This is a genomic window from Microcoleus pseudofavosus SVA1_A4 (assembly GCF_036700565.1).
Classification (GTDB): domain Bacteria; phylum Cyanobacteriota; class Cyanobacteriia; order Cyanobacteriales; family Microcoleaceae; genus Microcoleus.
In genome coordinates this window covers 1-57,671 of record NZ_JAUBPE010000035.1, presented here as the reverse complement: position 1 = coordinate 57,671, position 57,671 = coordinate 1, and the positions used below count along the sequence as shown (strand labels likewise).

General features: G+C 46.5%; 52 protein-coding genes and 1 pseudogene (1 of these 53 running past the window's edge). 31 read left to right on the top strand and 22 right to left on the bottom strand.

Annotated features, from left to right (window positions below; all coding sequences use genetic code 11):
- Positions 1-1,266 carry the 3' portion of a DEAD/DEAH box helicase gene (locus QUA02_RS16795; protein WP_333029320.1) on the top strand. 348 nt of this gene lie to the left of the window's left edge, so only the last 1,266 of its 1,614 coding nucleotides appear in the window; its start codon lies off the left edge, out of view; the stop codon is at positions 1,264-1,266.
- On the top strand, positions 1,263-3,074 hold the full coding sequence (locus QUA02_RS16790; protein WP_333029319.1) for an ATP-binding protein: 1,812 nt from the start codon (positions 1,263-1,265) through the stop codon (positions 3,072-3,074). Before QUA02_RS16795 ends, QUA02_RS16790 begins: the two co-directional genes overlap by 4 nt.
- A gap of 160 nt (positions 3,075-3,234) precedes the next feature.
- Here the strand turns inward: QUA02_RS16790 and QUA02_RS16785 are convergent, their stop codons facing one another.
- The 3 genes from QUA02_RS16785 to QUA02_RS16775 all read right to left on the bottom strand — a co-directional run bounded on the left by QUA02_RS16785 (position 3,235) and on the right by QUA02_RS16775 (position 5,500).
- The gene (locus tag QUA02_RS16785) at positions 3,235-3,591 is read right to left on the bottom strand and encodes a DUF5615 family PIN-like protein (RefSeq protein ID WP_333029318.1); all 357 of its coding nucleotides are present in this window, start codon (positions 3,589-3,591) and stop codon (positions 3,235-3,237) included.
- A complete protein-coding gene (locus QUA02_RS16780) occupies positions 3,584-3,982 on the bottom strand; it encodes a DUF433 domain-containing protein (protein WP_333029317.1) in 399 nt (132 codons plus the stop codon). The genes QUA02_RS16785 and QUA02_RS16780 overlap by 8 nt, the downstream gene beginning before the upstream one ends.
- Positions 3,983-4,297: 315 nt before the next feature.
- Positions 4,298-5,500 carry a ferrochelatase gene (locus QUA02_RS16775; protein ID WP_333029316.1) on the bottom strand — a complete coding sequence of 401 codons (1,203 nt, stop codon included), beginning with the start codon at positions 5,498-5,500 and terminating at the stop codon, positions 4,298-4,300.
- Between the two features lie 428 nt (positions 5,501-5,928).
- Between QUA02_RS16775 and QUA02_RS16770 the strand changes: the two genes are divergently transcribed.
- Together QUA02_RS16770 and QUA02_RS16765 are read left to right on the top strand one after the other, a co-directional pair.
- Positions 5,929-6,513: a hypothetical protein gene (locus QUA02_RS16770; RefSeq protein ID WP_333029315.1), complete on the top strand. Its 585-nt coding sequence runs from the start codon at positions 5,929-5,931 to the stop codon at positions 6,511-6,513.
- Positions 6,506-7,234, top strand: a complete 729-nt coding sequence (locus QUA02_RS16765; RefSeq protein WP_333029314.1) for a DUF3120 domain-containing protein — start codon at positions 6,506-6,508, stop codon at positions 7,232-7,234. The genes QUA02_RS16770 and QUA02_RS16765 overlap by 8 nt, the downstream gene beginning before the upstream one ends.
- 93 nt (positions 7,235-7,327) lie before the next feature.
- Here QUA02_RS16765 and QUA02_RS16760 read toward each other — a convergent pair whose 3' ends face one another.
- Positions 7,328-7,828 (bottom strand): retroviral-like aspartic protease family protein, encoded by a 501-nt coding sequence (locus QUA02_RS16760; protein ID WP_333029313.1) that lies wholly within the window; start codon positions 7,826-7,828, stop codon positions 7,328-7,330.
- A 120-nt stretch (positions 7,829-7,948) separates the two neighbouring features.
- On the opposite strand from QUA02_RS16760, the gene QUA02_RS16755 reads away from it, so the two are divergent.
- Both QUA02_RS16755 and QUA02_RS16750 read left to right on the top strand, forming a co-directional pair.
- On the top strand, positions 7,949-8,797 hold the full coding sequence (locus tag QUA02_RS16755) for an alpha/beta fold hydrolase (RefSeq protein WP_333029312.1): 849 nt from the start codon (positions 7,949-7,951) through the stop codon (positions 8,795-8,797).
- Between the two features lie 108 nt (positions 8,798-8,905).
- A complete protein-coding gene (locus QUA02_RS16750; protein ID WP_333029311.1) occupies positions 8,906-9,928 on the top strand; it encodes a pentapeptide repeat-containing protein in 1,023 nt (340 codons plus the stop codon).
- Between the two features lie 302 nt (positions 9,929-10,230).
- Here the strand turns inward: QUA02_RS16750 and QUA02_RS16745 are convergent, their stop codons facing one another.
- Together QUA02_RS16745 and ggt are read right to left on the bottom strand one after the other, a co-directional pair.
- Positions 10,231-11,100, bottom strand: coding sequence for a choice-of-anchor L family PEP-CTERM protein (locus QUA02_RS16745; RefSeq protein WP_333029310.1), 870 nt, complete (start codon positions 11,098-11,100; stop codon positions 10,231-10,233).
- A 627-nt stretch (positions 11,101-11,727) separates the two neighbouring features.
- On the bottom strand, positions 11,728-13,452 hold the full coding sequence (ggt, locus tag QUA02_RS16740) for a gamma-glutamyltransferase (protein WP_333029309.1): 1,725 nt from the start codon (positions 13,450-13,452) through the stop codon (positions 11,728-11,730).
- 313 nt (positions 13,453-13,765) lie between these two features.
- Between ggt and QUA02_RS16735 the strand changes: the two genes are divergently transcribed.
- From QUA02_RS16735 to QUA02_RS16725, 3 genes are all read left to right on the top strand, one after another.
- On the top strand, positions 13,766-14,914 hold the full coding sequence (locus tag QUA02_RS16735; protein WP_333029308.1) for a glycosyltransferase family 2 protein: 1,149 nt from the start codon (positions 13,766-13,768) through the stop codon (positions 14,912-14,914).
- A gap of 1,053 nt (positions 14,915-15,967) precedes the next feature.
- On the top strand, positions 15,968-16,960 hold the full coding sequence (locus tag QUA02_RS16730; RefSeq protein ID WP_333029307.1) for a glycosyltransferase family 2 protein: 993 nt from the start codon (positions 15,968-15,970) through the stop codon (positions 16,958-16,960).
- A gap of 578 nt (positions 16,961-17,538) precedes the next feature.
- Positions 17,539-18,306, top strand: coding sequence for a DUF1350 family protein (locus QUA02_RS16725; RefSeq protein ID WP_333029306.1), 768 nt, complete (start codon positions 17,539-17,541; stop codon positions 18,304-18,306).
- A gap of 56 nt (positions 18,307-18,362) precedes the next feature.
- Here the strand turns inward: QUA02_RS16725 and QUA02_RS16720 are convergent, their stop codons facing one another.
- Positions 18,363-18,833 carry an ATP-binding protein gene (locus tag QUA02_RS16720; RefSeq protein ID WP_333029305.1) on the bottom strand — a complete coding sequence of 157 codons (471 nt, stop codon included), beginning with the start codon at positions 18,831-18,833 and terminating at the stop codon, positions 18,363-18,365.
- 534 nt (positions 18,834-19,367) lie between these two features.
- Between QUA02_RS16720 and QUA02_RS16715 the strand changes: the two genes are divergently transcribed.
- The gene (locus tag QUA02_RS16715) at positions 19,368-20,504 is read left to right on the top strand and encodes a PP2C family protein-serine/threonine phosphatase (protein ID WP_333029304.1); all 1,137 of its coding nucleotides are present in this window, start codon (positions 19,368-19,370) and stop codon (positions 20,502-20,504) included.
- A gap of 56 nt (positions 20,505-20,560) precedes the next feature.
- On the opposite strand, the gene QUA02_RS16710 is transcribed toward QUA02_RS16715, so the two are convergent.
- The 4 genes and pseudogenes from QUA02_RS16710 to QUA02_RS16695 all read right to left on the bottom strand — a co-directional run.
- Positions 20,561-20,887: an STAS domain-containing protein gene (locus QUA02_RS16710; protein WP_333029330.1), complete on the bottom strand. Its 327-nt coding sequence runs from the start codon at positions 20,885-20,887 to the stop codon at positions 20,561-20,563.
- Between the two features lie 239 nt (positions 20,888-21,126).
- The gene (locus QUA02_RS16705) at positions 21,127-21,831 is read right to left on the bottom strand and encodes a helix-turn-helix domain-containing protein (RefSeq protein WP_333029329.1); all 705 of its coding nucleotides are present in this window, start codon (positions 21,829-21,831) and stop codon (positions 21,127-21,129) included.
- A gap of 173 nt (positions 21,832-22,004) precedes the next feature.
- The gene (dps, locus tag QUA02_RS16700; RefSeq protein ID WP_333029303.1) at positions 22,005-22,556 is read right to left on the bottom strand and encodes a DNA starvation/stationary phase protection protein Dps; all 552 of its coding nucleotides are present in this window, start codon (positions 22,554-22,556) and stop codon (positions 22,005-22,007) included.
- Between the two features lie 96 nt (positions 22,557-22,652).
- Positions 22,653-22,919: pseudogene (locus tag QUA02_RS16695) on the bottom strand (ParB N-terminal domain-containing protein); the annotation flags it as partial.
- A 57-nt stretch (positions 22,920-22,976) separates the two neighbouring features.
- Here QUA02_RS16695 and QUA02_RS16690 point away from each other — a divergent pair.
- From QUA02_RS16690 to QUA02_RS16680, 3 genes are all read left to right on the top strand, one after another.
- Entirely contained in the window at positions 22,977-23,117 is a 141-nt protein-coding gene (locus QUA02_RS16690; RefSeq protein WP_333029301.1) for a hypothetical protein, read from the top strand.
- Between the two features lie 124 nt (positions 23,118-23,241).
- A complete protein-coding gene (locus tag QUA02_RS16685) occupies positions 23,242-23,712 on the top strand; it encodes a hypothetical protein (protein ID WP_333029300.1) in 471 nt (156 codons plus the stop codon).
- A complete protein-coding gene (locus QUA02_RS16680) occupies positions 23,709-24,380 on the top strand; it encodes a hypothetical protein (protein WP_333029299.1) in 672 nt (223 codons plus the stop codon). The genes QUA02_RS16685 and QUA02_RS16680 overlap by 4 nt, the downstream gene beginning before the upstream one ends.
- Before the next feature lie 76 nt (positions 24,381-24,456).
- Here the strand turns inward: QUA02_RS16680 and QUA02_RS16675 are convergent, their stop codons facing one another.
- A complete protein-coding gene (locus QUA02_RS16675) occupies positions 24,457-25,143 on the bottom strand; it encodes a DUF1345 domain-containing protein (protein WP_333029298.1) in 687 nt (228 codons plus the stop codon).
- A gap of 190 nt (positions 25,144-25,333) precedes the next feature.
- Between QUA02_RS16675 and QUA02_RS16670 the strand changes: the two genes are divergently transcribed.
- From QUA02_RS16670 to QUA02_RS16650, 5 genes are all read left to right on the top strand, one after another.
- Complete coding sequence (locus tag QUA02_RS16670; protein ID WP_172192057.1) at positions 25,334-25,588, top strand: hypothetical protein; 255 nt, start codon at positions 25,334-25,336, stop codon at positions 25,586-25,588.
- 182 nt (positions 25,589-25,770) lie between these two features.
- A complete protein-coding gene (locus tag QUA02_RS16665; protein WP_333029297.1) occupies positions 25,771-26,745 on the top strand; it encodes an Hpt domain-containing protein in 975 nt (324 codons plus the stop codon).
- Positions 26,746-26,970: 225 nt separating this feature from the next.
- A complete protein-coding gene (locus QUA02_RS16660; protein WP_333029296.1) occupies positions 26,971-27,435 on the top strand; it encodes a Fur family transcriptional regulator in 465 nt (154 codons plus the stop codon).
- 717 nt (positions 27,436-28,152) lie between these two features.
- Positions 28,153-30,363 (top strand): hypothetical protein, encoded by a 2,211-nt coding sequence (locus QUA02_RS16655; RefSeq protein WP_333029295.1) that lies wholly within the window; start codon positions 28,153-28,155, stop codon positions 30,361-30,363.
- A gap of 54 nt (positions 30,364-30,417) precedes the next feature.
- Positions 30,418-32,346 (top strand): DUF3685 domain-containing protein, encoded by a 1,929-nt coding sequence (locus tag QUA02_RS16650; RefSeq protein ID WP_333029294.1) that lies wholly within the window; start codon positions 30,418-30,420, stop codon positions 32,344-32,346.
- Between the two features lie 44 nt (positions 32,347-32,390).
- Here QUA02_RS16650 and QUA02_RS16645 read toward each other — a convergent pair whose 3' ends face one another.
- Entirely contained in the window at positions 32,391-32,993 is a 603-nt protein-coding gene (locus tag QUA02_RS16645) for a hypothetical protein (RefSeq protein WP_333029293.1), read from the bottom strand.
- A 138-nt stretch (positions 32,994-33,131) separates the two neighbouring features.
- Between QUA02_RS16645 and QUA02_RS16640 the strand changes: the two genes are divergently transcribed.
- Complete coding sequence (locus tag QUA02_RS16640; RefSeq protein WP_333029292.1) at positions 33,132-33,284, top strand: DUF6932 family protein; 153 nt, start codon at positions 33,132-33,134, stop codon at positions 33,282-33,284.
- Between the two features lie 70 nt (positions 33,285-33,354).
- Here the strand turns inward: QUA02_RS16640 and QUA02_RS16635 are convergent, their stop codons facing one another.
- Entirely contained in the window at positions 33,355-33,705 is a 351-nt protein-coding gene (locus QUA02_RS16635) for a DUF6984 family protein (protein ID WP_333029291.1), read from the bottom strand.
- Between the two features lie 236 nt (positions 33,706-33,941).
- Between QUA02_RS16635 and QUA02_RS16630 the strand changes: the two genes are divergently transcribed.
- The 3 genes from QUA02_RS16630 to QUA02_RS16620 all read left to right on the top strand — a co-directional run bounded on the left by QUA02_RS16630 (position 33,942) and on the right by QUA02_RS16620 (position 37,698).
- Positions 33,942-34,451: a CRR6 family NdhI maturation factor gene (locus QUA02_RS16630; RefSeq protein ID WP_333029290.1), complete on the top strand. Its 510-nt coding sequence runs from the start codon at positions 33,942-33,944 to the stop codon at positions 34,449-34,451.
- Between the two features lie 285 nt (positions 34,452-34,736).
- Positions 34,737-36,269: a phytoene desaturase family protein gene (locus QUA02_RS16625; protein ID WP_333029289.1), complete on the top strand. Its 1,533-nt coding sequence runs from the start codon at positions 34,737-34,739 to the stop codon at positions 36,267-36,269.
- A 214-nt stretch (positions 36,270-36,483) separates the two neighbouring features.
- Positions 36,484-37,698, top strand: a complete 1,215-nt coding sequence (locus QUA02_RS16620) for an FAD-dependent oxidoreductase (protein ID WP_333029288.1) — start codon at positions 36,484-36,486, stop codon at positions 37,696-37,698.
- Positions 37,699-37,846: 148 nt separating this feature from the next.
- Here the strand turns inward: QUA02_RS16620 and QUA02_RS16615 are convergent, their stop codons facing one another.
- On the bottom strand, positions 37,847-38,719 hold the full coding sequence (locus QUA02_RS16615) for a pentapeptide repeat-containing protein (RefSeq protein WP_333029287.1): 873 nt from the start codon (positions 38,717-38,719) through the stop codon (positions 37,847-37,849).
- 759 nt (positions 38,720-39,478) lie between these two features.
- On the opposite strand from QUA02_RS16615, the gene QUA02_RS16610 reads away from it, so the two are divergent.
- The 3 genes from QUA02_RS16610 to QUA02_RS16600 all read left to right on the top strand — a co-directional run bounded on the left by QUA02_RS16610 (position 39,479) and on the right by QUA02_RS16600 (position 40,541).
- Positions 39,479-39,742 carry a helix-turn-helix domain-containing protein gene (locus tag QUA02_RS16610; RefSeq protein ID WP_333029286.1) on the top strand — a complete coding sequence of 88 codons (264 nt, stop codon included), beginning with the start codon at positions 39,479-39,481 and terminating at the stop codon, positions 39,740-39,742.
- Positions 39,739-40,068 (top strand): hypothetical protein, encoded by a 330-nt coding sequence (locus QUA02_RS16605; RefSeq protein ID WP_333029285.1) that lies wholly within the window; start codon positions 39,739-39,741, stop codon positions 40,066-40,068. The genes QUA02_RS16610 and QUA02_RS16605 overlap by 4 nt, the downstream gene beginning before the upstream one ends.
- 80 nt (positions 40,069-40,148) lie before the next feature.
- Positions 40,149-40,541, top strand: a complete 393-nt coding sequence (locus tag QUA02_RS16600; protein ID WP_333029284.1) for a hypothetical protein — start codon at positions 40,149-40,151, stop codon at positions 40,539-40,541.
- A 205-nt stretch (positions 40,542-40,746) separates the two neighbouring features.
- Here QUA02_RS16600 and QUA02_RS16595 read toward each other — a convergent pair whose 3' ends face one another.
- Entirely contained in the window at positions 40,747-41,151 is a 405-nt protein-coding gene (locus QUA02_RS16595) for a DNA methyltransferase (RefSeq protein WP_333029283.1), read from the bottom strand.
- Positions 41,144-41,398 (bottom strand): hypothetical protein, encoded by a 255-nt coding sequence (locus QUA02_RS16590; RefSeq protein ID WP_333029282.1) that lies wholly within the window; start codon positions 41,396-41,398, stop codon positions 41,144-41,146. Before QUA02_RS16590 ends, QUA02_RS16595 begins: the two co-directional genes overlap by 8 nt.
- Positions 41,399-41,651: 253 nt before the next feature.
- On the opposite strand from QUA02_RS16590, the gene QUA02_RS16585 reads away from it, so the two are divergent.
- Positions 41,652-42,221 carry a heme NO-binding domain-containing protein gene (locus QUA02_RS16585; RefSeq protein ID WP_333029281.1) on the top strand — a complete coding sequence of 190 codons (570 nt, stop codon included), beginning with the start codon at positions 41,652-41,654 and terminating at the stop codon, positions 42,219-42,221.
- Positions 42,218-43,609 carry an ATP-binding protein gene (locus QUA02_RS16580; RefSeq protein WP_333029280.1) on the top strand — a complete coding sequence of 464 codons (1,392 nt, stop codon included), beginning with the start codon at positions 42,218-42,220 and terminating at the stop codon, positions 43,607-43,609. Before QUA02_RS16585 ends, QUA02_RS16580 begins: the two co-directional genes overlap by 4 nt.
- Before the next feature lie 152 nt (positions 43,610-43,761).
- Here QUA02_RS16580 and surE read toward each other — a convergent pair whose 3' ends face one another.
- Positions 43,762-44,439: a 5'/3'-nucleotidase SurE gene (surE, locus tag QUA02_RS16575; protein WP_333029279.1), complete on the bottom strand. Its 678-nt coding sequence runs from the start codon at positions 44,437-44,439 to the stop codon at positions 43,762-43,764.
- A gap of 270 nt (positions 44,440-44,709) precedes the next feature.
- On the opposite strand from surE, the gene QUA02_RS16570 reads away from it, so the two are divergent.
- Entirely contained in the window at positions 44,710-46,137 is a 1,428-nt protein-coding gene (locus QUA02_RS16570) for a DUF3370 domain-containing protein (RefSeq protein WP_333029278.1), read from the top strand.
- 112 nt (positions 46,138-46,249) lie between these two features.
- Positions 46,250-46,810: a Uma2 family endonuclease gene (locus QUA02_RS16565; RefSeq protein WP_333029277.1), complete on the top strand. Its 561-nt coding sequence runs from the start codon at positions 46,250-46,252 to the stop codon at positions 46,808-46,810.
- 231 nt (positions 46,811-47,041) lie between these two features.
- On the opposite strand, the gene QUA02_RS16560 is transcribed toward QUA02_RS16565, so the two are convergent.
- The 3 genes from QUA02_RS16560 to QUA02_RS16550 form a co-directional block, all read right to left on the bottom strand.
- Positions 47,042-48,340, bottom strand: coding sequence for a dihydrolipoamide acetyltransferase family protein (locus tag QUA02_RS16560; RefSeq protein WP_333029328.1), 1,299 nt, complete (start codon positions 48,338-48,340; stop codon positions 47,042-47,044).
- A gap of 180 nt (positions 48,341-48,520) precedes the next feature.
- Positions 48,521-48,961 carry a YlqD family protein gene (locus tag QUA02_RS16555; RefSeq protein ID WP_172186046.1) on the bottom strand — a complete coding sequence of 147 codons (441 nt, stop codon included), beginning with the start codon at positions 48,959-48,961 and terminating at the stop codon, positions 48,521-48,523.
- Between the two features lie 145 nt (positions 48,962-49,106).
- Positions 49,107-51,056, bottom strand: coding sequence for a long-chain fatty acid--CoA ligase (locus tag QUA02_RS16550; RefSeq protein ID WP_333029276.1), 1,950 nt, complete (start codon positions 51,054-51,056; stop codon positions 49,107-49,109).
- A gap of 135 nt (positions 51,057-51,191) precedes the next feature.
- Between QUA02_RS16550 and QUA02_RS16545 the strand changes: the two genes are divergently transcribed.
- Positions 51,192-52,712 (top strand): leucine-rich repeat domain-containing protein, encoded by a 1,521-nt coding sequence (locus QUA02_RS16545; protein ID WP_333029275.1) that lies wholly within the window; start codon positions 51,192-51,194, stop codon positions 52,710-52,712.
- A gap of 559 nt (positions 52,713-53,271) precedes the next feature.
- Here the strand turns inward: QUA02_RS16545 and QUA02_RS16540 are convergent.
- Entirely contained in the window at positions 53,272-53,499 is a 228-nt protein-coding gene (locus QUA02_RS16540) for a hypothetical protein (protein WP_333029274.1), read from the bottom strand.
- Positions 53,500-54,300: 801 nt separating this feature from the next.
- On the opposite strand from QUA02_RS16540, the gene QUA02_RS16535 reads away from it, so the two are divergent.
- Complete coding sequence (locus QUA02_RS16535; protein WP_333029273.1) at positions 54,301-57,450, top strand: ABC transporter transmembrane domain-containing protein; 3,150 nt, start codon at positions 54,301-54,303, stop codon at positions 57,448-57,450.
- Positions 57,451-57,671: the final 221 nt, after the last annotated feature.

Genomic DNA, 57,671 nt, shown 5'->3' with positions numbered 1-57,671 from the left:
ACTGAGGAATCTGAAGAAACACCCTCATCGGATCTGGCTGCACCTCAATACGCTTTGTTTGCTCATCAGCGTAGTGCAGCAGGCAAAGTCAAACAGTTCCTCCAAAAAGAACCCCGGCGTGTTCTGCTTCATATGCCCACTGGATCGGGAAAGACACGCACGGCAATGCACATTATCGCCGATCGCCTGCGATCGCAAGAGCCTACTTTAGTCGTCTGGTTGGCATACAGTGAAGAACTTTGCGAACAAGCCGCCGCCGAGTTTCAACGCGCCTGGAAATACTTGGGCGATCGAGATTTATCCATCTATCGTTTCTGGGGAAACCACGAACTCGATCTTGATCAGGTCCGGGATGGCATAGTAGTTGCAGGTCTTTCCAAGCTTTACAGTCGTGCTAAACGTAGCATCCAATTTATTAACAAATTAGGTTATCGTTCCTCTCTTGTCATTATTGATGAAGCCCATCAAGCAATTGCAGAAACTTACAAGCTAGTCCTCGATTCTCTCGTTTTACCATACGAACACACAGCACTGCTTGGGTTAACAGCTACACCAGGCCGCACTTGGGCAGACATTAGTGCGGACAAAGAATTAGCGGAATTCTTTGCACAGTGCAAGGTTACTTTGGAGGTTCCTGGATACGATAATCCAGTAGATTACCTAGTGTCAGAGCAATACTTGGCACGAGTACAATACCGACCTTTGCTACACCAGAGTGGATTGAATTTATCTAATAACGACTTGAAGCGTATTGAAGAAGAGTTAGAGTTACCCAAAAATATCCTGACTCGCCTAGCTGAAAACGAACAGCGCAATCTCCGCATTATTTGGGAAATTGAAAACTTAGCTAAAAATCACAAGCGTATTTTGGTGTTTGCCATATCTGTAGAACACTCAAAACTTCTAGCCGCTGTGCTGAAAGCTAGAAATTGGCAAGCATCCGCTGTAACTGCCAAAACTCCTGCTTCAGAAAGAGAGCGAATCATTGCAAGGTTTAAAGATGACCATCCAGAAACTAAGATTATCTGTAATTATGGCGTTCTTACAACAGGATTTGATGCCCCGCGAACCAGTGCCGCCGTGATTGCTCGTCCCACCAAGTCGCTTGTTTTATACAGCCAGATGGTGGGACGTGCTATTCGCGGACTTAAAGCAGGTGGCAATGAACAAGCTGAGATTGTTACTGTAGTGGACACAGATTTACCAGGCTTTGGCAGTGTTGCCGATGCTTTTAACAATTGGGAAGACATTTGGAGATTAAAATGACGAAACAACATGATATCGTTCCGGTACATTTAGTTGTTCAGGCAATGCGTGATAACGGTTATAAAAACGCAGCCTATGCACTAGCCGAACTCATAGATAATTCCATTCAAGCGAAAGCTACTGAGGTAGAAGTTCTCTGTGCTGAGAAAGAAATTCAGCTACAGCGACGTAGCTCGCGCATTCATCAAATCGCTGTTTTAGATAATGGAAGCGGCATGGATTCCACTGTTTTGCGAATGGCTTTACAGTTCGGCAACGGAACCTATCTAGCAGAAGACAAACATACAGGAATGGGGCGCTTTGGTATGGGGTTGCCATGCTCTTCAATTTCCCAGTGTAAACGGGTGGATGTTTGGACTTGGCAGAGTGGTGTAGAAAATGCAATTTACACATACCTCGATTTGAATGAAATCAAAAACAAGCAGCTTACTGAAGTTCCCGAACCTGAGAAGCGCAAGATACCTGTGATTTGGGAAAAAGTCACAACAGGTTTTGGGAGGACAGGAACATTAGTAGTCTGGTCAGATATCGATCGCTGTATGTGGAAGACTGGTAAAACAATCATCGAAAATTCAGAGTTCGTGATTGGACGAATGTATCGAAAATTCTTAGATACTCAAGAAGTAGTCATTCGTATGGCAACTTTTGATATTAATGAACCTACCAAAATCATGGTAGAAAAGTTTGCACAGCCGAACGATCCTGGTTATCTCATGGCAGAGACTTCTTGCCCTGAGCCATTCGACAACACGCCAATGTTTCGACATTGGGGGGATGGAGAAGATAGCTATGAAGCCACCTTTACCATTGAGTTTCGTGGCCACAAACAGGAGGTAAAAATTCGCTTTTCTTATGCGAAAGAAGAAGCCCGCCCAGGAAAGAATCCTGGTAATCTTCCGCATGGAAAGCACGCTGCGAAAAATGTTGGCGTTTCAGTGGTTCGTGCAATGCGTGAATTGGAACTAGACCAGTCTTGGTCACTGAAGAGATCTACAGAGCGATGGTGGGGGGTTGAGATCGAATTTCCCCCGGCACTTGACGACTTGTTCGGGGTCACAAACAATAAGCAATCTGCCCGTAACTTCTCAGATATGGCCAGCCTAGATATCGAATCTTTGCTAAAAGATGGAAAAACAATTACTAAGCTCAAAGAAGAACTAATCGAAGATGAAGACCCTAGAGGGCCATTAATAGACATTGCTCTGAAGATAGATAAAACAATAAAATCTATCCGAAATTTGATGGAGGCACAAATGCCAGAGTCACGCAGCGGACAAAAGCGGCATCAAGGATCTTTGGCGGAGAAAGTTGCAACTGAGGTGACAGAGGAACGGAAGAAAGAGGGACACCAAGGGCAAAGCGATAAGGATGAGTCACTGCCTTTGGAGGAGCGAAAGGAAATTATTGAAACCAAATTAATAGATAGAGGTATTCTGCCATCTGAAGCAGAAGAATTGGCGGCAAAAACCGTTTCTGATGGCTTGAAGTACACTTTTAAAAAAGCAGATATAGAAACGGCTGCTTTTTTTTCTGTTGAGAGGGGAGGAGGTGCAATTATGATATTTTTGAACGCTAACCATCCTGCCTATAAAAATCTTGTTGAAGTGTTAGAAGAAGAGGTAGAAGGTGTAGATCCTGAAACACTTCGCTCTCGTCTAACAAATTCTCTCGAAGGTTTGAAATTGTTATTGATGGCTTGGGCGCGGTATGAGGATGAGCAACCAGATGGACCCCGACGCAATAAGGCACAGGATGCTCGTGTTGATTGGGGACGGGTGGCTAGACAATTCCTTGAGGGTGAGGAATAACTGAAGGCTTTATCGTTGTTTAACTAGGGGGTAAGGGGTCAACATTAGTGACGGATATTGTGCCACTCTGTTGACCCACTTTCCAAAGTCAACCAGTTAATGTTATTTTCCAGGAACCGGAAGAAGTGCGATCGACTTTTTGCCTCAAATCAAGCTCAAGTTAGCTTCGCCACTGATTAAGCCAGCGGACTTGCCCTTTCCAGTCAGCAGCTTGTGTTTCTGAAAGCAGGCGATCGAGCGAAGCAATTAGACTAGATAATGTCCAACTGTTTTGAGCAGCCAAAATGATGCCACCATGTTCGGGATAACGCTGAGCTAAAACCTGAAAATCCCGGATATTAAACGTAAAAATACACCGCCCTCGCGCTGTTGCTTCTAGCAATTGAGCCTCATCGCTAGCATCTAAAGCCATCCACTCAGTCGGTGTCCGAGTGACATCGTGACTGCGAGATAAAAGGGCGGCTTGCAAAGCTTTAATAGAGGTATCGGCATCTAGATGCAATAGCGGTTTAGACATTAGCAGCTTCGATAATTTGCTCAGCGGCAATAGATGCGTCTATTTCCTGACGGTGAGCCTCATAAAAAGCGAGCACTTCATTCACTTGAGCTTCATTGATGTCATATTCATCGGCAATTTGGTTTGAGGAAAAACCCCATTTATGGGCTGCGATGACTACTGTTTGCACCCGCAAGCGAGTACCGCGCAAAACAGGCGTGAGTTCGCCACTAGCGCCGCGCACGTAGGTGATTTGAGGGAAAGCAGGGTCATCATGCCGCTGGTTGAGGGTAGCGACTTTTTCGGCTACAGCCCAGAGAATAAACCGATCGAGGGAAATGCCTTGGAGTGCCGCCAATTTTTCAGCTTCTTGCTGTAGCTGAATGGGTAAGTTTAAGGTGTGGGATGTCATTAATACAACTTCCGTTGGCTAAGAGAATTGCAGATGGGGCGGTAGTTGAGTTTAAGATTTTCTCAATTTTTCAAATTTTGGAAAAACTTTAGTTTTTATTTTAGCGCAATATCTCTGCGGGATGTTGCGTGATTCCTAAGCATTCACACGGGCCGATCGAAAAGCCGATCGCCCTTTCAGCAAAAAACACCAAAGGACGATCGCCCTTTTAACTCATCTCAACTTACCCACTCCCACAAAAGAAACCGGGTTTTTACTTAATCTGTCGTCTTCAACGCAGTATTCTCGCAAAAAACCCGGTTTCTCAGATCCTAATTAATGATTGTGCCCGTGCCCACCATGATTATGCCCGTGATCCCCATGAGAATGCCCATGATCACCGTGAGAATGCCCATGATCGCTATGAGAATGTACGTGATCCCGGACAACCAAATTTGGATTCACCGCCACAGCAGTCTCACTCAACAACGCTTCAATCTGCGGATTTGCCCACTCAGCGGCCATTTTCAGAAACTCAGGATGGTCATTTACGCAAGGCAATTTGCGGTAAGTAACCCCTTGACGCTGCTTCTGCAAAGACTCAATAATGTGGTCTACATCTAACAATGTTTCGTGATTTTCTGTCGCAAATCCGATCGGCATAAAGACGATCGCAGTTGCACCCAAATCGATCAAATTCTTCGCAGCCAACGTTGCATCCGGCTGTGTCCACTCGATCAGCGGCGTGTCGTGATTCAGCCAGCCCACCGAAATCAAAGGATAGCGATACATCAAACGTTCCCGCACGCGATCGTACAAAGCTTGACTTTCCACAATTCCCGAAGTAAAGCCCTTCGCTTTGTGCGGACAACCGTGATTCATCAGCACAATCCCAATCTGAGAAGGCAAATGCGCTACTGCTAAATCGTTCTTAATTTCCTCTTCTACCAAATCCGCCATTAACTGGATGTAAGCCGGTTCATCGTAAAAAGAAGGAATGTAGCGCTGTCCTGTTACCCAATGTTCTTTGCCATCAAAGGTTTGTGCTAAAGCTTTATTCACCTGTTCCACAGCAATGCCGCTGGTGAAAACAGAATCAACTACCAACAGCGGATAAATCAGAATTTTGTCAAATCCTTCTGCTTGAATTTGAGGGATTACTTGTTCCGGCAAAAACGGCGCGCAAAAGTTAAAAGCTTTGAACACTTTTACTTTATCGCCCCATTTCTCCTGTAAATTCTTTTCAATCCCGGCGCGCTGCTGTTCAAAAATTGCATTGTGCGGTGAAATGAATTGACCGTGTTGGTGACTCCACTCGTGCAAGTCAAAGATTGCTAAAATCTTCGCCAGCGGCGGATAAATCCAAAGCGGTACTGGCGCGAATTTTGCAGTCAGCAAATTTAAAGCTTGTTCGTTGTAGTTGGCAAAATCGTCGTAGCTTTCGACTTCGCCGTAACCCATCAGCAATACAGCAACCCGATCGCTGTTTGCCGATGCATCAGATGTTTTGAACTCAATTTTTTCGGGAGAAGCAACCACTTTGTATTCCTCAATTTGAATGATTTGGAGAGTCGCAGGAAGGATGAATCAGAATTGCGAAGAGAAACCCGGTTTCTAGACTCCCCGGAGATCCCCCTAAATCCCCCTTAAGAAGGGGGACTTTGAGACTCTTTCTCCCCCCTTAAGAAGGGGGGCTGGGGGGATCGGAATCTGATAGGAAAGGCAAGAGAATACGCCGCAGGGTCTGGGACAAAGGGCATTAAGTTTTATGTTTTCTTAAGACTTCCTCACCTTGCCTCCGGTTTCGGTGTCTCGGAGCGTTCCCAGCGTTTATTTTGGGGGGATATCCTTCAAAGACGACTCTGTTATTAGTTTAACATCCTATCCCCCTGCATAGCATATAATTAATTATGGTGTACAATAAAGTAAAGTTATGTTAAGCTCATAATTAATTTTCTTGAAGCACGATGAGACTGGTAATTTGCCCCGGAATCCACGACCCAAAACTGACCGATCGCTTCCTGGCGGGACTTTCGGAGGTTTGGGGAGAGGCAGAACCCCGGCAAAATACCCAAACATTCTACCCTGTCAAGATTTTTCCGGCTCATAAACATCCGCCTTTCTCAGCTCTTGACATATTGCACTTTTTGTGCAGCGAAGAGTTAGCAGGAGAAAGTCTAGTATTTGTCAGCTTTTCGGCTGGAGTAGCCGGGGCGATCGGGGCGGCTCTTCTGTGGCAGCAAATCGGCGGCAAAGTCGCGGCATTTTTTGCTTTAGACGGTTGGGGAGTACCGCTGGGGGGCACTTTTCCTATCCACCGACTCAGCCACGATCGCTTTACACACTGGAGTTCGGCAATTCTCGGTGGCGGTGGAGATGGTTTTTATGCAGATCCGCCGATCGCACATTTGGATTTGTGGCGCCAACCCCAAACCGCCCAAGGTTGGCAAATCAGTCAAACAGCCGACGGTACAGAGACGGCTAAACCCGCCACCGCAGCAACTTTTTTAGTTCACTTATTGAAACATTACGGAGTCCAATCAGTTGTTTAATTTTAATTTAGTATCCTCGGCGATCGCACCTATTGCCCCCCTCACCAGCCTACAAAATACTGTATCTTCTTCAGACAGAAGAAATAGCATTCAGCAGTGGTTGGTATTTGGCGCCTCAGCATTTTTAGTATCAATTCCAGTTTTCGTGCAAGCACCCTTAGTACGTTTATATCCAACCATCAGTTTGCTATCAACTATCCCCTGGTTCGTACTTAGTTTTATCTTCATTTTTCGCCCAAAAACCCAAATTTGGGGAGACTTATTATTAGGATTTGCCGGATGTTGGCTGGCAGGTTCGATCTATTGGGGCTGGTTTAGATGGGAACCAATTTTGCACTTACCTATAGAAGCAATCGGCTTGCCATTTGCTATTTGGTGCTTGGGCAAATCTTGGGGAAAAGTTGGCAGCTATTTTTATTTAGGTTCGCTATTTGGAACCGCCATTACCGACTTATATTTTTACTTAACAGGCTTGATGCCCTACTGGCGACAAGTCATGCACGCGGAACCAGAATTAGCCATGCCGATTTTTCAAAGTGCGATCGGTCAAATCGAAACACCTTGGGGAATAGGCTGTGCTTTAGTTTTAATCGCTGTACTGCTAACAGTCGGTTTGCTGAGCTTGCGCGGCACGCAACTGCACTGGCGCGCCTTCAGCGGAGCCGTTTTGAGCACTCTTTTAGTAGACGGCTTATTTTGGCTAGCCGCCTCCGCAGCTTAAGATTTCTGGTTAGTTTATAGTGATTTTTTACCGCAGATGCAGGCAGATTGATGCAGGTTAACGCCGATTTTTTTGAGATTCCCGACTTTTTACTTAAAGAAGTCGGGAATCTGGGTATTTTTTTAGAATTCGCCTGTTAACTTGATATAAGTCACTCTCATAATTAGGATTAGTGGGATTCCCGATTAACCGCTGATTCCTAAAGTCCACAAGCAAATCTAACTTCTCCAAAACCACCTGACCAATCAACACCTCATCACCTGTCACCAGAGCATCCTCGGTAGTCCTGCGCCCCTCAATTTCAATTAATATAGCCTCCGTTACTCCTACGGTTTCCTGACGACCATCAGCATACTTAACAAGCTGCTGTCCTATAATTCGTAAACCTAGCTGCTGTACCATCTCTGCTGAAATTACTAGATAAACAGATCCTGTATCTACTAGAGCTTCTGTTTCACACTCACGCAACAGCCGAGGCGCGAGCAACCCCCCACTAATTAGAGCTTCATCTATGGCATTGGTCAGCTTTACCTGAGTCTTAACTGCCCCCATATTCTTAATTTCATCAAATTCTAATTTATTTATTTTTTTCATATTAAATTTCCTTTTAATCTTTTGCTGCTTACATCATACGAGTTCTGCTAACTGAGACGCGATCGCCCCTCATTCCTATATGATTTAAAATTATCACTCAAAACTCAAAACTACTTAACCATGTCTTTCATTTCAATTCGCGGTGTAGAACATTATTACGAGTGGATAACAGCAGACGCAAGCGCCCAACCCAGCGGCAAACCAGTGATGGTATTTCTGCACGGCTGGGCAGGCTCAGCCCGCTACTGGGAAAGCACGGCACGGGCTATTGCTGACGATTTTGATTGTTTGCTCTACGATATGAGAGGTTTTGGTCGATCGCCCTTACCAAAAGAGCCGATCGAATCCAGCTACGAACTCGAAACCTACGCCCGCGACTTAGCCCAATTATTAGAATCTCTGAATTTAAGCCGCGTCTGCATCAACGCTCACTCCACAGGTGCATCAATTGCTACTTTATTTCTCAACCTTTACCCCGAAAAAGTAGAAAAAGCAATTCTCACTTGCAGCGGGATTTTTGAATACGACGAAAAATCCTTCACTACCTTTCACAAATTCGGTGGCTATGTGGTAAAATTCAGGCCATCTTGGCTGGCATCTATTCCTTTTGCCGATCGGGTATTTATGGCCAGGTTTCTGCACCGTTCGCTGCCCGCAGAGGTCAGTCTGGCGTTTCTCAAGGATTTTTTAATGGCAGACGAGGAAGCTGCTATAGGTACAATGGTGACGGCCGTCAGCAAAAGAGCAGCCGAGGAAATGCCCCAAGAATTTGCGCGGCTGAGCGTTCCCACACTGCTTGTGGCCGGAGAATTCGATCGAATTATCCCCGCCATCATGGGAGAACAAGCAGCCTCCCTCAGCAAAAAAGTAGAATTTGTTATAATTCCCAATACAGCTCATTTTCCGATGCTGGAGGATGCCGCAACATACTTGCAGCGAATCCGAGACTTTTTGCCAGCAGCGACATAGGTGAGTTATTCTTCATTCAATGTACGATCGGAGAAGCAAGCTTTGAGAGCGGCCCTTGCTCCGATCTTAATTTTTAATTCCTAATTTCTTAAAGCGAAAGGTGGTACCATGAACGACCTCGACCAATACTATAAAGTGCTGGGACTGTTGCCGGGAGCATCCCGAGAAGAAATTAGTCAGGCCTACAAGGATTTAGCGTTCATTTGGCACCCCGATCGCATCCCGAAAGATAATCCCAGACTACTACAGAAAGCTGAAGAAAAGATTAAGGAAATTAATCAAGCTCGCGAACGATTGCGATCGATTCAGCCAAGAGGTCAGAATCAGAACGTTCAGCACAAAAATACTCAGCAAAAAAACACCCAGCAACAAAACACCCAGCAAAAACACACCCAGCAACAAAACACCCAGCAACAAAACACCCAGCACCAAAATACCCAGCACCAAAATACCCAGCACCAAAATACCCAGCACCAAAATACTCAGTACAGAAACACTCAGTACCAAAACAATCAGCAACAAAACACTCAGTACAGAAATACTCAGTATCAAAACACTCAGCACCAAAACACTCCGCAGCCTCCGCCAAACCCAAAAGAACCGCGCTACTCTTCTGAAACCTCTTCAGAAAAATATGCTGGCAATTATGCGGGAAATTATGCGGGAAATTATGCCGGAAATCCTTCAGGGCCCTATTCAGAGGCCTCCCGCTACCAATCTCAGCAGCAGGCGCCATCTCAGTCTTACCGCCAAGCTGCGCCGCAAGCTCCCGATTTGAGCGGTTCCAACTTTAAAGGAGCTTCCTTAAAAGAAAAGGATTTTTCAGGGAGAAACTTGAGCAATGCAAATTTGAGTCAAGCCGACTTAAGCGATGCTTTTCTGCACAACGTCAACCTCACAGGCGCGAATTTGCACCAAGCTAACTTGTTCAGGGCCAATTTGTTAGGAGCTTGTTTGATCAATGCCAACTTGAGAGAAACCAACTTAATCGGAGCCGATTTGAGCGGTGCAGACTTGAGCGGTGCGGACTTAACAGGAGCGAAAATAGGTTACGGCGATCGAGTTATGGTAAAACTCACCGGAGCTAGATTAACAGGTGCGATTTTGCCCGACGGTACGGTTCACAGTTAAAGGATTTAGTTTTTCGTAAGTTGCTTTCTGCCCGGGTTTTACCAGAAATAGTTGCTGCAACCACAAATAAACAAAAATCCGCCCTCGCGAATTTTCGATCGAAACTTATATTATTTCCGTTAGAACAACCGCAATAAAATTGGTTTGTAGTGAAGACTAGAGTCCTTGCTGCGAACCCATAGCGGTTGCGTTACATCGCAGAAACCGAGTTTTTTTTACTGGGTTCAAGGACTGCAACGAAGTATTTTGGTTCATCAAGCCCGGTTTCTGCATCCTTGACTGTTAATCTACTTTTATATTAATTACTTCCGGCGATCGCGCAACTTTCGCGCAGCAGTCAGCATAACGCCTCCCGCCATCAAACCCCCCACAGTCATCGGTTCGGGAACCGCCTCAGCTTTTACCGTTCCCACAGAACCGCCTTTAATAAATACAGCAGAATCTAAATTGCCATCGCCCACATCTTTAATGCGGATGCTGAGAACATTCGTCTGATTTTGCTTGAGCAAACCCTCAAAACCTAAAACTTTAGTAAAACCGTCCAGCTTAACGATGTTAGCAGCAATACCTGTCAAACTTGGGTTGTCAATATAGTCTGGGTGATCTGTAGAGCGATTATTTGGATCTGGAACAAGATTATTAATCGTAACTGTTTTTCCGTCGCTCAATTTTGCCAAATTAGTGCCGTTCAGCAGCAGTTCAAAATCGTCATTAAATCCAGAACCGCCGAACTCAGGAAACTCCTCCGAAGCAAATACATATTCAAAGAACAACTTTTCAACCGTGCTATTAGCAAAAAAGCTGAGGTTTAGCTGAGTCAAATCCCCCTGTTCACCCTTATTCCCAAAGTCCGTGTTTAAATCGCTGCCGTTGGTCATTACGTTATCTTTCCGATTCTGACCCGGTAGATCGGCGACTTTACCAGTGCTGAGAACAACACCTGATTTCAAACTGAAGGGGTCATTAGTGAAAGTACCAAAAGCAGCCGAATTACCCGTAATTGAAACAGAGAAATCACTCAATCCGGCTGTATTAGTTCCCAACAAATTATTTTTTAAAATCTCAGTGTTATTAGTTGCCCCTACCGAAAATGCCATTGCTGGCGCTGCCAACAAGCCTAGAACACCCGTCAATGTAGCAGTTAAGGCACTCATTTGGTGATAATTTATCATAACTTATTGCTTAAAAATACAAAGCTGATTCAATGCACAACTTAATTATCACATTATATAACTATCAATGTCTAGTGCCTTTACAATAACTTTATATCTACGTGTATTTACGGTTTTGCGGTTAATTGTTTTGGGTGGTTTTTGGCAGTTAGTTAGTCAACAAACCTCAGCGCAAAGATACAAATGCCAAAATACACGCAGACAGACTAATAATTTCAGGACTTACGCACTGGATAAGCTTTGCTCGCCAGCGAGATTGTCTGTTATGTTCGAGGGGGATTGGGGGAGAGGGGGATTCGGTCTGATGGGGAGAGGATGTGAGGAGTGGGGAATAGTTTATTGAAATATACAATCTAAATCCACAACTGTTTACCAAAGAAAACTGGTTTTTATACGGTTTGCGATCGCGCACTCGCGCGGGATTTTGGTGAAAAACCTGGTTTCTGGGTAAGTCGGCAATTTATATCAAGTCGGGTCGATCGAGCATTCGGGTCGGGGGCGGGGCGGGGAAACTAAATTTTTTTTGTGGGGAAGTCAATATCTGGCGTGAATCAGCCCCTACAAAAATTACGGTCGATCGACCCGACTTGATATCACAACTAATTATTGATGACTGATGACTGATGACTAAAACCCCCTTGCTTGTCCTTCCCCGCGCGGATCGGCAGCCCCTTCCAACCAACCGTCCGCAGTCAGGACGATCGCATTAGCATTGCCCCAGCCCTCACCTTCCTCAACTTTGTGTCCCCGTCGCCGCAACTCATCCAGCGTCGCAGCATCGAAACCTCCCTTTTCCACGAGCAATCGATCGGGCTGCCATTGGTGGTGAATTCTCGGTGCAGACACAGCCTCGCCGACATTCATGTCGTAAACCAACACGTTCAGCACAATTTGCAACACCGTCGTAATAATGGTGCTGCCTCCAGGAGATCCAGCAGCCAGACGGAATTTGCCATTTTCTGTCACGATAACCGGCGTCATGCTCGATAAAGGAGTCTTCCCCGGGGCGATCGCATTTGCCTCACCGCCCACCAAACCAAACAAATTCGGCACTCCCGCAGCCGCCGCAAAATCGTCCATCTCGTTGTTGAGCAAAATTCCCGTACCAGCCGCCACAGCCCCCGCCCCAAAACCGCCATTCACCGTAAACGTCAAACTTACAACATTGCGCTCTTTGTCAACTACCGTCAGGTGGGTAGTTTCGGGAGACTCCCACACAAAGCGACTTAAAGTTTCAGCGTCAACAGCTTTCACCTCTGACGAAGGTCTGGCTTTTGACATTTGGATTTGCGATCGTCTCAATTTGCCATAATTGCTGCTAGTCAGAGCTTTGACCGGTACACTCACAAAATCCGGGTCGCCCAAATACTCAGCCCGGTCAGCATAAGCAATCTTCATGCTCTCCGCCAGTAAATGTAGCGTATCTGGACTTTGCCTCCCCAACCTCTTGAGATCCGTATCTCCCAGAATATTTAAGATTTGCAACAAATGAACGCCGCCGGAAGAAGGAGGCGACATGGCGCAAATTTCGTAAGTGCGAAAGTTGCCGCAAACCGGATTTCGCCAGATCGGCGTATAGTTTTTCAAATCTTCGAGAGTAATAATGCCACCGTTTTTAGCCATATCGGTGGCGATCGCCCGAGCAATGTCCCCGGTATAAAAACTTTGCGGATTTTTTGCAATCTGCCGCAATGTCCGCGCCAAATCCCGCTGCACCAAAAGCTCCCCCGGCTGGTATAGAATGCCGCCGCGAGTAAAAACCTCCCGCGCCGCCCGGTTTTTTTTGATAACATCCGATCGCCGAGCGACAGCCTTTGTGAAGCGCGAACTCACCGGAAAGCCATTTTCAGCCAGGGCGATCGCCGGCGCAACCACCGCCGCCCAAGGCAACTTACCGTACTCGCGGTGCACGGTATAAAGTCCAGCCACAGTGCCCGGAATGCCCGCCGCCAAATGCCCGTCCAGACTTGCCCTTTGGCGTACCTTGCCTTGCTTGTCGAGGTACATATCCCGCGCCGCCCGTTTCGGAGCTCGTTCCCGGAAATCCAGCGCTTGCACAGTCCCCGTTTCGGCCCGCCGCAGCAGCAAAAAACCCCCGCCGCCGATACCCGCCGAAAAAGGCTCCACCACCGAAATCGCCAAAGCCGTAGCAGCCGCCGCATCCACCGCATTGCCTCCCTGTTGCAGCACGCTGTGCCCCGCAGCGCTCGCCAGAGGGTGAGCCGAGACAGTCATGCCCTGTTTGCTGCGCTGCTGCTGCAAGTTTGGCTGTAGCTGCTGCTGGCAGCCAAACAGCACCACTGTTAGGAAACAACTATAAATTCGCACTTTACCGCTTAACTTTGAAAACATTTCCCCCCGATTTGCGATTGCTAATCACAGTATAAGTTGAACGCCATCCTTCTAAAGGAATAGATTTAATTTTACTTCCGATAATAATCCTTAACTGTCGCAAATTTACTATTCAAATCAGTCCGACAGCTTTGTTAAATACACTACACTCTAAGTCCAATTATCGGAATCTTAAGTACGAGAAAATTTATCACTAAAAGTGTTGCAGGCGATCGGGACGCTTGCTACAATGGCTACTTAAGTCAGTAGATATTTTTTGATAAGCATCTATTTTTCCAAAGAACAACCTCAAACAAAAATTTAAGGGAACGTTATGAACTCAGAAAATATCGACCCATTCATCCCCGAACTCAACTCTCAAAACATCGGTAGCAGAGCGATTGCAGGTGCGATCGAGAAAAAGTTAAACACCGAAAAAGTCAGCACTGCTTCGCCCGCAGTCCCCGAAGCCAGAACCGCCCTAGAAGCATCAACAGCACCTGAAATTAGCACAACTTTTCACCCAGAAAAAGTTAGCATCATTATGCCGGCATTCAACGCCCAAGACACAATTGGCGAAGCGATCGCCTCCGCACTCGGCGGAACTCACCGGAATCTAGAAATCCTAGTAATTGACGACGGTTCCACCGACGACACCGAAAAAATTGTCACCGACATGGCTGGGAAAGACCAGCGAATTAAGTATTACAAAAACCCCAAAAACTTAGGAGCTTACAAATCTAGAAATCTAATGATCGAAGCAGCAACCGGAAAATTTATCGCATTTTTAGACAGCGACGACACCTGGGAACCAAACAAACTAGAAGAATGTTTGAAAATGTTAAAACAGCACCCAGAAGTTAAATCAGTCGGTCACGCCCTCCGCTATCTAGACAAGCGCGGCAACAAAGTCAGCTACATCCCCACATATCCTACAAATCAAGAAGAATTGCAGAATGTTCAAGAAAACGGTGCGCTTCCCTGGGTTTTTCCCACAGCTTTAGTAGTAGAACGAGAAGCTATCTTAGAAATCGGAGGATTTTTAGACTGGAAAGTAGCAGCAGATACCGAGTTCATGGCCAGACTAGCTCAAAAGCACGGGATGCTAGCTACAAAAAGGCCATTAGGAAACTACCGAGTTTTGGGCAACTCTTTAACCGATAAATATTGGTTGGACAAGCGTTTAGCCATAGACTGCGTTAAAGAAAACCAGCAGCGCAGGATTCGCGGTGAATCAGAATTAACATTGACCGAATACCGAGAAATCTTTTTCCAAAACCTGTCGCCGTTGAAAAAACTCAATAAGTTAAGAGAGATTGCGGCAACTCGCTTTATGAGAAAAGCCGGAGAAAGCTGGTTAAATCGGGAGATTTTGCCTACTCTGATTTACGGAATTGCCACAACAGTGCTCAACCCTCAAGCCACTGTGCACAAAATTAAGTGGATGAAATATCAGAAGCGATTAAATCAAGAATTTAACTAATTGGCTGTTGGGCTGCTACGAATAGCTGACCGGACGCTGCGGCTTTATTGCAGTAGCTAAACAGTTAACAGAAATTAGGATATGAAGCAAGGTAGATGGTCAACAGCTTCCACTGGCTACATACTTAGCAGACAGGAATTGAATTAAGTGGTGAGCAAATTTAGGAAAATATTACACTCATAGTCCTGGAGGCATGGGGGCCCAGAAACCCGGTTTTTTTACAAAAATACTTCGTAGCAGCCCGCAGATTCGGTAAAAAACCCGGTTTGTTTGGTATTTATGCGTAAGTCCTGACTCAAACAAAGTACGTTTACCGCGCCAGAAAAATATAGCCTAGCCCACAAACAAGACTTCACTAAAAGGGAAACATTTAAAGAAAAGTTATTAGGGTATTTAGAGGCTTCAAAGCTATATCCCTAAAAGCTCTGCTATAGCAGTCCTAAATCACTCGTGAATAACAAGATCCCCGACTTCTTTGAGAATTCCGGGATCTGAGCCTCTCGATTTTCCCAACTCCTGCAAGGATTGCTATATTACAAGTTAAACATGGAACAGCTTATCAAGTTGGGTTAACGAATTATAATTAAGTTTGTAGTGAGGAGTTGAGTCCTCTATCGCCCTGTTCTGGCGCACAACAAACAATTTAATTATCAGCGATTAACCGCACTCGATCTGAGTCATAAACCAGGTTTTTTAGTAAATATCTAGTTGTCAAACCAACAATTTTTGGTGATGCCCGGTTTCTCTGGGTAAGTCCTATTAAAGCAAGAATATCCGATCGGCTCAGAGGAAAACTCCAATCCCCCGACAAAACCCTCAATCCCTTGCAGCCGACGCCTGTGTGTCAGAAAAATTGCCCGCCAAATAGTCTGCATCCGGCTCCTAACAGATGCCCCCCCTTATGGTAGATAACGCTGAGGTCGGCAAGCCTGTTATATTGGCAGTATGCAGGCAAGTTTCGGGACTAAAGGTACTTGCACGTAAAGGAGTCAGAGTGTAGGCTTCCAGACTATATTTCCGCCAACAACTACCAAACCCCACCTAATTCAAGTTATGAACAGCGAAAAAGTCAGTGTAATCATTCCTGCATTGAATGCTGCCGAAACTCTGGCGGAGACAGTTGCTTCCGTACTCAATGGTACCCACCAGAATCTAGAAATTTTAATAGTTGATGACTGCTCTACTGACACTACTGGCCAAGTTGGTGCGAAACTGGCAGAGCAAGATTCGAGAGTTCAATACTTCCGAAATCCCCAAACTTACGGGGTTTCTAAGTCGAGAAATTTAATGATGTATCGGGCAACGGGCGAGTATGTAGCGTTTCTCGACAGCGACGATACCTGGGAACCCAACAAGCTAGAAGTTTGTTTGAAGATGCTCGAAGACAATCCTGAAGTCAAAGCTGTGGCTCACGCTTTACGCTATTTGGATAAGCGCGGCAACAAGTTGAGTTATGTTCCCACCTATCCTACAACTAAAGCAGAAATGCAGGCGATTAAGGAGACAGGCGAAAGTCCTTGGGTTTTCCCATCTTCAGTTGTAGTCGATCGCTCCATTCTCCTCCAAGAAGGCGGCTTTGCAGAAGATTGGCAGGTAGGAGAAGATACAGAGTTATTTACCAAAATTGCTCAAAAGTACGGCTTGCTAGCGGCGACAGCACCTTTGGGAAATTATCGAATTAGAGGGAATTCTCTCACAGATAAGCACTGGCTGAAAAAGCGCATAGCTGCTGATTGTGTTAAGGAAAACCAACTGCGGCGCTTGCGGGGGGAAAAAGAGTTATCGCTCAACGAGTACGAACAGGTATACTTTAAGAATTTGCCACTTTTGAAAAGGCTTAACAAATTTCGAGAAGTTTTGGCACTGCACTACATGAGAAAGCTGGGACAAAGTTGGTTAAATCGGGAGGTTTTGCCGACTATTGTTTACGGCATCGCTACCACAGTGCTCAATCCTCAAGCTACTCTGAACAAGTGGAAATGGATGAAGGCTCATGAAAAGTTGAGTCATCAAACGGCAGAAGGCATCCCTCATTCGGCAGAATAAAACCCCCAGCAATCATCTGAAATCCGGGCGATACCCTAGGGGTTCTTGTATTTGTATTATGACTTACGCATGGGGGCCGAGAAACCGGGTTTTTTACCTTGGGTGCGGGCTCCAACCAGGGTATTTTCGTAAAAAACCCGGTTTCTGAGCGTCGGAGTGCGATCGCGAACTGAAAATCCTTGATAGTGGCGATCGGATGTCAGCCTTGAGTTACTCGCCCGTCACCTTCAACCCTAATAATATTAAATCCGGTAGCATCGAAATTATGTAGTGCGAACTCTTAAGCTCGCGGCGCGGATTTCGAGATATTAAGCTCGCACTGATACGATCCAAATAGATAATTCCGATACCACCGGAAACGATATAAAGCGCGCAAATAGCAGCGATCGCCTGCCGTGCTATTTGCAGCCAAAACAGTTACACTAAATAATGTATAAGTAAAGAGCAAAGTTCTTTGAATGAAAAAATGGGTAGCAAACCCCTTTTTTAGGCAGAAAGTAAAAGCAAAAACTTACAAAAAATTCTGCCTTCTACCTTCAGAGGACGATCGCTTTTTTACGGTGAATTAGATTGAATTTATGGACTGGCAAGAAATTTCGGGCAACTGGGTATTAATTCCCTCTAAACCGATCGCGATCGTGCATTTTCTCGGCGGTGCGTTTGTGGCGACAGCACCCCAACTCACCTATCGCTGGCTGTTAGAGGCTTTGGGGAACCAAGGATATGTTGTAGTCGCAACGCCGTTTGTCAATACTTTGGATCATATTGCGATCGCCCGCGATGTCCTCAACAAATTTGAAAATGCCCTCGATCGCCTGCGCGCCACTAAATTGCTCAAATCTTCCTATCTCCCCATTTACGGGATGGGACACAGCATGGGATGCAAACTGCACTTGCTGATCGGTTCTGTGTTTGACATAGAAAGGGCAGGCAATATTCTGATCTCTTTCAACAATTATGCGGCATCCGAAGCAATCCCCATCGTCGAGCAAATTTCCCCCGTCTTTAAAGTAGAGTTTACTCCTTCCCCGCAAGACACCAATCGCCTCGTCCAAGATAGCTATCAAATCCGCCGCAATCTTTTAGTCAAATTTAACGGCGACAACATCGACCAAACCCTGCTGTTGACCAAACTGCTAAAAGCACGATTTCCCGACATGATTACTGTTCAGACATTGGCCGGCAACCATCAAACGCCCTTGGGTCAAGATGTTAGTTGGCCTGTGGGTCAAATTTTTACGCCCTTCGATGCGATCGGGCAATGGGTAAAACAAGAAGTGTATCGGGAATTAAATCAATTAAAACAGACAATTCTGCTGTGGCTCAATCCGATGTCCCGCGTTTAAAAGCTGCTCTCGCTCATTAACCCGAAAGTTCGTCCGGTAGTTCCAAAATATCAGATTCATCGTTCCTCGTTGAGACAGGGGGAATAATTTTTGACGATCGACAAACAGTTCCGTCCATCAGCCGTTCTCGTATAACTGAGACTGTCTGCAATGTCTTTCATCAACTTTAGACCCCGGCCGCCTGAAGCTTCTGGATCGATTTTTTCCGACATATCTTTAATTTTTTGCTCTAAATCAAACGCAGCGCCCGAATCCCAAATTTTAATCTCTACAGATTCAGTACACACCACCACCTCAATGTCAACCGGCAAATCTGGCTGTTTGCCCTCGTGGGCGTGACGCACCGCATTTGTAAAGCCCTCAGCCAAAGCCAACTGACAGCGTATCCACACACTTGTGGGAATTTGCGGCTCGTACAATTGTGCAAACCAGGACAAAACTTGGTCTAAAGCACTCAGACCAGTATTGACTTGAAAATGCGCTTTCTTTAGGACTTGCAACTTTTCGGAACCTTTTAATTCGATCACGCTCTGCCACTGAAATTATAGTTCTTTAAAATAGAGGCAAATATTGTATTGCCTGTACTTTACGTTTTTAACTTTTTTCCCAACAAGCGGGCAACTGCTAGCGCCAACATCACCCATCGCAGTCATTCATCAACCGCGTCATTTTCCACGTTCTCGATCGGCTGCGGGCAATGTAAAACCGGGCCAAATTGAATGGGAGTTTTATAATACTAGCTTTTGCTGCTAGCAAAGTAAATGTCAAATCCACTAATTAGCTATGTATGATACCAGAATTCCCGCCCCGATGTCAATTCGCCCCTCCTGCCCAAAAAAGTCCATCAAAGTTTATATTCTGAGTATAAACTGGGGGTGAAGTTCGACAAGGCCAAAATTTGCATCAAATTTAGAGGTAAATTGAACTCAATGGCTGGCAGGCAAAAGCATTTAGCTCAAAAGCGATGTCAATCAACTATACTCAATCTCAGACAAGGGCGCTGACAGGATATATTTTAAATGACCCCCAGACCTTGAAAAACTTGTAGTACCTAAGTGCCCATGTTTCAAATTCTGGTTATTGACGATGATACGGCTGTTCAAGAACTGCTGAGAAGAACCCTGAAAAAACAGGGTTACGAAGTAACAGTAGCAAGCAATGGCGAAGACGGTGTAGCCCAGGCGCAAAAATTGCGTCCGGCCCTGATAATTTGCGATTGGATCATGCCGCGCTTGACCGGCATCGATGTCTGCCGTCGAGTTAAGGCAGATCCGGATCTGTCAACTACACAATTCTTTTTGTTGACTTCTTTGGGTTCGATCGCCGATCGAGTCAAAGGGCTCGACGCCGGTGCCGACGATTTTATATCAAAGCCGATCGAACTCAACGAATTGCAGGCAAGAGTACGCGCGGGATTGAGGCTGCACCAACTCAGCCGAGATTTGAAAATAGCCAAGCAAAGTCTGGAAGCAGAGTTAGCCGAGGCGGCGGAGTACGTGCAATCGCTGCTGCCAGATCCGATGACGGAACCTGTCAGCATCGAGGCAAAATTCATTCCCTCCCGGCAGTTGGGTGGAGATTGCTTCGACTACAACTGGCTGGATGCCGATTATTTGGCGATTTACTTGCTCGACGTGGCCGGTCACGGTTTGCGGGCGGCATTGCCTTCGGTGGCCGTGCTGAATTTGCTGCGATCGCGCACGCTCCCCAACATAGACTACTACAAGCCCAGCGACGTTTTGCGCGCCCTGAACACCACCTTCCAGATGAGCTACCAAAATGACAAGTATTTCACCATCTGGTACGGCGTTTACAACCGCATTTCTCGCCAGCTCGTTTACGCCAGCGCCGGCCATCCCCCGGCCGTGTTGATTTCCCAGTCCCCTGCGAGCACCGCTAAAATCCAGCGATTAAAAACCCCCGGAATGCCGGTCGGGATGTTCCCGGACGCCCCCTATGTCGATAATTGCTGCGATGTCGAGGATTTGAGCACTCTCTACATCTTTAGCGACGGGGTATACGAGATCCACCAACCTGACGGCAATATCTGGGGGCTTGACCCTTTCATCGACCTGCTAGCAGCCTACAACGGTGCAAGTGCCGACCAGTTAGAGCTGGTTTTGAACTACATTCAAACGTTGAACGCTAAAGCAGTTTTTGATGATGATTGGTCTTTACTCAAGGTAAACTTTGGCTAGCTGACTTCTTGCATTGCATCTGCGACCAAACAGCAAGAAGGCAGCAGCCCAAAGATTTAGTTAGTTGAGAGAATTTTGCTATTAAAAGCATCGCGGGTCGGAAATATCTCGAAAACTCGATCCATGCTGGTGAGCTCAAATAAGATACGGATTTGCTCGTTGATAGAACAGACAACTAATTGACTCCCAGCGGCCCGGACTGTTTTGAGCGCCAAGACTAAAGCGCCCAAACCAGAACTATCCATAAATGTCACATCAGTGAAGTCTATCAATACCACATCGGCTCCCGCTTCCACTAGGTCGCTAATCTCTTGGCGGAATTGACTTGCCTTGGTGCCGTCTAAAATGCCAGAGGGCTGAATAATTTTAACTACAGGACTCATATTTTGCGGTGGGAATGTCAGAATTTCTAGCCAGACTAGGCTAGTATAGCTGCGAGATGGACTCCGAGCCAAATAAGAGAGGGGGAAAGCGCCAGAGCCTGAGAACGGGAGAATAGTTTGGAGTGCAAAAGATGGTGCTCGTCGCGGATCGTAACGCCGATCGGAGTCGCAGCGCTTCGCCGGGAGTGAATTTTGAGAGAGAGACAATCTTTGTTCTGCCGCATCCCTTCTGGTATTAATCAAACCGGGCTAACTTTGGCGCGGTAGAGCAGTTTCTCGCCTTGTCTGTAGCCTGTGTAGCGGACTTTGACGGGTTCTCCGGGCTGGGCTGTTCCTTCCAGGAGTTGGTGCTGTTGCGGGTTGTAGGGAATCTGGGCTCCGACTGGGGCGATCGACTCTATCCCCCAATGCTCCAATAACTGCTCGACTGGCCGCAGCAAGGGCAGTAGTTTCTGAGCCCGCAAGTCGTGATTTTCCTGAGCTTTGCTCGCAGCAGTCGGCCACTGCAACATCCAGGATTCTAAAATTTGCACGCTAGAAAGCTGGAATTCCTGCATCAAAGATTCTCGCTGCTGTTCGATCGAAGTTTGCAGGCGTTGATATTCTTGTTCTAGGGCGGTCGGTGGTGCCTGTTCTAACTCTACATAGTTTGGCGTCAAGGTTGCGAGCAGTTCGGGTAAGGAAATTTGCAAAGCTTGACTGATTTTGAGCAGGATGTCGGTTCGGGTTTGCAGGGCTAAGCCGCGACGCAGGCGACTTAGCTGGATCTCGGAAACTCCTGCTTTTTTGCTGAGTTCTCGATCGCTCGAAAGCCCCGCCTGTTGCATCAGCCGTTGCAGTTGAGGAGCATAATCGGGAATATTAGCTGCCACGAAAAATTCATCCAAATTAATAAATGGACATATTCTCGATCCTAAACTGTCAGGAGCCTTAACGAAATACATTTTTGGGGCGGGCTTTTCGACCCATATCAATTCCGGCTGCGCCGGAATGATATAGAGGACACGGCAGTGCCGTGTCCCTACCGCGATCAATTGTAGGGACACGGCACTGCCGTGTCCTCCGTTTATATCATTCCGATGCTAACGGATTTGATATCACCCCACAAGAGAAATGGCTATCTGACGCCTACTTTTTCCGGGGCGGCGGCTGTTGCTGTTGTCGCCGATCCTTGCAAATGCGCTTCTAGGAACCACAAACGCTTGTCAATTGTCCGCGAGATTTCGGTATACAAGTCAGCGGTATCGGCGTCGCCGAGTTCCGCTGCTTTGTCGATGGCGACTCGCAGGTGTTGGGCGTAGGGTGCGTAGCGATCGGCTAAAGCCGTCACGTATTCTTTCCCGTCTACAATGTCGAAAGGAAATTCTGGCAGGATCGAATCTGCGGCGGCTGTGCGGGCTGTTCCTACAGCCAAACCGCCCAAAGCTGTGACCCGTTCTGCAACTAAATCGATGTATTCTTCGAGTTCTGTTGCCATTTCGTCAAATAGCAAGTGCAACTGGTAGAAGTCCATGCCTTTGACGTTCCAGTGAGCTTGTTTGACTTGAGTTTTTAAGTCCAGAGTCGTTGCTAGCGTGCCGTTGAGCAGCCCGACTACTTGAGAGCGGGTGGCGGCTGACATATCGATGCGGGTAGGGTAAAGATGTTGTTTGTGGTTGTTGGTAGTCATAGGTTTTTAGCTTGTTATTAGTGATTGTCGATCGAACATCGAGCGAAAGCTTTGGGCGATCGAATGTTTGCCTGTCGTGAATTTCTGTTGAGAGGCTCAGGCTAAGTGCATCTGCAACACGGCACGGGGAGCTCGGCGTACATTACAGCGGATTGTTTCTAAACCCAGACGCTGGCAAGCTTCGTATCGGTGGCAGCCGGAAAATCCGTAATACTGACCATCTACTTCTAGCACGTCGATGGGTTCGTTTAAACCTACCTCGCGGATGGATTCTATGAGGGCGGCTACTTTGCTTTGGTCGTTGACTCGCGGCAGGGGGCGGCGAATCTGGTTGAGGGGAATTTCTTCTATCCTCATGGCGGCTCTCTTTTTTGCTTCTTGTTAAATCATACTCGTAATGACTTCGTTTTAGCAAGAAAAATGTCAGGAAATTTTGAGATGGGGAGAACGGGGGCGTGCGATCGCCCGTTTGCTGTAGTGTCGGGGGATCGAGGGCGATCGGCTTTGGGTGGGAAAATCAGCATGAAAATTTCTGTCTTATCACCTGAGTATGTCAATTGATTATCCGTATCTTGACGTTTGAATGCGGTAATTTGAATCCCCTCAAGTTATAATTTTGTTATGGAAAGCCTAGGCTAATCGTTGATTTACTGCATCGCAAATAAATTCGCTGCGATATAATGCCATGATAAAAACATTCCAACCAGATATTATTTTGACCAGTCAAGATGGCGAATATCTAATGCTCGTTGAGGTAAAACTTAAAGACATCAGTAGTATAGCTAAAAATGCTATTGAACAGCTTAAACATACTATGGCATCTATTGGTTGTTCAGTTGGACTTGTCGTAGCTGGTGAGCGTGTGATTCTGCTCCGCGACTCCTTAGAAAAGTATAATGGTGAGTCAATTTATGTAGTTGGTGAAGCGAAACTTCCAGATTCTTTGCTACCACCTGCAGATGAGCAATGGAAAGGAAACCCTGCTATTGAGTTTGAATCACGAGTTCAGCGATGGCTTGAGAAACTGAAGCTGACTGCTAGTATGGAAAACCTCCCAAATGATTTAAGAAACCTACTTGGCGAACCAATAATTAGCCTTCTCCGAATTGGCGAAGTGAGGGCTGCTGGCCCTAGATGGAGTAAGAGTGCAAAGTGAAACCCAAGGCAGTTTTAGTGGAAACAAATTGGGTAGTGGATGTTATTGCTCCAGAACACTTGCAAAGTCCACAGGCTATTCAGTTGCTCCAACGCGCTCAGGCTGGTGAGTTTAAGTTATATGTGCCTGCAATATGCCTTACAGAAGCACGTGAAACCGTACCTCGAAGGTTTTCCCCACGCTCTCGCTCTGATGATTTACGCAAATTTGTGAGATGGGCAACAGATGAAGGTCGAGTCAGCGCTGAGGATGCCGATGCAGCACGTCGGGTATTTGCTCAATTTGATGGATTAGTCGCAAATGAACTGACGAAAGTTTCAGAACGATTGGAGGAATTAGCGAATCATCCTAGTCTCAACGTCTTTCCGCTTTCAGAGCCTATGCTGGAGCGCCAAATATCTATTGGTGCAATGGACGATCTATTCCTTAAGCCCTATGATTTAGCTGTTTTGGCGGCTGTGATAGTTAAATCTGAAGAATTACAGCAAGAGGGGCATTCTTGGGTTGGTTTCTGTGAGCTAGACTCCGATCTTCAACCGTGGGACAAATCCGGTTCCCGGAAACGTGTTCTTAGCGATCTCTACGATGATGTCCGAATATTCGTGTACGCTAACTTCCTACTAGAAGATGTAAGTGAGCTTCCCGATGGTTGGACTACTTCAATTTAGCAATTACCACCTAACTATTATGAGGATGAAAGTTTCCGCATCATACCCTAAATCATACTGCGGCTACTGAATCATCTCAACTCAATCCAGCAATAATATTGACACTCATAGCCAGAATAGCGGTGTTAAAAAAGAACGACAGCACGCTGTGAAAAAGCACGAGATACCTCGTCGAACGAGAAGTGATCTGCACGTCTGCAACTTGGCAAGTCATGCCAATACCAAAGGAAAAATATAAAAAATCTTTGTAGTCAGGTTCCTCGTCGCCCGGAAAATCCAAGCCCCCCGCCTGCAAGTAGCTGCCGTGCTGCTTGCTGCGGTTTTTGTAGTAGCTGCGGGCATAGTGCATCGTGAAGATAGTGTGTACCTGCATCCAAGACCCAACAATTGTTAGGACAGAAAGCCCCAAGTGCAGAAATAGCAAATTCGGGGACAGGCCTTTGGTATCGCGCAGCAAAAAGAAGATGGCTAACAAGCTAGCAAAAGCCGCTGCCACGATCGTACTTAAGATGGTTAAGCGGCCAGCATCCAACTGCTGAGCGTGGTGGCGCATCAGTTCGGGAGTGCCTTGCAGCATCAGCATCCAAGTCAAAATCAGAAAACTGACCGCGCCCGCGTTCCAAATGCACAGCGTCCGAGTCAGGGGGAGATAGTCAGGCGGCACGAAAACAGCGACTGCTATAGCGAACAGAACAGACGCAAACAGGCGGTGCCGGACGCTCCAGAGCCAGTGCATTTTAGATAGGCGAACGTTTTTCACCATGATTTAGTATAAGTTAGGCACGGTAAGGGTTAGAAAATCCCAACTACTGCTATCTTCGCAGGAACTCCCAAAAAATAGGTATGAATTGGTAACACGCAGCACAGGCAGGATTTTTCATGCCTTTCGATAGATCGATCGACCTCAACGTTCTAGGTACAGTAGGAAAAAAGATAAATTGTGGCTTGAAATTATGGCATCCTCCCAACCTCTCAAAGGCATTGAATTGATCGACTGCGCCAAAGCTAACGCCCAACAAGGAATCGCCACAGCCGCCGAGCTTTGCGGCTACGGAGGCGACCTCAACACCTTCGAGCGGGAACTGAAACAGGCTTGCCAAAACATCGGCGTCGAAGTCAAGGAATTGAGCGATTTGATTACGGATCAGCAGATGATGAAAGAAGGAATGGGCATTGAAATCGCTCCAGATACTCCCTCAGAACTCTAGGCTCAATCTCCATTGCACCAGTTTTAGAGCTAAGACTGCCCCGACAGGAGTATTGTCAGTCTGCTAGCTGAGGCAGGCTAGAATATTTTGCATGGGAGCTTCTGACTTTTGGCAGGAGTCGTGTTTCCTCCCGCGAAGAGGGTGATTTCTAGAGGGGGGCTGAGATTGTTAGGAGGACTGTCGTGTCAAATCAGCAAGACCGAATTATGCGTTTGTTTATAGAGGAGGCTAAGGAGCACCTCGATACTCTAGAAAATGGTTTAGTGGATTTGAAGTCCACGATGAAAGACCCCGAAAGCGTCCAAGAGATGTTTCGAGCCGCCCATTCGGTGAAAGGAGGGGCGGCGATGCTCGGCTTAGATAGTATTAAAACAACTGCTCACCGCTTGGAAGATTGTTTTAAGGTGCTCAAGGACGGGCCCGTCAAGCAGGTTGACCAAACGGCCGAATCCCTATTTTTAAAGGGAGTTGATACGCTTAAGGATCTGCTGGGGCGACTGGAGGGGCCTTTCGGCTTGAGGAATGAAGAGGGAGAAAAACTCGTACAGCAGGTGATGCCTGTTTTTGCTCAACTGGAAACTCACCTCAACAACTTGGCGTCTGGCAAAGTTCGGGCGGTTGCTGCTGGGTCTGGTGCGCCCGCAGCTCAAACAGCGGGCGCTGTGCCGGCGAATTTTGCTGTTGAAGTGATGACTTTACTTAAAGAAATGTTGCAGGTGTTCAAGCAGAAAGAATCGGCTGCTAGTCGCTCCGAGTTGACGGCTGTGTGCGTTCGCCTCTATAAGTTGGGAGGTAAAATTGAGACTTGGCAAAATTTAGTTAAAACAGCTAGAGGGGCGATCGTTAATCCCAAAAACTCTTATAAAGTCTTAGCTCCGCTGATTATCAAAGAACTCAAGGAAGCTGGGGATTTGGTGCAAGGGGGGAAAGTCAAGACGATCGCTCCGAGTAAAAATTTGCTACTTTTGGCAGCAAGCCCCAAACCAGCAGAGGCAAGCGCCCCAGCAGCCCCAGCAGCGACCGCAGCAGTGTCGAAGCAAGTAGCACTTCCCGCCGAACCGAAGGCTGTAGTAAGGCTTTTGCTCAAAACCTTCAACAAAAAACAACTCTCGGAAATCGCCAAGTTACTGGTTCACGCCATCAAATCCTCGAACTAGGAGTTGTTGCAGTAGAAGATAGAGCCACAGCAATATTTGTGAGAGGGAAAATTTTGTTCGTGCTGGCATCCAGAGTTCAGCAGCAACTACAAAAAATTCACTCATTCGAGATTTTTGCCTTCTACCTTCTACTGTTGGGCAACCCTGCGTTAGAATTAGTGAATATATCGGCGTGCAACATTGTACCAGAATTAAAAATCGAGCAGGCTTTAGAAGGCGGTAGCTGTGAAACCAATTCGTTCATTAGAAGATGCTTTAAACCGCTGTCAGGCGATGGGAATGCGCTTGAGCCGCCAGCGTCGATTTATTCTAGAACTTCTGTGGGAGGCAAAAGAACACCTCTCAGCTCGCGAAATTTACGATCGCCTCAACCAAAAAGCGCATTCGATCGGTCATACTTCTGTTTATCAAAATCTAGAAGCTTTGTCGAGAGAAGGGATTATTGAGTGCATAGAACGATCGGAGGGACGCTTGTACGGCAATGTCAGCGACTCTCACTCTCACGTCAACTGTCTGGATACGACTCAGATTCTCGACGTTCATGTGGAACTGCCGATCGAATTGATCGAACAAATCCAACAGCAAACTGGTGTCAGAATTGTAGACTACCGGATAGATTTCTACGGATATCGCTCGGCAGAGTCCGCCACGGAAGCATCGAGTGCCAGCGATACGCATAAGGCTTCGTAACCGATAAAGCAGCCGCTGCTGTCAGCAAAACCCATGTTTTTGCGAGGGTGTAGGTGGTAGAAAATGATTCAAGTATTGAGCTGCGCTCGATCGGTTTTTTTGCCGTCTCCCGCCAGAATTTGGCACAGTAGAGAAGAGTGAAACTCAATCGCCAAAATTGGCGATCGGGAATAAATACGACTAAACAAAAAAAATCAGTTCTACCCGCTACACGTAAGAGTTTAGACAAAATTGGGCTTTTGTACCCCCTTGATTTTTTAGTCCGCTTGGAGTGGACGAAAGTTTGTTTTGTGTAGTTCCGGTTTCAAGCGCTGAGTCTTAATAAAAGGAATTTATGACCCAAATTTATGATTAGACCTTACTTAAACCCCTCCAAATTTATCTGCGGAGTCAAATCTAAAATCTAAAATCTAAAATCTAAAATTGACCTACTGACGGGGGCTTGATACTGTTTTTTCTGCTAAAGTGCCTCCGGGAGCTGTGAATAATTGTTTGATAACTGGTATGATTTACGTGCTTCGAGAGCCTAAAATGCAAAGGAAGCAACCAGTGGGGCTGGACACAAACCTCACTATAAAACGCCGTAAAGGGAAAAATTGCCAGTACCTTGAAGGAAGTTCTCGATCTCCTTAACAAGAGTCAGAAGCCGACATCACAATCTATGATTTGATGTGGGTGTGTCAGGCTTTACAGCGCATTACAGGACAGGCTGAAGTAATGGCGAGACGACAATCTGACCAATTCCACACACCACCGCAATACAACCCATCCCCCAAACCGACGGCACAGCTAAGTGCAGAGGTGACAGGCTATGCGAGTTCCTCAGCAACGGCGCCGCCGATAGAGGGGAAAAGAACTTTTTGGCAGTGGCAGCTTATCTGGCTGAGTCTCCTGGTGGGATTTGGAGTAACGGGTGCCGCTGCTTTTCTGTGGTTGCTGACGATGCCGCCGCCGCCGAATTGCCAGCAACTGTCGCCGCTGGCGGCGGACGGAGAGCGACTTTACTGCGCTCAACAAGCAGCTAAGTCCGGCAAGTTAGAACAGATAGAATCGGCAATGGCACTGGTGCAGGCTTGGCCGAAAGAACACCCGCTATATTCGCAGGGTCAACATTTGATCGGGGAATGGTCGAAAGCCATTCTGGGATTTGCCAGGGCAAAAATTGAGGTGGGCGATTTGAAAGGCGCTCTGGAGATTGTGGCGAAAATTCCGAAAACCAGTCCGTCTTACCCAGAGGTAGAGGAGGCTGTGGCTGCTTGGGAAAAAAATTGGCAGGAGGGCCAAAAACTCTACGATACAGCCCTAGCAGCTTTGAAAAGTGAGGATTTAAAGAAGGCGTGGGATTACGCTCAAGCTCTGTTTAAGCTGGAAAATGTTTTCTGGAGTCAAAAGCGTTACAACGAGCTGATCCAGCAGATTTCTTTGGAAAGAAACGGCTGGCAGCGCTTGCAAGAAGCTAGAGAGTTGGCGAAGGACGGAACTCCGCAAAATTTCGCTGAGGCGATCGTCCTGGCTCGTAAAATAGACTCGCAGCTTTTTGCCCGTGCTAAAGCGGAGCAGGAAATCGCGGGCTGGAGCCGGACTTTGCTGGCAATGGCTACTAAGCGGTTGGGGGCGAAAGACCTCCCGGGGGCGATCGAGGCTGCTTCTGTGGTGCCGCAAGATTCGCCGCTGTTTGCGGAAGCTCAAGATTTGATGCAGTTGGGTAGGGCTCAGGCGGTGATGTGGAACCAGTCGATGTCAACACCGCTGCCGCAACACGTTTTTACCTTGCTGGAAGGGCAGGGGGCTGCTAGCCAAATTGCTCCGGGTCGCCCTCTGTACAAGCAAGCTCAAGTTCAAATTGAAAATTTGCAGGTGCAGTTTCAAGATTTGCTGCGTCTGCAAGTGGCGAGCACGATCGCTAGTTTCGGTCAGGTAGGGGCGTTTCAGGTAGCGATCGAGCAAGCGCAAACCGTCGGGCCTCGCCAGCCGCGGCGGGTTCACGCTCAAACTTTGGTGGCTGCTTGGCGCCGGGAAATTCAGCGGATCGAAGACAAATCTTTTCTGACGCTGGCGAAGCAGTTGGCAGAACCGCAAACGGTTGAAGGACTCAAGGGCGGCATCGCTCAGGTACTCCTGATCGCTCAAAACCGCCCCCGCAGGGTAGAAGCGCAAACTCTCTTGGCTCAGTGGACGAAACGCATAGAAGTTATTCAAGATCAGCCTTTTTTAGATGAAGCGATCGCCCTGGCGAAGCAAGGAAAACTTAGCGCCGCTATTGAAAAAGCTTCGGAAATTAAGAGCGGTAGGACTCTGTACGCCAAAGCTCAGGATAATGTCTATGAGTGGGTGAGCGAACTGCAAGTTGCTCAAGACCGACCGATTCTGGATCGAGCTGCGGAATTGGCGTCTCAAGGTAGTCTAGGAGCGGCGATCGATATGGCTTCCCAAATCGGTTACGGTAGGGCGCTGCATTCAGAGGCAGCAGGTGCGATCGGGCGCTGGAGTGCCGAACTTAGAGCCAACACTGCACCGCCGCCGGAACCCGCTCGGGAGTACGCGCCAGCTCCGGCTCGGGAGTACGCGCCGGCTCCGCGACAGGAGGAGTACGCGCCGGCTCCGCGACAGGAGGAGTACGCGCCGGCTCCCGAGCAGGCTCCGGCTCAGGAGCCTTACTATCCGCCCGCGAGACAAGAAGCCCCGGCTCCGGCTCCGGAGCCTTACAATCCACCTGCTCCGGCTCCGGAGCCTTACAATCCGCCCGCGAGGGAGCCGGAACCTTACTATCCGCCCGCGAGGGAGCCGGAACCTTACTATCCGCCCGCGAGACAAGAGGCCCCGGCTCCGGAACCTGCTGCTCCGGCTCCGGCTCCGGCTCCGGAACCCGCGCCGCCCTCGATTCCTCAACCGGCTGGGCCTCCTGATGCTAATTTGATCCCCGAGTAATTGGGTTTTCGCGCGATCAACCTGTCAAATCAAAAATCAAAAATCAAAAATCGAGTGAGTAATTTCCAACTGCTGTCGATCAATGGCGACCCCATTTTCCGGCTGGGGCTGCGAGTCGCGATCGAGCAGTATCCAGACTTGCAAGTGGTCGGAGAGGTTTCAACGGGAACCGAGGCTTTGCGGGTTCTCGAAGCTCGCTCGATCGGCTCCTTTGCAGCCCAGAAGCCCGCAGATTTGGCAATTTTGGCTGTTGAGACCTTAAATTTGCGATCGGGTCAAATACAGGCGCTGGCATTTTGTCGCGAACTCAAAAGTTTGTATCCCAACCTGCCCCTGTTGCTGCTAGGCGGGCCGCTGACACCGGAGCTGTTGGCGCAGCTACAAGCTGCGGGCGCGAATGGCTATTCTCCTAAAGGTAGAGATATTTCCGTGACAATCGAAGCTATTCGCGCGGTGGCATCTGGTTGCACTTATTGGGCGACAGATACGGCAGCTAACTCGGAAATAGAACTAAATGCAGCGGTGGTTCAAACAGTAGAAAACTCCGCAGCAAGTGCAGAGGAAAATGCAGATGAGCCGACAGTTGATACACCCGTACACAAAAAAATCCTGGCTTATTTTTGTCTGTCTGGACTGCGGGAAATAGATGCAGCTTTGGCGGTTGTCAAAGCTGATTTGCAAGAGGTGAGAGCGGCAGATCCGACTGATTTGCCCTCTATTTTAGATGGCGTTGTACTCAATGGGCGCCGCAGAGAATTGCTGGCCGCTCGCTGGATTGTCAGTCAGTTATTATTTGAAGGAAGAGGGGAGAGGGGAGAAAGCAGAAGGGAGAAAACAGAAGGCAGAAGGAAAAAGGAAGAAGGCAGAGGAGAGAATTTGTTAAATAATTCTCAATTCCCAGTAGCGCATTCTCTAGTTTCGGCTGAATCTTGGGAGGTTGCAACTAATTGGCAACGTAGCTTGTTTGACTCGGTAGCTGCTAAATTGCAGTTGGATTTGGTGAATTTGACTGGCGTGCCTTTGGAAATCGATATTTTGCGATCGACCAAAAAGCTCGAATTGCTGAATTCCATCCTGCGGAAGTTAGAGGATTTGCTGGACGAATTGCGCTTGGGGCAAGTGCAGCAAACTCAATTGTCGGAAAAAATGCCTGCTATTTTGCGGGATTTGTGGGAGGCGACAATCATAAATTTTTTTGGCAGATACTATACGGTGCATACCGGAGAAACTGTGGTTTTTGATAGCAGTCAAACAAGCTTGAAACTAACCGAAAGTCAAGGGCAAAGCGCTGCTAATTTATTTGCTGTCAGCGGCGTAGAAGTTGTGCCGGTGCTGCTGGCAGATGAAACAGCAGTTGCAGCAGAAATACTTGACAAAATCCCGATGACAGTTGATTTTATTGCACATTTGCTATTTGAAATTCCGCTAACAGTTGACAATATTTCTTGTGTTGCTGGCAGCCCGGAAGCGATGCAGCGAGCTGAAGCTTTGTTAGAAAATTTGGCAATTCAAGTTGCTAGCGGAGTGGTACAGCCTCTACTAAATAATTTTGCGAATATTGAGGAAATCAAGCAGATTTTTTACGATGGTAAGTTGATTTCGACACGAGAAATTGAGCAGTTTCGGAATAATTTGTCGTGGAGATATCGCTGGGATAGCTATTTTGTGGAACCGAAAGCTATTTTTGAAAGCAGGTTTTGGCTGTTTGTTTTGGGCGATTCTGGAATTAAGAGAATTTCTATTTATGCTCCGAGAAATCAGGAGTTAGCACAGCTTTCTGGGTGGCAGTTGGCATTGACTTTGCTGCTGGAAACCAGGGATGCGATCGCACCTAGAGTTCGCGCGGTTATTTCGCTGTTGGGGACTGCTGTTGTTTACGTTTTGACGCAGGTTATAGGGCGGGGAATTGGTTTGATCGGGCGGGGAATTATCCAGGGGATTGGTAATTCTTTGCAAGATAGCAAGTTTGGGAAAAATGGGTAATTGGTTATTGAATTGGATCGGGCATCAAAAGCGATCGCACTTCTTTATTGCCAGTCTACCTCGAACACACCAAACACTCGTTGCTTATAACGTTGCTCTGAATCCAAATTGACTAACTGCCAGTCGATGACTTCTCCATCATTGTTTAAAGACACCTTGGCACCACGTGGATATTTTTCTCCGTTAATCATATGGGTAGAAGACAGCACAATTAAGCTCGGTCTACCATTGGCATATCGCCACACATCAAACTGCGAACTAGAAGGAAATTCCTCAATCAATCGATCTGCATCTAGTGATTCAGAATACTCCAGTAATTCTCCTGTTTCATCAAAAGTGAGACGACTACCCGATCTGTGCAAAACTTTTTTGATTTGGTAATCTGAATCAAGAGACACATTCCACAACTGACCATTTTCATGGAGGTAGAGTATCACATCACTAGCACATGGAATGTCATCTAATATAGTTGTCGAGGAGAGCCAGCAGAGTTTAAGTTGTCCAGAAGAGTAGAAAACAACGCTGCGATTGCCAGCACAGGGAATGCCCTGAACGATCGCATCCTGGGCAAGTATGGCATCATGAACGGAGCCGTCTGAAAAAAGCTCGGCATCTTCCTCTAGAAATTCTATATTATTAATTATCATTCTTTGATTATTACGGCTATAGTCATATTCAATTACCCCATAATAACAAATATCTCCAACTATTAAGCTCTGCTGACGAAATTAACATTAATTAAAATTTGACAAGGAAATTGTGTTAAGATATAAAGGTGTGAGGGTATGATTCCAGAATTTGACGAGCATGGTAACTTGCCACCAGGGGTGCATTGGGCAGAGTGGGAAGAGTTCAAAGACAGATTTGGAACAACACCGCGTCGCAGTCGCATGATAGATGGATTGCAAATGGCAATGCTTCCAGCATTGACAACCTAAATTATGTCATTCTGAATGAAGCGAAGAATCTCAAAAATTGGCAACACTATCGAAAGTGCGATCGCCTTTATTAGATTCTTTCTTTAATCACAACTTGTCCCAGGTCGGGCCATCTACACACAGGAGAATAATCAAATTTCCAAACATCAAGCTTAAAAAGTTGACTATGCTCATCTAAATTCAATTCGACAGATACAGGAACTCCATCCTCATCTAAAAATTCAGCTTCAGCGACTGTTCTGCCAAGCCTTCTGCCTGAATCAGCAGCGCAGGATTTGAAGCGGAGGCTACCCATCCCACCATCGTCCATGTCCTCAACAAGCGCAGTGTTTAGTGTTGGTACTATTACTTCAGCAAGTTTTGAGTTGGTCATAAGTAGAGCTTTAATCAATGCTGATTCACCGGATTTTAATAGGCGCATTTTTATTATTGTGGTGGTGTAAGACGACCTTTGAGAGAAGCCTTATTATCATAGGTAAACGCTAAAAAATTTGATTTTATTGCATTTGCCTTATTCCTTATTCATTCTGCTATACAATGTTAATCGCTGATGGTACGATCGCTAAATGCTATCAAGTTAACAATCAAGCAATTGGGTCTCTTGCCCCCGAATCCATCGGTGGGAGCAATCTAACATTTAAAATGGGTTGACTTTTTATGAGTATTATGATATCGATCAATGCCGATCGCATAAACAGTTTAGATTTGTCTCCGGTGCGGAGTGCGATTGAAAAGTGGCTGGCCGAAGGAGCGATCGCCCAAAACGAACAGCAGCTACAATTTGAAATTGAGTATCCGCGCGAAGAGTTAGATCCGCGAGAAATTTCGGAAATTCCCGAAGTGCGACTGTGGTTTATTCGCTTGGATGCTTGTTACCCTTGGCTGCCATTTTTGCTGGATTGGAAAGCGGGAGAATTGGCGCGCTATGCGGCGATGTTGGTGCCGCACCAATTCCACCGCACCCAAGGTATTCAGTACAATCCTGAAGCTTTGGAAATGTTTTTGATGAACAAAATTTTTGTGTTGACTGATTGGTTGAATCAGCAGGGAATCCCCAGTAAATCGAAGTTGATGGCGATGTCGCAGATGTTTGGTTATGATTTGGAAGATGCTTTTTTTGATGTGATTGTGCCGCACACAGCAATAGGCGATCGCACATCTAACTAACATACTCCTAATTAGGTAGATGATTCTATACCTTAAGACTTACGTAAAAAGGTAAAAGCCGGGGTTTTTCTGTTGTGGGGCGGGCTTTCCTGCCCGCCCCACAAACTATAAGTTCCATACACAAAAGCTTAATTAATCTTAACAGCAACCGCAATCAGGCTTTAATACAATACTTTAGCCAGCGCGCCCAGCAATACTGTTGCTCGACTTCACACTTTCCTCAGAATTGAGAGCTAGTTTAAATAAACAACGATCGCCCGATTCAATCGATCGAGGAAATTGCCCATGAAAACAGATTACCTCATCGTCGGCAGTGGTTTATCAGCACTGGTTTTCGGAGCTTTGATGGCAAACTCCGGCAAAACCGTACACATCCTCGAAGCTCACGAGCATCCCGGAGGCTTTGGTCACACCTTTACGATGGCCAACAAATACACGTTTAATGCCCAATTCCACTACGTTTGGGACTGCGGCGAAGGACATACAGTCAATCGAGTTCTCAAAAAACTCGGTCTCGATCGAGATGTCACCTTTGAGCGGTACGATCCGAATGGCTACGACCACATGAGAATGCCTGGATACGCCCTAGATATTCCCTCGGAACCAGAGGAACTAATCCGGCGATTGTCGGCGCTGTTTCCCGAAGCGGGCGAGAGAATTCGCAAATTCGTCAACGAAGTCGAGCAAACCGGCGCGGGACTCAGAAAACTCGCTCCTCCCGTCAAACCCATTGAATTGCTCAAAAATTTCGGTGACGTATTCTGTGCTGTCCAACACCTCAACAGCACGCTTCAGGACGTTTTCGACAAGTTCCAACTCCCGCAAGCCGCCCAAACCCTATTAGCCCTGCAATGGCCGGACTTTTTGCTACCCCCAAATCAGCTTTCTTTCTATGCTTGGATTGCCTTATTTAGAGGCTATCAAGAAGGTGCATTTTACCCGACCCAGCATTTTGAAGATGTCATCAATTCTTTAGTTAAAGTCATTGAATCCAACGGCGGGAAAGTTCTACTAAACCATGAAGTCACGAATTTTAGGGTGACAAACAGAACTTTAACGGGAGTTGAAGCGATGGATTTGACTACGAATCAAACCCATGAATTCACGGGCGACACGGTGATTTGCAACCTCGATCCCAAAAGAGCGGCCAAGATGATTGGAGAGGAAATGTTCTCTAAAACAGTGCGCCGGAAACTCAACTATGAGTATTCTGCCTCTAACTACATGGTGTACTGTGTTGTCAAAGATATCGATCTCAGAGACTATGGATTTGGCAAGTGGAATACGTTTCATTCCGAACACTTGGATCTGAATGAAGCTTTTGCTCAAATGTACGAGCAAAATGATTTTTCTCGTCCGAGTTTTGCAATTACAACGCCAACTTTACTGACGGAAGCGCGGCGGGATTGTCCAGAAGATTGTCAAATTGTCGAATTTCTGACTGTTGCTAATTACGGCTATTTTAAGCAACTTTGGGAGAGCGATCGCAAAGCTTACAGACAGAAGAAACAAGAGATTCTGGACTCGATTTTAGATGTTGTTGAAAAAGACTATGTTCCGAATTTCCGCAAACACATGGTCTTTCATATTACCGGAAGTCCGACGACTAACGAGCGCTTCTGTTGGTGTCCTAACGGTAATTCCTACGGTTCCAGCCTGACGCCGCGCAACATGGGAGTCGATCGGCTAAATCACGAAACATCCCTCAACAATTTCTATTTCTGCAACGCCTCCTCCGGCTATCCAGGCTTTGCGCCGACATTTTGGACGGGGGCGCTGCTTTATCAACGTTTATCCGGCGACGCGATTTTAGGCTAAGGAAAATTGGGAATTGGTTATTTTTCTGTTTCTCTCGTCCCTTGGCAGAGCCAAGGAACGAGAATTTCTACCTTCTACCTTCTTCCTTCTTTCTTCCTTCTATCCTTTACATCCGTTACAAAATCCGTTGCCGAACTTCCTTCCTTCTATCCTTCCTTTACATCCGTTACAAAATCCGTTGCCGAACTTCCTTCTATCAATTTAGGAGCGAACTATGAAAATTGCAATTGTTGGGGGCGGAGCTAGTGGTATGGCCACAGCCTACTGGCTCAATAAACAGGGGCATCACGTCACTGTGTTTGAAAAACAGCCAATTTTAGGCGGACACATTCGGACGCTCAACAAAAATGTTGCGCCCAATCAATCTGAGTGCAATGAGATATTAGAAAATGGAGTGCTAGAATTTCCGACTGTGTTTTATAATTTCGTCGCTCTCATGCAAGAGCTAGGAGTTGAATTAGAGCCTGTGGAGATTGGTTCTGCGCTGTTTTTTAAAGATGATAGGCACTTTTTATCAAAAGTCGCAATTCAGAAAAACTTCACGGGAATTCAACGCCTGATCGAGTATTTACGGCTCGATAGTCTCTACGCTCGTTCGGCTGCATTTATTTTAAAAATGCGGTTTGCTAAACAGCACGATTTCGACGATGTACCGCTTTCTCAGAGTTTGAAAAGTTCCTGCGTCCGCAATTATTGGCTGAAGTTGCTGACGATGTACAGCTACTCGATACCCTTTGAATTACTCGACAATTTTCCGGCAGAATTGGCGATGCCTGTTCTGCGCGAATATGCCTCGGTCAACTGGGTGAGGATTAAAGGCGGGGTGTATTCTTACATTGAAAAGATTCTGGAGCGGTTTAAGGGCGATATACTGCTGAATGTGGAGATTGCCAATATTTTCAGAAGTGCTGATGCTGTAAAAATTGTGCTTTCTAATGGGGAGATGCAGGAAGTTGATAAGGTGGTTTTTGCGATGCCACCAGACCAAGTGATGAGGCTATTGTCCGATCCTACAGATGCGGAAATCAAGCGGTTTTCAGCGTGGAAAGCCAATTATGCCACGACTGTGCTGCATTCGGATACTTCAATGTACTATCGCTACGGCATCCGCAAGTTATCAGAATTTGATTTTTTCGAGACGGACAAGGGATGGGGATATAATGCGAGCTTGAATCAGCTTTGCGGCATCAAGTCGCCGCGAGAGTACAGCTTAGCCTTTAAACTCGAAGAGTCGATCGACAAAAAGCAGATTATTCACATTCAGCAACATCACACGCCGATGTATACTGTCGAGTCTTTTCGATATCGAGATGAAGTTATCGAGACTAATGGCGAGAAAAACACTTATCATGCGGGAGCTTATTTGGGGGATGGTTTGCACGAAGGAGCTATTACCTCTGCTTTGCGAGTCGCGAAATTAATCGGGTGAGCTCAATTGTGATGCTACAAACTCTCGAAAATATCGGTAAACTTCTTGCCGGTGCAGCACTCTCACAAAAGTAATGATGTCTGCATCAAAAGTTAAACCAATGCGATAGTCGCCGGCTCGGATGCAACGCCGTGATTTTTTCCGTTGGCTAAGCTGCGGCACAACCCGCCGCACTGAAGCAGACATCATGGCTCACAGATGCGGGCATTGTTGCTCCGGCTAACTGAGCACCCTCAAAGTTGGTTCCTATGAATGTTGCCCCGCTCAAGTCTGCTTCGCTCAAGTCTGCATAGCACAGCCTAGCCCAATCGAGATTTGCCTGCACCAAAGAAACTCCCACCAGATTTGCCCTGGTTAAATCTGCTCCCCTCAACTGGACGCCCCGCAACTGAGCGCCGCTGAGATTGGCTGCTAACAAATTCGAGCCTTCCAAGTTGACCCCGTTGAGTTTGGCTTCGCTCAGGTTGACGCCATTGAGATCCGTCCTGCTCAGGTCGATGCCGTTGATGTAAGCTTTCCTGAGATAGATGCCTGTTAGTTGAGCGCCAAAAAGCCTTGCACCGCTGAGTTTTGCCCCTCCGCAGTTGGCCCAGTTGAGGTTTGCTCCCGTGAGGTTCGCGCCCCGCAGGTTGATGAATTGCAGGTCTGCCGTACACAAATTAGCGTTCCAGAGGATGGCGCTCCGCAGGTTGCTACCTATGAGTTGGGCGCCGCTCAACTTGGCCCTGGGCAGTTTTGCTTTGACGAGGAAAGCTCCGCTGAGATTGGCTTTCGTGAGTTCTGCGTCGGCTAGTCTGACTTGACCCATTTTGGCAAAACTCAGATTTGCCCTGTAAAGGTTTGCGCCGTTGAGTTCTGCTTTGGTGAGATGCGCCCGACTCAGGTTAGCTCCCGACAGGTTAGCCCTCGAAAGGTTTACTCCGTCCAAGATCGCTCCGCTGAGGTTGGCTCCGCTGAGGTCGGCGCCAGCAAAGTCTCTGTTTCCATTTTCGTAGTCTTTGAGCAGCTCGGTTACTTCCATACGGGTCAGATTCCTAATAGGAGAAATTTATTTATAAATACGCACTCTTTATAACTATTTTATATCTAACCGAGCGGATGCGATCGCACTTTGAAGGAAGCTGAAATTTAACTTTATATTTCTAAATATACTTGGTTCTTTTTGCAACGCGTAGCGACAGTTTTTGATGGCAAACCCTAGAATAAGGGTTTTAGGGCGATCGTCGGTACGAGAGCAACGCTTGGCCCCGGCACGCTATAGGCTTTCGGGAAAACCAAGGGTTTAAGACTGCGACCTCAAAACTGTCCGCTTAAAAGAAATTTCAGACATTGCGGCTCTGAGGGATTTATTGATATGCCTAACGGTAGATGCTATTTGTGCAAAATTTAGTTGATAATTTACGGCAGATTGTACGAAACTAAAAGCGAGTAATATCTGTGTGAAACAACTTTCTTTACTGGCAGTTAGGCAGATGTTTCAATCTATGTTATTATGAGTAAAAATTGAGGAATGATTATGTCAAAAGAGAGAAAAAGCAACAAAGAAGTCAAAAAGCCAAAGAAACAACCGGATGGTGTTGCTAAGCCCAAGGATGACAAAAAAAATTATGGTAGCACGGACGGCCGCAAGTAGAGATAGCTGCCACTCTCGCGATTGCGATTAATTTTGCTCAATTGTCATTACTATCCATTTTAAACAAGTATAAATATCCTATTTTCGGATAATACCAAAACAGGTTTATTATATCTAGGGGAGATGCAGTGCTAAACCTAAAGTATAATGAAATCTGTTTTTAGTCATGAATATGAAACCTTCCGTAGCTGTATGATTGCGGCTCGTAAAGAGGCGCAACTAACTCAGGAATCTGTTGCTAAATCTCTTAAAAAGCCACAATCTTTCGTAGCAAAATATGAAAATGGTGAACGGCGATTAGATGTAATTGAGTTTCTGTTAGTTGCTCGTGTAATTGGTGTAGATCCTTGCGACATTATCAGGAAAGTTGCACAAGGAATGTCTGAATCATCTGCTGAAGGCGAGATATGAACACGCAAGATGTAATCAGACTTGCCTCTCAATATCTAGATAACTTATCGGGTCCTATTTTCGACGTTTTAGATATATCTAAGCCTGTAACCGTAGATGCAGCGGTGAACCTGTCTAAGGTTATTTCAAAGCTTTCACCTTTAGTTGGAAATTTAATCGAGTTTAACACAGTTGAATTCTTGAATCAACAAAATGAGTTTGCTGAATTTGGCACGTGGCAGAGGCAATATCCGGGGTTTCCAGATACTATTTTTGTGGGTATAGTTCAACCAACGCCAGGATTAGAAATTAAAGCCTGGTTCCCATTAGCAACAGAGATAAGCTGAAGTGCATTTAAATTGTATAGTCAAGTTTAAGAAAAGTCTTGTGGGGTGGGCGTCTCGCCCGCCCAAAAAATACAATTTAGATGCGGAACAGCTTAACAGCACGTTTCAAGGATAGTCAGAATCACTTTAGGTTCGATCGCACCTACGTTGCTATGCTGGCTTGGCTACCGGATAAAATCATCTATGGCAAGCCTCGCATTCTTGATGTGTGCGTTGTCTCTGGTTTATCCTTAGCTGTAGCGAGAGATACCCACTATCACAATCCGCCGGATTACCTTGTTTTAGAGCCAGAAGATACCACTCAAAGAACAGCAAATTTGCAACAGACAAACACCAGTGGGTATAAATTCCAAGGCTCTGCTGAGGAGTTTTTAGAAGCTGAGAAAATAGTTGATTCATGGGTACTCAAGGGAAAAGTCTACAAACCAACTAGAGAGTACCAGCGTCTGCTGCGTGAACTACGGATAAGGTAGGAATACAGACTAGATACTAATTTTGCAAAGATGGACAGAATTGTACATCCAGGCATTGAGTAATTTAAGCGACGAGTCTACAATACTGAAGTTTCCGGTATGGCGGTTGGTCGATGGAATAAGCTTTTATCGACTCCTCGAGAAGATAGCATCAAGAAATCCCTAGAAGATCATCTAGAGATTAGAGAAGAGAGTATTGATGAACTTATTGATTAAATCTCTGCACACCGTAGTAGAAATAGTCTGGATCGATCTCGCAAGAAAAGGCTTTTCGTTTTAGTTGACGTGCTGCCAACGATCCAGTAAAAAGTCCGCCAAAAGGTTCCCATACAATATCATTTTCATCGCTCGACGCCTCAACAATAACATTCATCAGATCGAGAGGTTTTTGGTTCAGATGTAATGCTTTTCCAGAGATAGTTTTAACTCTTTCATCACCCCGCAAGGGTTGACGAACCCAAACATTGGTAAAACCGTGAGGACATCTAAATTTCGATCGCATCTTACTCCATTCTTGTCTCGTTAAAGATCGATCGCCATCCAGCGAAAAGTAGGGTTTTCCTTGAGGAATACCATACTCATTTGCATAGTTCACTAGCTTTTCAAACATCTCGGTCGGAGGGAAATACCACAAATGCCCTTGGTCGAAGTATTTCCGGCGTTGCAGCATCCACCACTCCGCAAGCATCGTTTGCCCGTCGCAACGGCAACCCGGAGCGTTTCCATTCTCGTAATAACCACGCCTTTAAGGTAAGTTCATTAACTGTTACTTCTCTGATATATTGAACGCAGACTTCTGTAACGACGGGGAACCTGCGAATTTTCTGTGTGTTAACATTCCCTGCTATGTGACCCAACAAATCCTCCAAGGTAACTCTGGCCGCTCTACCCAGCCTACAAAAATTTTATATTAATTTAAGTGGATATACTTAAGTCTACTAAATATTTAGGTAAAGGCACAAAATGATGACTAACTATCTATCGCACCGAAAATTGTGGTATGATACATGAAATTTCGATCGGTGTAAATTCTACAGTCAAGAAACTGACTTTATATCATTTTTTTTTACTCGCTCAAAGTAAATCACCGTATAAGTGGAGGCAGTTGAAATGTATGGTTTAATTAATCGTGCGATTCAAGACATGGTATGCGAGCATTTTGATGAAGCTACTTGGGAAAAAATTAAGCAGAAAGCGCAAGTCCTAGACGAGCAATTTCTCATTTTAGAAGCTTATCCTGATGATTTGACTCATCGTCTAGTTAAATCTGCTAGTGAAGTGCTTGGCTTGTCTGGCGCACAAATTATGCAGGATTTTGGCGAATACTGGGTTAAATATACTGCTAGTGCGGGTTATCAAGAAATACTAGATATGGCTGGAGATACATTACCCGAATTTCTCGAAAATCTAGATGATTTACATACTCGGATTGGGGTGCAATTCCCTAAGTTGCGACCACCATCTTTTGAATCTACAGAAGTTGCCGAAGATGCGATAGAGCTGCATTATCGCTCTACACGCGAAGGTCTGGCACCAATGGTAGTCGGGTTAATTAAAGGTTTGGGCGATCGCTTCGAGACAGCAGTTGAGATCGCACACACTCAATCCCGTGAAGCAGGATTCGAGCATGACATATTTCGGATTGAGTACAAATCGGAAGAGATTGCAAATGATTCATGACTAAGCCTCTATATACACTGAATCCCCAGATGTTTTGCGATATATTTCCATTTCATATAGGATTTAATCAAAATCTGGAGATTGTCCAAGTTGGCGAGGTACTGCAACGGACTCATCAAATACTCTTATTAGGTGAAAAGATAGATCGACATTTTAAAATTCATCAGCCCGCGATCGCCTTTGACTTTTTGACGATTCAGCAAAAACTCAAATCATTATTTATTCTGGAATCCCGACATAACTCTCTACGATTAAAGGGGCAAATGGTCGCTCTGAAAGACGATGAGGTGATCCTGTTTATCTGCTCTGTGTGGATTCCAGACTCAAGCCTACTATCGAAACTAGCGGTTAAGTTAAAAGACTTTGCAATCCACGATCTGACTCCCGATTTTTTGTTTTTGCAACAAACTAGCCAAACAGCTCTTCGGGAAGTTCAAAGCCTTACAGAAGAATTAACTAAGCAGAAAAATGAGCTTCAAGCATCACTAGAGGTTCAGAAAGAACTGACCTATTTATCCCAAACTCAAGCACAACATTTAAAGCAAGCATTGAGTGAACTTCAGGAAACGCAATCACACCTAATTCAAGCAGAGAAGATGTCAAGTTTAGGCCAGTTAGTTGCAGGAATTGCCCATGAAATTAATAATCCGGTCAACTTTATTCATGGTAACTTGAAATATCTGCAAGACTATGTCCAAACTCTAATAAATTTCTTATACCTTTATCAGAAATACTATCCGCAGCCACCATTTGAAATTGAAGCAGAAGCCGCCATAATCGATCTCGTTTTTTTAGAAAACGATCTTCCTAAAATTCTTAACTCTATCAAAATTGGCAGTGAACGCATTCGCAAAATAGTTAATTCTCTCAGAAACTTCTCCCGCCACGATGAAGCGGAAATAAAACCTGTAGATATTCATTCGGGAATTGAGAGCACTTTGTTGATTTTGCAGCATCGGCTGAAATCTAATGGTGAAGCTCCAGAGATTCAAGTGATTAAACAATATGGTGAATTGCCTTTAGTCCAGTGCTACGCATCGGCAATAAATCAGGTATTTATGAATATTATCAGTAATGGGATAGATGCTTTGCGAGATGCACAGAAAAATTGTGCTGACTGGAACAAAGAACCCACCATTATTATTCGGACTTTAGTTAATGATTCTCAAAATTTGGTAATTAGCATTGCTGATAATGGTCTGGGTATGGAACAGTCGGTAATCAATAAGATATTTGAGCCATTTTTTACGACGAAGCCGGTGGGAAGCGGTACGGGTTTGGGATTGTCAATTAGTTATTCGATTGTGGTGGAAAAGCACAGGGGTAAGTTAAGCTGTATTTCTGCACCGGGAGAAGGAGCAGAATTTGCGATCGAGATTCCGCTCTAAATTCAAACCTGTAAGTTGAAACTCAAGCGGGCTGAAGCCGCTGAGATTCTAGAGAAATTGCTTCCTATCCTAAGTTTTGATGAGGCGATCCCTTCAGGCTTTTTTGGGCAAACAATGCAAAAAATATAGTTTGATCCGATCGCCAAAATCGATCAAAGCGATATCTCTGTCACCGCAATATTACCACCAAAACACACGTCAACATCAGTCCCCGCAGCCCGATCGCGCGCTCCGTATTCTCCCGCATAATAAAAGTATTCTCCCTCCTGGCGGTAAACCACCGGCAGCGGCTCAGTCGAAGGGCGGCAAAACACAATTTCCGGTTCCGCACTTCCCGGCGCTAAATGCGGCAAATTCACATTCCAGAAACACCCAGACTTTGGTTCCCGCTTCAACAAATCCGCCAACACCCGCGATGTCCAGCGAGTCGCTACATCCCAGTCTATTTCGAGCGGCCTTTTAATCCGGTGGGAAATTGCGATGCCCGGAATACCGTGCATTGCTGCTTCCCGCACAGCAGCAACCGTACCGGAAATGTACACGTCAACCCCCAAATTGCCGCCCGCGTTAATGCCCGAAAGCACCAAATCCGGCTTCGCACAAACGTGATGAAGAGCGATGCGAACGCAGTCTGCCGGTGTTCCCCCTACAGCATACTCAAATTCCGATCGCCGATCGACATGAATCCGACTGTGAGCCGTCACCTGATGCCCGCAGCCGGACAATTGCCCTTGAGGAGCTACCATAATTGTCTTGTCGCTGACAGCCTGCAAAAGTGCCTGAATGCCCGGAGCGTCTATGCCGTCGTCATTGGTTAAAATTATTGTCATTTAAAATTTGCCGAAGTCGGGGGAAAAACTAAAGTCCTGACTGCAAACCTTAGCTTGACAGATTTGTCGTGAGGACTTCTGTTTTTTGATAAAGGACTAAAGTCCTGACTGCAAACATTAGTTTGACAGATTTATTGTCGTGAGGACTTCTGTTTTTTCACAAAGGACTAAAGTCCTTACTACAAACCTTAACCAACTTGTGGTAAAGTTTTGTGTCGGTTGCTATTTCCAGGCAATCTTCTGCAAGTTCAGTTAAACGCGCTCACAGCAATGTTTTTGCCAATTCTACCCTTAGCTCAAGCAATCCCGACACCTCCGACCCAACAAGTCATCATCCAGCGAGAATTTTCGATACCGGAAAACGAACTGGATTTGCCAGCACCTCCGACAACGGGCCCGCTGAACACTGTGACGGTGCCCCAACAAGTGCGCGTTTTGCCCGGACAACTCGACAACATCCCGGTTTTCAACAGCAACAGCCCCGAAGTCGTGCAAACGGAAGGCATTTTGCTCTCCACATTTCCCCCGGAAGGAAAACAACAACCTTCTGCACACTTAAACTTTGCCTTCAAAGGCCGATTTGACATCTTCGCCCACCACATCGCTAAAGCTAAAAATCGCGAAGACACTCGCACCTTATTTCAAGGAATAATTGTCCGCAATCCCAACTCGGAACCTGTTACTTTAAAAGTATTGCAAGGAGCGACCTATTTAACTCGGCCGGATGCTTTGTTTGTCGATTTGCCGTCGTATTTAGAAAATCGATTCGGCACTGTGTTTGCGGGGCCTGGAAGCCGCATCACGAGCGATGTGCTGCGGGGATACAGACAAGCCATTTTGCCGGCGGCGATCGAGATTCCGGCGAATCAGAGCCGAATGCTGATGAATTTGCCGATACCTGTGGGGAATGTCACGCCTTCTTCCAACGGTCGATCGACCTTGATGCGAATGTCGAGCAGCAATTCGGTTTATGTAGCATCATTAGCAATGTTTGTTCCTAAAAGTCAAGGAGGAGTCGAACAAGATCCGACTTTAGAACAGTGGGAAAATATTTTAAATACCAAAGATTTAGCCGGGCCGAGAGATTTGGCTCCAACTCCTAGAGGCGAAAATCCGGTGCAAAAAATTTACGGTCGCGTGGCGGGAGTAGCTGAAGGTTCTGAGTGGAAAGCCAGAATTACTGACAATCCGAGAACTGATTATTTAACTGTTCCCAAGCGCGGCGAGTCATTTTCTTACGCTCTGAGCACTACTGATACGGGTACTTTTGGCACTGGTCAAGTTCAAAGCGCTAAAATGTTAGCTCGCTATCCCGATACTGCTTATTTTGCTCACGGTAATTACGGGATTCAATACAACTTAACTTTTCCGCTTTACAACAAATCTCGCGAGTCCCAATCTGTTAGCATTAAAATGCAAACACCGATCAAAGCAAATACAGAATCGGGGGGATTGATGTTTTACGATCCTCCCGAAAATCGGATATTTTTCCGAGGTACGGTGCGGGTAATGTTTAATGATGATACGGGCAAGACTTTGACGCGCTACATTCACATCGTGCAGCGCCGTGGACAGCAGGGGGAACCTTTGGTGAATGTGAATATGAAGCCGGGGGAACGCCGTTTAGTGCAGGTGGATTTCTTGTATCCGCCGGATGCGACGCCGCCGCAAGTCTTGACGGTGCGATCGAGCAATTAATTGGTGGTTATACCAATTTAATATGAAGCTGCACAGAACATAGAGCCAGTAGGTTGAATCTTACTGGCAACAATGATAAAGTTTAGACAACTGTCGAATAAGGAGAATAGTTATGTCTGTTCAGATGCAAAGACGGCTATTTACAGTACAAGAATATCACCTAATGGGTGAGGCTGGCATTTTGAGCGAAGATGACCGAGTAGAATTGATAGAAGGAGAAATTGTTCAAATGGCTGCAATTGGTACTCGTCATGCAAGTTGTGTAAAGCGCCTGATCGCTGTGTTCTCCGATTTGGAGAGAAGACGTGCGATTATAGGCGCCCAAGACCCGATCCAGTTAACTGAACGCACCGAACCTCAACCGGATATTGTATTGCTGCAACCTCGCGCTGACTACTATGCTACTGCACATCCAGTACCATCTGAAGTTTGGTTGTTAGTTGAGGTTTCTGATAGCACTGTTGATTTCGATCGCGATGTGAAAGTACCTAACTATGCTCGTGCTGGTATTCAAGAAGTATGGTTGTGGGATCTTGAGATTAATTGTTTAGAAGTTTACCGTTTTCCGACGGCAAATGGCTATACTTCAATGCAAAAGTTTGAGCGGGGAGAAATGGTGGCGCCGCTAGCTTTTCCTGAGTTTGAAGTAAGCGTTGATTTTATTTTGGGTTAGAGCGATATAGAATTATAGCCTTTCTGGTGTAACATGAGGTGTAAGGAGTGGGCATAGGGCATAGGGCATAGGGCATAGGGCATAGGGCATAGGGCATTGGTAATTGGTGACAACTGCTTTCGGAGTCAACTGACAACTGACAACTGCCAACGGCCAACGGCCAACTGCCAACAGTCAACAGTCAACAGTCAACAGTTAACTGTCAACTGTCAACCGTCAACAGTTAACTAATTAAAGCGTCAAAGATTGAGGATTTGTCTCAATCAATTTCGCTAAATCTTGCAAGAAAGACGCCGCATCAGCACCGTAAATTACTCGGTGATCGCAAGTAATATTCACCTGCATTTGCCGCTTCACTCCCATCAAGCCTTCCTCGTTGGCCACGACTTGCGGCCGCGAAGAGCCGATCGCCAAAATCGAGCCTTGATTCGGCGGCAAAATCGCGTCAAACTTGTCTACTCCAAACATTCCCAGATTGGAAAGAGTAAAAGTTCCCGTGCTGTATTCATCAGGTTTCAACTGCTTGGTGCGGGCGCGATCGACTAAATCCTTCCAAGTGCGCGAGAGCGAATAAATATCGAGGCGATCGGCATTTTGCAACACCGGCGTAATCAAACCGCCGCCATCCATCGCCACCGCTACCGCCACATTAATATCAGCGCGGTGTTGAATTCCCGACTCCACATAACAAGCATTCAGCAGAGGATGTTTTTGTAAAGTTACTGCTACAGCCTTCGCCAGCATAGCCGTCATCGTGACGCCCTTCGACTTAATTTGTTTGTAGAGTTTGTCGAGATTATCAGTAGTAATTGTGTAACCCACGCGGAAACACGGCACGCTCAAGCTTGCTTCCATATTCCGCACCACCGCATTTTGCAGCGCGTTCATCGGTACTCTGTTGCCCGAAAGTGCCACCGCCGGGACTGGTGCGGGTGCGGGTTTGGCTGCTGCGGGTGCGGGTGCTGGTGCTGCGGGTGCGGGTGCTGCGGGGACTGTTACCGGTTGCTGAACCGGAGCGGGTTGGGCTTTCCCGGCTGCTGCTTCCACATCCTCTGCGACAATGCGACCGTTGGGCCCGCTGCCTTTGATAGAATTCAAATCTACTTTAAACTCTTTGGCTAACTTGCGAGCGCGGGGAGAAACGACGCTGCGGCCGTTTTGGCGGCTGACATTTTGCTGCAAACCCGCTGATGCTGTTGCGCTGACAGGAGCGGGGCTGGGAGCCGGAGCCGGGGCTGCTGCTGCGGTTGGGGCGGCGGCTCCTTGCTGCTGAGCGGCGGCGATTTCGGCTTCTGTTTCTGCTACCAGGGCGATCGCCGCTCCCACCGGAGCAACTTCGCCTGCTGGTACGATAATTATTGCTAGATACCCTTCGTAGAAAGACTCCACGTCCATGTCGGCTTTGTCGGATTCAACCACTACCACCGTTTCGCCTTTTTCTACTTTGTCTCCGGCGGATTTGACCCAGGAAACAATTTTGCCTTCTGTCATGGTAGAACTCAGGGCTGGCATGAAAACTTCGCGAATCATCTGTAAAAAGTCCTTGTGAGTTGGTAATTGGCGATCGGTATTTGGCAATTGATAATTGGCGATCGGCCACCGGCAGTAATTATTATTATGCCAGCCTCTAGTCCGAAGATGTGTGACTATTGACTCAAAATTTCCTACCAATTACCTTTTTCCCAATTACCAATTACCAATTTCTAATTTCTAAATATCACCTCGAATTTCTTCGACTATGCCGTCGCGGAGGAGAACTTCTACTTGCATTTTTTGAATCAAGTTTTCTCCCAGCCCCACAGTGAACGTGCCGTCAATTTGACCTTGACTCACTTCTTGTTCGAGGTCTAGCACCTGCACTTGCTGGAGTTGTTGCAGGTTTTGGTTTTTCTGTTCTAGCAGTTCGCTTTTTCTTTGATTCACCTGCACTTGAATGTTTTCTATTTGCTGCATTACTTGCGGGCCTGGGGGGTGCAGGTTTTGCTTTTGGATTTCTGAAACCATCCGCTGCCCTTGCATTTCTAGCTGTTGTAGCTGAGAATCTATTTGGTTGATTTGGGCTTGGAGTTGCTGTTGAGCTTCTTCTTTCCAGCGGGGAGTAACGACGACTTTAACGTTAATCGATCGCTTCAAGAGTAATTGTGGTTCCATAAAGTTGTTGCTTGTCTATTGGGAATTAGGCATTAGTCATTAGTTAGTAAACATGAACTAATGGCCCAGGACTGAGGACTCGGACTCGGGACTCGGGTGTTGGGATAATTTTTTCTTTTCCATTCCCCAAGTCCTGTGAATATTTTCAAAACATCTCGTCAATCATATCGCGGTAGTGTTCCGCCACAACGGGGCGCTTAATTTTCAGGGTCTGGGTCAGCATTCCATTTTCCATCGAAAATGGCTCCTGAATCAACCGGAACGGGCCGATCCGATCGTCCGCGCGGTATCCGGGGCGATTTTGCACCTCTCGGTTCAATTCTTTGCGGAATAAATCTTGAATTGTCTTGCTATTCCAGTCAATTTCGTGTAAAGGGGGATTCTGAGTTTCTGCCCATTTCTGCACAGCTTCTGCATTGGGGACAATTAAGGCACCGAGGGATCTCTGGTCTTGACCTACTAGCATAATTTGGTCGATGTAGGGGCTGCGGACGCAGGCGTCTTCTATGGGCTGGGGTTCGATGTTTTCGCCGTTGCTGAGGACGATCGTATCTTTGGCCCGCCCGGTCAAGATTAAGTCGTTTCCCGGTGTCAGCCAGCCCAAATCGCCGGTGTCGAACCAGCCCATCGAGTCGGTCGCCTTTGAGGTAGCTTGGGGATTGAGATAATAGCCCGCCATGATTTGCGGCCCTTTTGCCAATACCAAGCCGCGCTGGCCCGGAAGCAGTTGTTGCCGAGTCTCCGAGTCTACTATTTTAATTTCCGTACCTGGAATAGGCTGTCCTGCTGAACCTTTGAGGTTGTGCCAAGGGCGGCGGACGGTTAAAACCGGGGATGTTTCGGTCAAACCGTATCCCACCAACAAACCGATATTCGCAATTTCAAAGAAATTGTCTAAATGCGCGGCCAAAGAACCGCCACCGCTGATTGCCCACTTAAAACGTCCTCCCGTAGCTTCCCGGACTTTTTGGTAAACGAGTTTTTCGGCAAGGGCGTAAACGGGCGACAACAGAATGGTTTTGATCCGGGCGATGAATTTTTCAGCAACTGAGGCAGGTTGTAAATTGAGAGTTAATCCTTCGACAATCCGGCGGGCTTCTATGTATTTTTGGCTGGCAGATAACAGGAAATTCACCAATTTTTGTTTGTTGGGAGGCTGTTCCCGAAATTGCTTTTGTACTGCCTCGTAAATCGATTCCCAGATGCGCGGAACGCTGACCATGTACTGGGGTTTGTAAGCTTTAAAGTCTTGTTTGAAATAGCGAATGCTGGTGTAAATTTGGGTGCACCCTTGGGAAAGCAGGAAGTATTCGACAGTGCGTTCGTAGGCGTGCCAACTGGGCAGGATGCTGAGGGCAGATTCGCCGGCTTCGGGCTGGAGAATTGTCCCGAAGGTGGTGATTTGGTGCAGCAGGTTGCCGTGGGTCAGCATGACGCCTTTGGGTTTGCCGGTGGTGCCGCTGGTGTAGAGGAGGGTGGCGAGGGTTTGAGGCGTATGGTTGGAGGGTTTGAGGGGGCGGTTTGCCCCTGTGGTCATGACTTGGGAAAATTTGACTGTGTTTAGGGTTGGGCTGGCTTCGGGTTCTTCATCGGAGAGGAGGACGACGAGTTGGATGGGCAAATCCGGGAGGCGGTGTTGCAGTTTTTTGAGTAATGCCCGGTTTTCGACTACCAAGGCGCTGCTGCCGCTGTCTTGGATGATGTACAAAAGTTCTTCGGGGTCGGCGGTAGCGCCTCGAACGGCGTTGGCGGCCCCGGCCATCATGATACCTTGGTCGGCTATCAGCCACCGGGGGCTGTTGTCGGCGAAGAGGGCGACGCGGAGAGGGATGGGTTCTTCTGGATTTGGTTCGATGCCGAGGGCCTGCAAGCCGGCGGCGAATTGCTGTATTTGTTGGTAGAGGTCGGTGTAGGTCAGCTTGATTTCTGGCTGGCTGTGGGGGTCGTGGAGGGCGACGGTTTGAGGAAATCGCTGTTTGACGATCGCCCAAATTTCAGGTATCGATCGAATGGAAGTGTAATCGATCAGGCGGCTGAGGTTGGCGCGATCGCGATCGGTCATTTGAGATGATGTGTAAGATGCTGGACCGTTCATAGGGTATTTTCGGGGGTTTTGGGAGATAAAGTTATTGGGTACAAGTTTAATATCAGAGTTATTTTAGAGCTTTGTGGCAGTCTCGTGACAGTTTGGAAACCTGCCGTTGTTTATTTGGGTAATTAGGGATACAAAATGATGAAAATTATAGTTGCACAGAAACAGATTAATTTATCAAGGTTGATAGTAGTTGCTTTTAGTGCGATCGCATTATCTGGAAATGTACTGCCTGTGAATGGTGTAGAAGCGCGATCGGCAAACAAAACATTTGCTGATTGGTGTCGCCAAAAAGCCGATTTGAGTCCTGAAACTAAACATACTGTTGAAGTGGTGTTGAAAGAAGTAGAGACTACTGATTGTGATGTGGCTAATCAGATATTTTCGAGTATCGCAGAACTCGAACTCGACCTCGACAAGAATCAAATCAGCGATATCCAACCGCTAGCATCTTTAACTAACCTGACTGGGCTCTACCTCAACTTCAATCAAATCAGCGACATCAAACCGCTAGCATCCTTGACTAAACTGAATACGCTCTCCCTCGGCGAAAATAAAATCAGCGATATCCAACCGCTAGCATCCTTGACTAACCTGAGACAACTCGCCCTCAGTAACAATCCTATCAGCGATATCCAACCGCTAGCATCCTTGACTAACCTGAGACGGCTCGGCCTCAGCAACAATCCTATCAGCCACATCAAACCGCTAGCATCCTTGACTAAATTGATTTCGCTCTCCCTCAACAACAATCCTATCAGCGACATCAAACCGCTAGCATCCTTGACTAACCTGAGTGAGCTCAGCCTCAGCAACAATCAAATCAGCGACCTCAAGCCCTTACAATCTTTGACTAACATTCAGAGTCTTCGTGTCAACAACAATCCTATCAGCGACATCAAACCGCTAGCATCCTTGACTAACCTGAGTGAGCTCAGTCTCAGCAACAATCAAATCAGCGATATCAAACCGCTAACATCCTTAACTAAACTGGTTCGGCTCGACCTCGGCAAGAATCAAATCAGCGATATCCAACCGCTAGCATCCTTAACTAATCTGATTCGGATCGAACTCGACAACAATACTATTGGCGATATCCAACCGCTAGCATCCTTGACGACTAACCTGACTGAGATCAGCCTCAGTAACAATGAAATCAGCGACATCAAACCGCTAGCATCCTTGACTAAACTGATTTGGCTCCACCTCAGCCACAATCGAATCAGCGACATCAAACCGCTAGCATCTTTGACTAAACTGGGTTGGCTCTGGCTCGACAACAATCAAATCAGCGATATCAAACCGCTACCATCTTTGACTAACCTGATTCAGCTCAAACTCGACAACAATACTATTGGCGATATCAAACCGCTAGCATCCTTGACTGGACTGAGTTTGCTCCACCTCAGCAACAATCCTATCAGCGACATCAAACCGCTAGCATCCTTGACTAACCTGAGAGAGCTCTACCTAGACAACAATCAAATCAGCGAGATCAAACCACTAGCATCTTTGACTAACCTCGAAAAGCTCTACCTCAGCGGAAATCCGATCGCACCCAAAACTTGCCCTCTCAAGCCAGAGTTTATCTGTAAGTGGGAACCACCACCATCACTTGAACTAATAGAACCACCACCAGGATTGTTGGAGACTCAGTGAGGTGTTAAATAGATCGTTGCCGTGGGCCCGTTCAACTTGATAATATTTGATCGGAAAATTAAATTTTTGGTACAGCCTTTAAGTTGACTATTGCTGCGAGTTGAGCGGATCTATCGAGACTGAGGATATAATTGCCGATCGAGCGCAATCGCCAATTCTATCCGCACATCGGCTTCAGTCAGGGGGAGATTGTCGGGAAGGTCGATCGTAATTTGCATGATTAAGGGTACTTTTTAATTTCAATTGTCTCTTAATTTTTGTCTTTTAAGTTGACAATCTGGGTTTAATTTTGTTACAAAGTTGGAAAAATATGTCGGTGCAAAACGCCACTTTAATTCACGAGCGCAAAAAAGCTAATTTTTGAATTTTCATCTCTACCTCCATCGACTTCCCACCCCATCTCCATCTATTTTACAAGAAAATTGGAAGCAGGGCCGATCGAGAGGTATGAGATGACATCCACCCCGGCGTGAACGCACGGGGATTCCCAAATATCACTATTTAGGTTTCTGCTTCTGTCCCTTACGGATATTTCGCAACTGCCATGAAAGAGGTATCTCTATTGGGTCTTACGTTCGATCCCGAGGGCTTGGAGGCCGGCGGCGAATTGCTGGATTTGCTGGTAAAGGTCGGTGTAGGTCAGCTTAATTTCGGGCTGGCTGTGGGGGTCGTGGAGGGCGACGGTTTGAGGAAATCGCTCTTTGACGATCGCCCAAATTTCAGGTATCGATCGAATAGAAGTGTAATCGATTAGCTGGCTGAGGTTAGCGCGTTCAATGTCGCTCATTTGAGAGGGCGTCAGGTGCGGGGCGGTTCATAGTTATTTTGCTGAGTTGTGGGCGATCGAAGTATTTGGTGAATTTAGCATTTCTACCCTTTTGCATAATAGCCTTCTGCATAGTAGCCTTCTACCGAAAGGAAGAAATTTTGACTATTTTTGGCGCCGGGAACTGAAAAAAAAACGGACTGTCCCGGACGCGCCCAGATTAAACAAACCTGTGAGAAACCGGGTTTCTGAGTCCACTGCTTGCGTTGGTGCGCCAGCGATTAGTTTCCCCTGATCGGGAGTCCAACTTCTTGGCTTAAATCCCGCTAAATACCCAGGCTCAATTCTGAATTAATTTATGTAATTCCTGCTACAAATTAGCAATACTTCTTTACATTAATCCTTCTGGAATGCACAAATTATCTAGAATTGAAATAATTTAATATTTAATTAAGCCATCTGCGTGTATTCACGTATAACGCAGAAGCCTTGTCCGCTTTGCTTCACACAATCTTCACAATTATCCGGGATAATCCGCTCAATTATAAAGATTCTGTAAAGATGACCCTTGAACTGTAGCCATTATAGCCGTTTGGTAAGCTATGATTGGAGCCAGCGAAAACAACACTTACGCAATAACCGCACTTTATTGTAAAAAACGAATTACGACATCCCCAAAGTTGTCAAAAAATGTTTGATTTCGCCACCCAACTCAAAAAGCATTTTTAAGCCAGCTAGGTTGCACTAAAAAAACAAAAATTGGACATAACCTGGTTAGTTATCGGTCAAGAAAATTGACAGAAAAATTCAACAGGGAAAGCTATGAAAAAAAGTTTAGGGATACCGAATTACTTCGATCGCTCCCAAGCCTCATTCCAGACTGTTCCAGCTCTTGAGAAACTATTGGAAGAAATCGGTGCAGAACCGACATTAGTTGCAAAATTAAATACAGCCTGTGAAATTTGCGAGTTTCAGCTCGGAGATGAAATAACCCAATATCAAACACCGGATAATACCAACAATTTAGTTGAAAAAGCACAGAGCGATCGCAATTTTTATTTAGTTTGCCAGGGAAGAGTCAGGCTGCTAGCGGTAGAAGCATCTCAACAGCAGGAAATTTCGCTGGCGGTACTGGAAATCGGAGCAATATTTGGGACAGACAACCTATTTATTGAAAGCGAACTGCCTTACAGGGCGATTGCGGCCGGCATCTGCCAAATCGCTCGCATAAACGCCGCAAAATTGCAACTTGTTTTAAAGGAATTCCCTCAACTGCAACAGCACTTGCAGCAAGAATTCCAACAGATCCACAGATTAATATTTTTCAAGACGCAAACAGATTTGCGATCGCTCGCTCCCCACCAACAACAGCTTCTGTGGCCGCTCTTACTTCCTTACATAGAAGAAAGCCGAATTCCGGCCGGAGTTTCCCTCGCCGATCACTGCCAAAAATCTACCAATCATTTTTGGCTCCGCAGCGGTCAAATTCAAGGTCAAACACCGCCAATAATTGGCAGTAACTGGGGACATTCAGACGTACCGAGCGACTGGATAGCCGCAACAGACCTGCTAATTTACCAGCTTAGCGCCGAACAGTGGGAAATCGTCAAAGCCGCAATTGCTTCCGACAGCAATCCCCGCGCTAAAATCATCCCCAAACCTCCGATTTTAAGCTTAGTAACGCTGCAAAAAGATGCCAGCTCAACCTCAAAAACCGAGCAGTCAAAATTAACCGCAGTCGAGCAGCAAAAACCGACAGCCGGAATCATCAGCTTTCCCAAACCCAAGCGGCGGCGCTGGTTGACCAGCGGACACCCATTCATTGAACAACAGAGCGCAGCAGATTGCGGAGCTACCTGCTTAGCCATGATTAGCCAATATTGGGGTAAGAAATTCAGCCTGAATTACTTGCGCGAACTGGCAGAAATTGGCCGCAGCGGCGCGTCGCTCAAGAGTTTGGCAAAAGCAGCGGAAAGAATGGGATTTCAAACTCGTCCCGTGCGAGCTTCTTTAACTCCGCTGCGCAATCAAAATCCCTGGATCGCTCACTGGCAAGGCAATCACTACGTTGCAGTCTACCGATTTAAAAATCAACAGGTTTTAGTTGCCGATCCGGCTGCGGGCAAGCGGTGGATGAGCATTAAAAGTTTTACCGAAAATTGGACTGGGTACGCCTTAATTTTAGACCCGACAGCGGAACTCTATTTGCGCGATCGCAGCGCCGAACATAAAGGCATCAAAATTAAAAATTTTGTTGGCATAGTCTGGCCCTACCGCGCTGCGATCGCCCAAATTCTGCTCCTCTCCTTGTCGATCCAAATATTTGGGCTAGTTACTCCCCTATTTACCCAAGTAATTCTCGACCAAGTGGTTGTCAGCAAAAGCACAGTCACTCTGCACGTTTTTGCGATCGGACTGCTGCTGTTTAGTGTTTGGCGAACGCTGTTGGGCGCAACGAGACAGTATTTGCTGGATTACTTGTCCAACCGGATTGACCTGACTTTAATTAGCGGCTTTATCAGTCACACTCTCAGTTTGCCGATTAAATTCTTTGAATCTCGTCAAGTGGGCGACATCTTGACGCGGGTTCAGGAAAATCAAAAAATTCAGGCGTTTTTGACTCGCCAAGCGATTACTGCTTGGTTGGATGCTTTGATGGCTGTGGTTTACATCGGACTGATGGTTTACTATAACTGGCGTCTGGCTTTGTTGGTGCTGGCTTTGATTCCGCCGATCGTGATTTTGACTTTAGTCGCAACTCCGTTTCTGCGAAAAGTGTCGCGGGAGGTTTTTACCGAAAGTGCCAAGCAAAATTCATCTTTGGTGGAAATGATTACTGGGGTGGCGACGATTAAGGCAACTGCTGCTGAGCGAGAAATGCGCTGGCGCTGGGAAGACCAATTAACCTGCATGATTAATGCTAAGTTTCGGGGGCAGAAGTTGGCGAATTCTTTGCAGGTGATCGGGGGTGGGATTAATACTTTGGGCAGCACGGCTTTGCTGTGGTACGGGGCAATGCTGGTGATTCAAGACGAGTTGACGATCGGTCAATTTGTTGCTTTTAATATGATGATCGGGAGCGTGATTTCTCCTGTGCTGTCAGTGGTGGGACTTTGGGACGAGTTTCAAGAAGTCCTGGTTTCGATCGAGCGTTTGGATGATGTATTCTCGGCCGATCCTGAAGAAAGCCCTTACAAGCCAATGCTGGTGCTGCCTCGGATTCAGGGAACCGTCAAGTTTGACAATGTTTCTTTCCGCTATGCTCGGGATGAGGAACGCAATACGCTGCAAAATCTTTGCTTTGAGGTGCAAGCTGGAGAAACTGTGGCAATTGTCGGCCGCAGCGGTTCCGGTAAGAGCACTTTGGTGAAGCTGCTGCAAGGTTTCTATTATCCAGAAAAGGGGCGGCTGACTGTTGACGGCCACGATATTCGGCATATTTCTTTGCAGTCGCTGCGAGTTCAGTTGGGTGTTGTTCCGCAAGATTGTTTCTTGTTTTCGGGAACAATTTTGGAAAATATTACGCTGTACAAAAATGGAAATGATGCTGATTCTGCAAGCTTGGAAGATGCGATAGCAGTGGCGAAGTTGGCAGAAGCTCACGCTTTTATTCAAGATATGCCGCTGGGTTATCAAACTCCTGTGGGGGAAAGGGGAACGAGTTTGTCTGGGGGCCAGCGGCAGCGAATTGCGATCGCCCGCGCTCTGTTGGGCGATCCCCGAATTTTGATTTTGGACGAAGCAACTTCTTCGCTGGATACCGAGTCTGAGCGCAGGTTCCAGCAAAATCTCGCTCGCATTAGCCGCGATCGCACTGCGTTTATCATCGCTCATCGGTTGTCTACGGTGCGTAATGCCGATCGAATTTTGGTTCTAGACAAAGGCATTTTAGCCGAACAAGGCAACCACGAGGAATTGATGGCAGAACGCGGACTTTACTATCACCTGGCTCAGCAACAACTGGATCTTTAAGTTATTGATTATTAGTCATGAGTCATTAGTCATTAGTTATTAGTTATTAGTTATTGGTAACAATCAACAACTAATGACTAATAGATGACAACTACTAACCCAATACGGTTCAGTTAAGCTCGATCCCCCCTAGCCCCCCTTAAAAAGCAGGGTGGATTAATTGTCAACGCAATAATGTATCATAGAAGAGGCAATCAGATATTACCATCGGGTAAGACTAT

What these genes read in the sequence shown, in the direction of transcription:
- QUA02_RS16745 (WP_333029310.1), bottom strand. Translation starts at nt 11,100, where the DNA reads ATGATAAATTATCACCAAATGAGTGCCTTAACTGCTACATTGACGGGT.
- ggt (WP_333029309.1), bottom strand. Translation starts at nt 13,452, where the DNA reads ATGTTTTCAAAGTTAAGCGGTAAAGTGCGAATTTATAGTTGTTTCCTA.
- QUA02_RS16540 (WP_333029274.1), bottom strand. Translation starts at nt 53,499, where the DNA reads ATGAGCGACATTGAACGCGCTAACCTCAGCCAGCTAATCGATTACACT.
- QUA02_RS16615 (WP_333029287.1), bottom strand. Translation starts at nt 38,719, where the DNA reads ATGGAAGTAACCGAGCTGCTCAAAGACTACGAAAATGGAAACAGAGAC.
- QUA02_RS16730 (WP_333029307.1), top strand. Translation starts at nt 15,968, where the DNA reads ATGAACAGCGAAAAAGTCAGTGTAATCATTCCTGCATTGAATGCTGCC.
- QUA02_RS16585 (WP_333029281.1), top strand. Translation starts at nt 41,652, where the DNA reads ATGTATGGTTTAATTAATCGTGCGATTCAAGACATGGTATGCGAGCAT.
- QUA02_RS16535 (WP_333029273.1), top strand. Translation starts at nt 54,301, where the DNA reads ATGAAAAAAAGTTTAGGGATACCGAATTACTTCGATCGCTCCCAAGCC.
- QUA02_RS16555 (WP_172186046.1), bottom strand. Translation starts at nt 48,961, where the DNA reads ATGGAACCACAATTACTCTTGAAGCGATCGATTAACGTTAAAGTCGTC.
- QUA02_RS16770 (WP_333029315.1), top strand. Translation starts at nt 5,929, where the DNA reads ATGAGACTGGTAATTTGCCCCGGAATCCACGACCCAAAACTGACCGAT.
- QUA02_RS16565 (WP_333029277.1), top strand. Translation starts at nt 46,250, where the DNA reads ATGTCTGTTCAGATGCAAAGACGGCTATTTACAGTACAAGAATATCAC.
- QUA02_RS16735 (WP_333029308.1), top strand. Translation starts at nt 13,766, where the DNA reads ATGAACTCAGAAAATATCGACCCATTCATCCCCGAACTCAACTCTCAA.
- QUA02_RS16685 (WP_333029300.1), top strand. Translation starts at nt 23,242, where the DNA reads ATGATAAAAACATTCCAACCAGATATTATTTTGACCAGTCAAGATGGC.
- QUA02_RS16710 (WP_333029330.1), bottom strand. Translation starts at nt 20,887, where the DNA reads ATGAGTCCTGTAGTTAAAATTATTCAGCCCTCTGGCATTTTAGACGGC.
- QUA02_RS16620 (WP_333029288.1), top strand. Translation starts at nt 36,484, where the DNA reads ATGAAAATTGCAATTGTTGGGGGCGGAGCTAGTGGTATGGCCACAGCC.
- QUA02_RS16625 (WP_333029289.1), top strand. Translation starts at nt 34,737, where the DNA reads ATGAAAACAGATTACCTCATCGTCGGCAGTGGTTTATCAGCACTGGTT.
- QUA02_RS16635 (WP_333029291.1), bottom strand. Translation starts at nt 33,705, where the DNA reads ATGCGCCTATTAAAATCCGGTGAATCAGCATTGATTAAAGCTCTACTT.
- QUA02_RS16550 (WP_333029276.1), bottom strand. Translation starts at nt 51,056, where the DNA reads ATGAACGGTCCAGCATCTTACACATCATCTCAAATGACCGATCGCGAT.
- QUA02_RS16670 (WP_172192057.1), top strand. Translation starts at nt 25,334, where the DNA reads ATGGCATCCTCCCAACCTCTCAAAGGCATTGAATTGATCGACTGCGCC.
- QUA02_RS16790 (WP_333029319.1), top strand. Translation starts at nt 1,263, where the DNA reads ATGACGAAACAACATGATATCGTTCCGGTACATTTAGTTGTTCAGGCA.
- QUA02_RS16715 (WP_333029304.1), top strand. Translation starts at nt 19,368, where the DNA reads ATGTTTCAAATTCTGGTTATTGACGATGATACGGCTGTTCAAGAACTG.
- QUA02_RS16630 (WP_333029290.1), top strand. Translation starts at nt 33,942, where the DNA reads ATGAGTATTATGATATCGATCAATGCCGATCGCATAAACAGTTTAGAT.
- QUA02_RS16705 (WP_333029329.1), bottom strand. Translation starts at nt 21,831, where the DNA reads ATGTATTTCGTTAAGGCTCCTGACAGTTTAGGATCGAGAATATGTCCA.
- QUA02_RS16595 (WP_333029283.1), bottom strand. Translation starts at nt 41,151, where the DNA reads ATGTTTGAAAAGCTAGTGAACTATGCAAATGAGTATGGTATTCCTCAA.
- QUA02_RS16545 (WP_333029275.1), top strand. Translation starts at nt 51,192, where the DNA reads ATGATGAAAATTATAGTTGCACAGAAACAGATTAATTTATCAAGGTTG.
- QUA02_RS16675 (WP_333029298.1), bottom strand. Translation starts at nt 25,143, where the DNA reads ATGGTGAAAAACGTTCGCCTATCTAAAATGCACTGGCTCTGGAGCGTC.
- QUA02_RS16570 (WP_333029278.1), top strand. Translation starts at nt 44,710, where the DNA reads ATGTTTTTGCCAATTCTACCCTTAGCTCAAGCAATCCCGACACCTCCG.
- QUA02_RS16780 (WP_333029317.1), bottom strand. Translation starts at nt 3,982, where the DNA reads ATGACATCCCACACCTTAAACTTACCCATTCAGCTACAGCAAGAAGCT.
- QUA02_RS16760 (WP_333029313.1), bottom strand. Translation starts at nt 7,828, where the DNA reads ATGAAAAAAATAAATAAATTAGAATTTGATGAAATTAAGAATATGGGG.
- QUA02_RS16640 (WP_333029292.1), top strand. Translation starts at nt 33,132, where the DNA reads ATGATTCCAGAATTTGACGAGCATGGTAACTTGCCACCAGGGGTGCAT.
- QUA02_RS16645 (WP_333029293.1), bottom strand. Translation starts at nt 32,993, where the DNA reads ATGATAATTAATAATATAGAATTTCTAGAGGAAGATGCCGAGCTTTTT.
- QUA02_RS16690 (WP_333029301.1), top strand. Translation starts at nt 22,977, where the DNA reads ATGTCAGGAAATTTTGAGATGGGGAGAACGGGGGCGTGCGATCGCCCG.
- surE (WP_333029279.1), bottom strand. Translation starts at nt 44,439, where the DNA reads ATGACAATAATTTTAACCAATGACGACGGCATAGACGCTCCGGGCATT.
- QUA02_RS16655 (WP_333029295.1), top strand. Translation starts at nt 28,153, where the DNA reads ATGGCGAGACGACAATCTGACCAATTCCACACACCACCGCAATACAAC.
- QUA02_RS16580 (WP_333029280.1), top strand. Translation starts at nt 42,218, where the DNA reads ATGACTAAGCCTCTATATACACTGAATCCCCAGATGTTTTGCGATATA.
- QUA02_RS16785 (WP_333029318.1), bottom strand. Translation starts at nt 3,591, where the DNA reads ATGTCTAAACCGCTATTGCATCTAGATGCCGATACCTCTATTAAAGCT.
- QUA02_RS16560 (WP_333029328.1), bottom strand. Translation starts at nt 48,340, where the DNA reads ATGATTCGCGAAGTTTTCATGCCAGCCCTGAGTTCTACCATGACAGAA.
- dps (WP_333029303.1), bottom strand. Translation starts at nt 22,556, where the DNA reads ATGACTACCAACAACCACAAACAACATCTTTACCCTACCCGCATCGAT.
- QUA02_RS16755 (WP_333029312.1), top strand. Translation starts at nt 7,949, where the DNA reads ATGTCTTTCATTTCAATTCGCGGTGTAGAACATTATTACGAGTGGATA.
- QUA02_RS16610 (WP_333029286.1), top strand. Translation starts at nt 39,479, where the DNA reads ATGAAATCTGTTTTTAGTCATGAATATGAAACCTTCCGTAGCTGTATG.
- QUA02_RS16600 (WP_333029284.1), top strand. Translation starts at nt 40,149, where the DNA reads ATGCGGAACAGCTTAACAGCACGTTTCAAGGATAGTCAGAATCACTTT.
- QUA02_RS16750 (WP_333029311.1), top strand. Translation starts at nt 8,906, where the DNA reads ATGAACGACCTCGACCAATACTATAAAGTGCTGGGACTGTTGCCGGGA.
- QUA02_RS16725 (WP_333029306.1), top strand. Translation starts at nt 17,539, where the DNA reads ATGGACTGGCAAGAAATTTCGGGCAACTGGGTATTAATTCCCTCTAAA.
- QUA02_RS16605 (WP_333029285.1), top strand. Translation starts at nt 39,739, where the DNA reads ATGAACACGCAAGATGTAATCAGACTTGCCTCTCAATATCTAGATAAC.